Below are 56,954 nucleotides of genomic sequence, written 5' to 3'. Positions count from 1 at the left end.
CAGGTCGTTGATCAGCTTGATCTGCACGTCCTGGTCGGCCTCGCCGAACACCGGGTCGAGCAGGCGCGCCCACGCCCGCAGCTCCTCGGCCTGCCCGGCCTTGACGGCGGCACGCAGGAGCCGGTGCTCGCTCAGCATCGCCTCGACCGCGCGCGGGCTGAAGTCGGTCGCGTTGACCAGCGCCGCCGCGAGGGCCGCCCCGTTACCGCCGTAAGCGTTGAAATGCATAAGGCCATTACATCAGAGTGGGAGCCATGCACTCCAGAGTCCTGCACGACCCGCTCACCCTGACCGTCGTCTCATCACACCGCACCTCCGAGGGCCTGGTCTCCTACCTGCGCTGCACCTGCGGCGCGTGGGAGGTGCGCACGTCAGGAACGGTCGCCATGGTCCCGCCGCGCACGCGCCGGGCCGCAACCATCGACTGATCCGCTCCTGTCGTCCTAAAGTCTGGTCAACACTCTCCAGGAGGCCAGGCATGTCGAGCATTCCCGCCCTGCTCCGCGACCGGATCGCGGCCACCCCCGACGCCGAGGCGTATCGAGTGCCCTCTGGCGGCGACTGGGAATCGATCTCATGGCGGGAGGTGGGCGAACGCGTACGCGGGCTGGCGCTGGGCCTCGCGAAGCTGGGGGCAGGGCCGGGCAAGCGGGTGTCCATCCTGTGCTCGACCCGGCTCGAATGGATCCTCACCGACCTCGCCGTGCTGGCGACCGGCGCGGCCACGACCACGATCTACCCGTCCAACACGGCCGCCGAGTCGGCCTTCGTCATCACGGACTCCGGCAGCACGATCGTCATCGCCGAGAACGACGAGCAGGTCGCCAAGATCAGGTCCGTGCAGAAGGAGCTGCCCGACGTCACCCACGTCGTGGTCATCGACGGCTCGCCGAGCGATGACGGCTGGGTGGTCACGCTCGGCTCGCTGCCTGCCGAGGAGGGCGACTACGACGCGATGGTCGACGCCATCGCCGAGGACGACCTGGCCACGCTCATCTACACCTCCGGCACCACCGGCCGGCCCAAGGGCGTGGAGCTGACCCACGACAACTGGCTCTACGTCGCCGACGCGGTCCGCCGGCTCGACCTGATCTCTCCCGCCGATCTGCACTTCCTTTGGCTGCCGCTGTCACACTCCTTCGGCAAGCTGCTCGAGGTCGTGATGATCGACATCGGGGTGCCGACGGTGATCGACGGCCGCCTCGACAAGATCGCCGAGAATCTCGGCGTGGTCAAGCCGACGTTCATGGGCGCCGCGCCGCGGATCTTCGAGAAGATCCACAACACGGTCGCCGCCACGGTCCAGCGCGAGGGCGGCCTGAAGCTGAAGATCTTCAACTGGGCGCGCGCAACCGGCATCAGGGTCAGCAGGGCCCGCCAGCGGGGCGCGGCCATCCCGCTCACCTCCCGCCTCGAGTACGCCCTGGCCGACCGCCTGGTCTTCGCCAAACTCCGTGACCGGTTCGGCGGCCGGATCCGGTTCTTCGTCTCCGGCGCTGCCCCGCTGTCCATGGAGATGGCCGAATTCTTCGACGGGGCCGGCCTGCCGATCCTCGAGGGCTACGGCCTGACCGAGTCGTCGGCGGGCAACTTCTTCAACCTGCCGGATTCGATGAAGTTCGGCACGGTCGGCCCGCCGCTGCCGGGCACCGAGGTCCGCGTCGCCGGCGACGGCGAAGTCCTCATCCGCGGGCGCGGCATCATGCGCGGCTACCACAACCTGCCGCAGGAGACGGCCGCGGCGCTGCAGGACGGCTGGCTGCACACGGGCGACATCGGCGAGCTGGACGAGGCGGGGCGACTGCGCATCACCGACCGCAAGAAGGAGCTGATCAAGACCTCGGGCGGCAAGTACGTCGCGCCGACATACCTCGAGGCGCGTATCAAGGCGGCCTGCCCGTACTTGTCACACGTGTTCGTGCACGGCGACCGGCGCAACTTCGTCACGGCGCTGGTCACGCTCGACATGGACGTGGCCAGGCCGTGGGCGCAGGCCGAGGGCCTGCCGGAGGACCCGCGCGAGCTGAGCGGGCACCCGCGCGTGCGCGAGGAGGTCCAGAAGGCGATCGACCAGGTCAACGCGGGCGAGGCCAGCTATGCGACGGTCAAGAAGTTCGCGATCCTGGCCGACGACTTCGCGGTGGAGACGGGCGAGCTGACGGCCAGCCTCAAGATCAAGCGTAAGGCCGTCGAGGAGCGTTACGGCGAGACGCTGGACTCCTTCTACGAGGGCTAGCGCGCGGGCGGGCGGTGGGCCGGACGGCTCCCGCTCGCCTCACCGCCGCGCGTAGGGTTCATGGGGTGATCTCGCATCTCCCGGTACGCCCGCGGCATTGCGACACGCAGGCGATGATGCACGCCACCCGCTACTACGAGTACTTCGAAGACGCCTTCCTCGACTGGCTCGGCGCCAGGGGCGGCTACGACCGGCTCCGGCAGGAGGGCGCCGACCTGGTCGTCAAGGCCAGCGGCTGCGAGCACCACGCGCCCGCCCGGCTAGGCGACGTGCTGGCTGTGGAGAGTGTGCCCATCCGGGTCGGCACAACGTCGATCACGATGACGTTCACCATGCGGCGCGCGGACGAGCTGGTGGCCGTCGGCACGATCACATATGTGTGCATCCGCGACGGCCGGGCGGCCCCGCTGCCCGCGATGCTCACCACACCCGCTTAGCCGCTACTGAAACCTCAGCGGCTTCGCCATCGCCCTCCTGGGCGGCCTGCCGTCGGAGCTGCCCAAGCTTCTTTCGAAAACAATATGGAAAACCTCGGTAACAATAAGTAATATGTGCGGTGGGTGAGGCTTCTGTTACAGGAGGTGCGTGAGGTGACCCACCGTTCTACGACGAATGGGCATAGACGCAAGCCGGACCATCTGTGCGCCGGCCGGGACGCGGCCGTGATCGAGGGCCGGGACCGCCTGGCCCATTTCGGTGTCCAGCACCTCGAAACCTGGCTGCCCTCCATCGGTCGCCGACGCGCGGTCCTCGATCCGCAGGAGACTACAGACGATCTCGAACGAGACATCACCGAGATCCTCACCTCGATAGGCGCCCACCTGCATGGGCGCCGTGCCGCGAAGAACCGTGCCACATGGGCCGTCGCGGCAGCCACGGGCAAGGCCGCCAATTGAGCGCGACCAGCGACGAGGAGCCCACGAGGAAGAAGCGGCTCCAGAGGTTCAAAGCACGCCCCGGCTACACGATTGCTGCGTTCCAATTCGCGTTGGATCCGAACGCCCAGACGGAGCGTCGGTTGTGGTCCCACACCGGCGCGGCGCGGGCCGCGTACAACTGGGCTGTCTCCTACGTCCTGGCCGCGTGGTGGCAGCGGAAGGCAGAAGAGTCCTACGGCATGGCCGAACCTGACCTCACCCCGTGGCGATCGTGGTCCCTGCCGTCCCTGCGCAAGACGTTCAATCAGATCAAGCGCACCGACCCAAGGTTCGCCGGATGGTGGGAGGAGAACAGCAAGGAGGCGTACAACACCGGGTTCGCGAACGCCGCGGCTGCGTTCGACAACTATGCGAAGTCGAAGAACGGCACCCGCAAGGGCCCGAAGATGGGCATCCCAAAACGGAAGCGCAAAGCCACGGCGACTCCGGCCTGCCGGTTCACCACCGGCACGATCCGCCTCGAGACCGATCGTAAGCACGTGGTGCTGCCGGTGATCGGCCGTGTGAAGACGCACGAGTCCACGCGCAAGCTCGAACAGCATCTTACGAACGGCACGGCGCGCATCTTGTCGGCGACCGTCAAGCACCTGCGGGGACGCTGGTTCGTGTCCTTCCAGGTCGAGATCCGGCGGGGTGAGCGTAAAGCCTCGCAGCCCGATACAGCTGTCGGTGTCGACCTCGGGGTCAAGCACCTGGCGGTGATGGCCGACTCTACAGGTGAGATCCGGTACGAGCCGAACCCCAAGCATCTCGATGCCGCGCTCAGACTCCTGCGCAAGGCCGCTCGGCGGCTTGCCCGCAGGCAGGGCCCGACCGTCTACGACCCTGCCACCGGCCGGAAGGCCAAGCGCACTCCCTCAGCTGGGTGGCTGGAGGCCAAGCAGCAACTCGCCCGACTCCACCATCGCGTGGCGAACCTCCGGGCAGACGGCATCCACCAGCTCACTCGCCGCCTCACCCGCGAGTACGGGCACGTCGTCGTCGAAGACCTCAACGTCGCGGGGATGCTCAAGAACCCCAAGATCGCCCGGCGGATTGCCGACGCCGGGTTCGGCGAGATCCGCCGACAGCTCGTCTACAAGGCTGGATGGGCAGGAGGGACAGTGCACATCGCGGATCGCTGGTACCCATCTTCCAAGACCTGCTCGACGTGCGGCGCGGCGAAAGCCAAGCTGCCGCTGCACGTGCGAGTCCTCTGCTGCGACAACTGCGGTCTGATCATGGACCGGGACGAGAACGCCGCACGCAACCTCGCCGCCCTCGCGGCGGCTGGGATGACCGGTACCGCAGTGGGCGGAGACCGGAGCGCGCAAAGCGCTGAAGGCCCGTGGAACCGACCAGAAGACTCGCCGCCACCGCCCAGCCGGGAAACCGGCCCGGGCGGGCGAGCAGGTGGTGCAATCCCCGCCCAGTGCGGGAAGGAAGCGGGACACCGTCGTCAGGCCACCGAAGCTCTCACGCTTTGGTGACACCGTCACGGACCTTTCCGGCCGAAAGGCCGGGATTGCTGATAGCCCTTGAGGCATTCAGCAACGGATTCGAGGTGCGCGAGCCAGTCCGGGTGGTCGCGCAGGAGCGCCTTGACGTCCATCGGGGTCAGCATAGCCGGGCGCGGCGGGAGCGGATCAGGGACGTTTGAAGACGGACAGCAGGCGGTCGGCCGCGAGCGACGGGGTCAGCTCGCCCGCCAGGACTTCGCGTTCGATCTCCGCTCTGATCGCCGCCACCTCGGGGTCGTTGCGCAGCTCGGACAGCAGCCGCTCGCGGACGAGGGTCCACGTCCAGCCGACCTGCTGAGCACGGCGCTTGGCGGCCAGGTCGAGCGACTCCCGGTGGGCCAGGATCTGCCGCCACAGCCGCTCCAGGCCGTCGCCGGTGAGGCCGCTGCAGGTGAGCACGGGAGGCGGGGTGGAGTCCGAGCGGAGCATGCGCAGCGCGCCCGCCAGCTCCCGCGCGGCCTTCCTGGCCGGCAGCTGGTGCTCGCCGTCGGCCTTGTTGACCGCGATCACGTCGGCCAGCTCCAGCACGCCCTTCTTGATGCCCTGCAGCTGGTCGCCGGTGCGGGCCAGGGTGAGCAGCAGGAACGTGTCCACCATGTCGGCCACCGCGGTCTCCGACTGCCCGACGCCGACGGTCTCGACCAGGACGACGTCGAACCCGGCCGCCTCGACGACGACTATCGCCTCCCTCGTCGCCTTGGTGACGCCGCCGAGGGTTCCCGAGGTGGGCGAGGGGCGGATGAAGGCGGCCGGGTCGGCCGCCAGGCGGGACATGCGGGTCTTGTCGCCCAGGATGCTGCCGCCCGTCCTGGTGGAGGACGGGTCCACGGCCAGGACGGCGACCTTGTGCCCCTGCCCGGTCAGGAGCGTGCCGAGCGAGTCGATGAACGTGGACTTGCCCACGCCCGGCACCCCGGAGACGCCGACCCGGCAGGCATGGCCGGTGTGCGGCATGAGCTCGACGAGCAGGCGCTGGGCCAGGGCCATGTGGTCGGGCCTGGTCGACTCGACCAGGGTGATCGCGCGGGCGATCCACGTACGTGAGCCCGCCCGTACGCCCCCGGCGTAGTCCTCCAGCGCGTGCACCCGGCTTGCCCCTTTCTTCTGTTTGATCAGGCTAACTTCTGACAAGTCTTGACATTTGCCAGTATGGTGCTGGAGTTCTCTTCTCAGCCGTCACAGGAGTCACTCCCCTCATGCCCAACGTCGAACCCCTGCGCGACGGCGACCCGGCGGCTGTGGGGCCGTACCGGCTGGTCGGGCGGCTCGGCGCGGGCGGCCACGGTGTCGTCTACCTCGGCCAGGCCCGCAACGGGACCCCTGTCGCCGTCAAGGTGCTGCGTGAAGGGCTGGCCGGGGGCGACCGCCTCGCCGCGGCGATCGCGGCCGCGCGCAAGGTCGAGCCGTTCTGCCTCGCGCGGGTGCTGGACGGGTCGGCCGGCGGGAGACCGTACGTCGTCTCCGAGTATGTGGAGGGACGCTCGCTGCAACAGGCGGGGCCGCTCGGCGGAGCGGAGCTGCAGCGGCTCACCGTGGCGACCGCGACCGCGCTGGACGCCATCCACCAGGCCGGCGTGCTGCACCTGGACTTCAAGCCGGCGAACGTGCTGATCGGGTCCGACGGGGCGCGGGTCGTGGACTTCGGCATCGCGGGGGCGTTCGGGCCGAGGATGAGTGCGACCGGCAACATCGTGGGCACACCCGCGTACATGGCGCCGGAGCAGCTGGCGGGGAAGGCGGCGCAGGCGCCGGCGGACGTGTTCGCGTGGGCGTCGGTCGTCGTGTTCGCGGCCACGGGGGTGCCGCCGTTCGGGGACGACTCGCTGCCCGCCGTCATCAACCGGATCCTGCGTGACGAGCCGCGGATCGACGACCTGCCACGGCCGTTGCGTGACGTCGTGGCCGCCTGCCTGGCCAAGGAACCCGCCGGCCGGCCCGCGATGCGTGACGTGCTGCTGCGGCTGATCGGCGGCGAAGGACCGGACCGGCCGCGCCGCCACCCGGCTCGCACCCCCGACGACGACTACGCGACCCCTGCGGCGGATCGCTCTGCCCCGGGCGCGGTGCACGCGTCCGGTCAGCACCCGGCACGTCCCGCACACCATGGCGCGGCGCATGACGCCGGGCCGCGCACCGCTCCCGCGTCGCGGGGGGACTCGGCGCACCCCGGCCGGGCATCGCAGCACGACGCGGCCGCCGCGCCACACCACGGCGCGGACCGGCGCCAGCCCTCCGCCTCGCACCGGGGCCGGGTCCCGCTGTCGGCCCCCGTGGACCCGCCCCTGGCCGCCGCCGGGCTCCTCACCACCACCGGGCACCCCGGCGCCGCGCAGCACACCGCCGCGCACCACGCCGCCGGCGGATACGCCGAGAACGGCGACACGTATGCGGGCGCGGACGGGCCGCCGGCGGCCGGTGAGGCGCAGCCGGGGGCTCTCGTGGAGCATTCCACGCTCGTCGACATCCTGGTCGCGGGCCAGCCGGGCGGCGGCGGCAAGGCGCGGAAACGGTCCGGCCGGCGACGGGTGAAGACCGTGATGATCGCCTTGGTGTCCGGTGTGTCCGTCCTGGCGCTGGCCGCCGCCATCGTGTGGCTCACCCCCACGACCCCCACGTCGAAGGCCGACACCGTGACCAGCACCGCCGGCACGCCCAGCGCCGAGACGACGCCCGCCGCCGTGACGGGCCGGCTCAGGGTCGCCTCCCTGCGCGCGGGCGGCACGCGCGACGGCGACTGCTGGGCCGGCGGCCAGGTGACGCTGCAGGCGCTGGTGGCACGCACGGGCGACCCGCTGACGTTCAGGTACGCCTGGCTCATCGACGGCACCACGGTCGCCCGCTCCTCCGCGGTCATCTCCGAGAACGGCCAGCGCTACCTCGCCTCCCCGCGCAACCTCACGGGCACGGCCGGCGGCACGCACCGCGTCACGCTGCGGATCACCTCTCCCGTCCTCATTCAGCGGTCCATCTCGGTCACGCTGTGTGACGACGTCTGAGTTCCTCGAGCAGATCCAGTGCGGCGTCGGCGATCACGGTGCCCGGCGGGAAGATCGCGGCGGCGCCCGCGGCCCGCAGCTCGTCGTGATCGTCCGGCGGGATGACCCCGCCCACGACGATCATGATGTCGGCCGCGTCGAGGTCGGCCAGCGCCTGGCGCAGCGCGGGCACCAGGGTGAGGTGCCCGGCGGCCAGCGACGAGACGCCGACGATGTGCACGTCGGCCTCGACGGCCTGCCTGGCGACCTCTTCGGGCGTCTGGAACAGCGGGCCGACGTCCACGTCGAAGCCCAGGTCGGCGAAGGCGGTGGCGATCACCTTCTGGCCGCGGTCGTGGCCGTCCTGGCCCATCTTCGCCACCAGGATGCGCGGGCGGCGGCCCTCGGCCCGCTCGAAGTCGGCGCAGGCCTGGCGGGCGCGTTCGATGTTGGCGGTGGAGCCCGACTCGTCGCGATACACCCCTGTGATGGTACGGACCTGCTCGGCGTGCCGGCCGAACACCCGCTCGAGCGCGTCTGAGATCTCGCCCACCGTGGCCTTGGCGCGGGCGGCGTCCACGGCCAGCTTGAGCAGGTTGTTGCCCAGTCCCGGCGCCGGGTTGTCGGCGGCCTTGGTGAGCGCGTCGAGCGCGTGCCGCACGGCCACGTCGTCGCGTTCGGCCCGGAGCCTGGCCAGCTTCTCCAGCTGCTGGGCGCGGACCGCGCTGTTGTCGACCTTGAGCACCTCGATGGCCTCGTCGCTCTCGGCACGGTATGTGTTCACGCCGATCACCGGCTGCCGCCCGGAGTCGATGCGGGCCTGGGTGCGGGCCGCCGCCTCCTCGATGCGGAGCTTGGGCAGGCCGGCCTCGATGGCCCTGGCCATGCCGCCGGCGGCCTCCACCTCCCGAATGTGGGCCCAGGCGCGTTCGGCCAGGTCGTGGGTGAGGCGTTCGACGTAGTATGACCCGCCCCAGGGGTCGATGACGTGGGTGGTACCCGATTCCTGCTGGAGGAGGAGCTGGGTGTTGCGAGCGATGCGGGCGGAGAAGTCGGTGGGCAGCGCGAGGGCCTCGTCGAGGGCGTTGGTGTGCAGCGACTGGGTGTGGCCCTGGGTGGCGGCCATGGCCTCGACGCAGGTGCGGACGACGTTGTTGAACACGTCCTGCGCGGTCAGCGACCATCCGGAGGTCTGGGAGTGCGTACGCAGGCTCAGTGACTTCGGATTCTTCGCGTTGAAACCGGCGACGAGCTTCGCCCACAGCAGCCGGGCGGCCCGCAGCTTGGCGACCTCCATGAAGAAGTTCATGCCGATGCACCAGAAGAACGACAGCCGCGGCGCGAACCTGTCGACGTCCATCCCGGCCGCGACCCCGGCCCGCAGGTATTCGACGCCGTCGGCCAGCGTGTACGCCAGCTCCAGGTCGCACGTCGCCCCGGCCTCCTGGATGTGGTAGCCGGAGATGCTGATCGAGTTGAACTTCGGCATCTTCTCGCTGGTGTAGGCGAAGATGTCGGAGATGATCCGCATCGACGGCGCCGGCGGGTAGATGTAGGTGTTGCGGACCATGAACTCTTTGAGGATGTCGTTCTGAATGGTCCCCGCCAGCTGCTCCGGCGCGACACCCTGCTCCTCGCCGGCCACGATGTACAGCGCCAGCACCGGCAGCACGGCGCCGTTCATGGTCATCGACACCGACATCCGGTCCAGGGGGATCCCGTCGAACAACTGCCGCATGTCGTAGATCGAGTCGATCGCCACCCCGGCCATGCCCACGTCGCCGGCCACGCGCGGGTGGTCGGAGTCGTAGCCGCGGTGGGTGGCCAGGTCGAAGGCCACCGACAGGCCCTTCTGGCCGGCCGCGAGGTTGCGGCGGTAGAAGGCGTTGGAGTCCTCGGCCGTGGAGAAGCCGGCGTACTGGCGGATGGTCCACGGCTGGTTGACGTACATGGTGGGGTAGGGGCCGCGCAGGTAAGGCGGCGCGCCCGGATAGGTCCGCAGGAAGTCCAGTCCCTCGAGGTCCCGGGCTGTGTAGAGCGGCTTGACGGCGATGCCTTCGGGTGTCTCCCAGACCTCGCCCTCGGGCTTCGGCTCCCCCGCCCCCTGCTCGGGCAGGGGGTGGAGCGGGATGCCGGAGAAGTCCGGGATCATCGGGTCACCTCCAGGTCGTCGAAGGTCGTGCGGAGAACGTGCAGCGCATCGCAGCCCGCGTAGAGGTTGGCGTCCACGCCGTCGTAGTGCCCCTTCCCCGCCAGCCACACCTTTCTCGCCCCGGCCTTGCGCAGCGCCACGGCGACGGCGGCGGCGTGCTGGGCGTAGAGCTTGTCGCTGGAGCACAGGCAGGCGACGGTCGTGCCGGAGACGGCGAAGGCGGTGGCGATCTGCTCGGGGTCGGCGCCGGGCCCCGCGGTCTCGGTGTCCAGGCCGCCCGACTGGAACAGGTTCGCGGCGAACGCGGCCCGCGCGGTGTGGGCGGCGACGGGGCCGATGGTGGCCAGGAACACCTTGGGCCGCTCCGGCTGGGCGTCGGCGAGGTCCCGCAACGCCTCGAACTCCTCGGCGTAGCGCACCTTCGGCAACCCAGCCTCGCCCGCCGCCTGCCTACCCGCTGCGGGGGCCGGGGTGCGGCGAAGGGGTTTCTCGCCCGGGTTGGGGAACTCACTGACCCCGGTGATCGGGAAGCGGCGGCGGGCGATGTCGGCGGCGCGGTGGGCGCGCGTGGCGGCGATGCGCTCGGACACCAGTCCCGCGGCCGCGTCCAGGCCGCCGGCGGCCTCGATCTCCTGGAACCACGCCCACGCCCGCTCGGCCAGGTCGGCCGTGCGGCGTTCCACGTACCAGGAGCCTCCGGCCGGGTCGATCACCCGCCCGATCCCCGACTCCTCCAGCAGCAGCGACTGCGTGTTGCGGGCGATGCGGCGCGAGAACGCGTCCGGCAGCCCGAGCGCGGCGTCGAACGGCTGCACGGTCACCGCCTCCGCGCCGCCCACGCCGGCGGCGAAGCAGGCGATGGTGGTGCGCAGCATGTTCACCCACGGGTCGCGGGCGGTCATCATGGCCGAGCTGGTCACCGCGTGCTGCCGCTGCCCCCCGTGCTCGGGGGCGCCGCACGCCTCGGCGACCCTGGCCCACAACCGGCGGGCGGCCCGCAGTTTGGCGACGGTGGCGAACTGGTCGGCGGTGGCGGCGTACCGGAACTCGATCTGCCCTAGCGCTTGCTCAACAGAGAGCCCGGCCCCGCTGAGCGCCCGCAGCTCCGCGACGCCCCGCGCGATCGAGCAGCCGAGCTCCTCGGCGTCGCCGGCGCCCGCGTCGTGGTAGGGCGTGGCGTCCACGGTGACGGCCCGCAGCCCGGCGGAGCTCGCGGAGCCCGGGAGCTCGGCGGCACACCGCAGCGCCAGCTCCGCCCCCACGGCGCCCGAGGCCCCCAGGTTGCCGCTGAGCGCGGTGCCGCGCGCGGCGGCCAGCCGCAACAGCGCCTCGGCGGCCTCGCGCGCCAGCACGCCGGCCTCCAGCACGACAGGCGCCAGGTCGAGGGAGACCTCGGCGAGCAGCGTCTCCAGCGCGCCGACCGGGATCGCGCCGTCGCCGACGACCAGCCACAACGAGGTGACGCCGTTCTCCAGGTCGGCCAGCACCGCCTCGGCGTCGGGCACGGCGTGCCGCTGCCGCACGTCCCAGCCGGAGACGGCCCGCGACCCGCGCACGTAGGGTGCCGCCCCGGGCAGCCCGGGATCCTCGGGCAGGTCGTCCATGTCATAGAGGGGCGCCACCGTCAGCCCGTCATACGTGGCGTGCGACAGGGCCTCCTCCGGCGAACCCGCCTCGATCCCGGACTTGCGCAGCACCTGCATCGCGAGCGCCCGCCAGCCGTCCCGGGTCGTGGGCTCGAATCCCGCTGCCAGCTCCATGATTCGGATAGTAGGCGCAACGCCGGGTGACCAGTAACCCCGGGTCACCCCTGTCCACGGGCGGGGGCCTCCCAAGCCAGCCGCCACGTGACCGGCCCGACGATCCCGTCGTCCTCGATCCCCTGCTGGCGCTGGAACCGGCGGCACACGTCGCGCGAGCCGGGACCGTACGCGCCGTCCACGTCCAGGTCCCAGCCCCGCGTGCGCATCTGCCGCTGCCAGGTCCGCACGTCCTCCCCACGCATCACCGGGGGATACTTCAGCAGCCGGCCGGGGAAGGGCGGCGCCACCGGGCCGGGCCGTGGCGGCGCGGTCCCGCCGGGACGGGGCGCGCCCCGGCGCACCCACGCGTAGAGGGGGTCGCCGGGGCAGTCGGTGGCGTAGCCGTCACGATGCCCCTTGACCTCCCTGCCCGCGTGGCCTTGATCGCGCACGTACTGGACCGCGTCGAGGATCGCGTGCAGGACCCCGTCGGGCGGCTGCACCAGTCCCGCGTTGCCCACCAGCCCCAGCACGGCGTAGTGGCCGGCGTTGAGTCCCGGGCCGTTCGCGGCGGGCAGGTGGTGCAGCCCTCGCCCCTCGAACACCTTCTGGTGCGGACATGCCACGAACGAGTAGCCCAGATCGATCCAGCCGTTGCCGTCCATGTGATGGGCCTGGATCGACCGCACCAGCGAGACGCATCCGTCGTGGTCGGACACGATGCCCGGATTGACCCGGCCGCCCGTGTAGTGGACCTTCACGCCCTTGGTCGAGTCAAGCTGCGTGTAGGCGCCACGCGGCGCGCGAGCGTTCCAGTCGCGCCGCAACACCAGGTCAATGGCCACGGTGAACTCCGGGAGAGTCGTCGGGGACACCGAGCGTAACGCGGTCGAAGCAGACAGGTCCGGGAGATCGGAGATTTGGTTCCTAAGGCCTGATCACTCGCTTGTCCGTCACGATCGCCGTGATCAGGTCGTGCGGGGTCACGTCGAAGGCCGGGTTCAGTGCGAGTGTGCCCTCGGGCGCCACGCGCACGCCCCAGAAGGACACGACCTCGTCGGCGCCCCTGTCCTCGATCGTGATGTGGTCGCCTGAGGGCGTGCCCTGGTCGATCGTGGACTCGGGCGCGACCACGATGAACGGCACCCCGGCGCGTTCCGCGCCGAGCGCGAGCGCGTACGAGCCGATCTTGTTGGCCGTGTCGCCGTTGGCGGCGATGCGGTCGGCGCCGATGAGCACCGCGTCCACCTCGCCCTTGGCCAGCAGATATGGTCCCGCCGAGTCGGTGATGAGCCGGTGCGGCGCCCCCATCCTGGCCAGTTCCCAGGTGGTGAGCCTGGCTCCCTGCAGCAGGGGACGGGTCTCGAGCGCGAGCACCTCGGCCAGCCGTCCCCGCTCGTGCAGCGTCTGCACGACGCCGAGCGCGGTGCCGCGTTCGACGGCGGCGAGCCCGCCGGTGTTGCACACGGTCATGATCCGCAGCCGGTCGCCTTCGAGCAGGTCGGCGCCGCGCTCCCCCATGGCCTTGCAGGCGGCGATGTCGTCGTCGCGCACGCGCAGTGCGGCGGCCAGCACCGCCTCGCGGCCTTCGGGCAGGTGGGCGGCGGCCTGGTCGACGCCCCAGGCGAGATTGACGGCGGTGGGCCGGGCGGCGCGGAGCCTGGCGATCTGTGCCGGGTCGCCACCGGCCAGCACGACGCCGAGGGCGCCGGCCACGCCGAGCGCGGGCGCGCCCCGCACGGCCAGCCGATGGATGGCGTCGATGAGCTCGTCCACCGTGTGGATGCGGAGCATCACGCATTTGTCGGGCAGCAGCGTCTGGTCCACGAGCTCGACGGCGCCGTCAGCCCAGTCAATGGTCCTCACGAGGCAAACGGTAGTACGTCTAGCGCTCGGCCAGCACGATGACCGAGTCGCGCGCGCCCAGCACGATGGGCTCCGCCTTGCTCGGGTTGAGCACGATGCCATAGTGCGGAGGGACGTTGCGGGCCGCGGAGCTGCGGTAGCCGATGGCGGTCTCGCCCCTGCGCCGGGCGGACTCCACGACCGTGGAGAACGTCACCTTCGTCCCGGTCTTGACGTACGCGGCGGCCGGGCGCGGGTAGATCTCCGACCCGCGCGAGTCGAAGAGGTAGCCGAACACGTCCGCCAGGTGCCTGTTCTCGGCCAGTTGCGCGAGGAGCAGGCCGATGACGGTGTCGCTGATCACGATGTCGTCGGCCTCGGTGACCTCGGCCAGGGCGCGGTTGTTCTCGTCGTGCATCTCGCTGACGATCGAGTAGTGCTCGCCCAGCGTGCTCTGCATGTCGCGGAGCTGGAGCAGCGTCATGAGCGTGCGCGTGTCGGAGTGGTGCGGGTCGAAGCGGTCGTCGGACAGCACGATGACGTGCTGGAAGAGGCCGACGCCGAGTGACTCGAGCGCGAACCTGTCGGTGGTGTCGCAGTCCTTGACGTTCGCGGTGAGGTGACGCAGCCCGGCCAGCCCGGTGCCCGCCTTGGGGTGGTCGGCGGCGATCTCCAGGACGGAGCCGGGCGCGACGTACCCGTCGAGGTAGCGGACGATCTGCTCGGCCCGGCCGTTCCAGTTGAGCAGGAGCGTGCGCTCGGGCTCGGGGGCGGGGCTCCCGGCCTCCACGATGGCGGCCTCGTCCAGGGACGGCTTGCCGGCGGCCAGGCGGACGTGGGAGTCGTCGTGGGCGATCACGATGACTTCGTCGTCGGCGTTGACCACGGTGTCGGACGGCGGGTTCAGCACCACGCCGGACGGCCGGCGCAGGCCGATGACGGAGGCGGTCTGGTAGGCGTGCAGCGCCTCCGCGTACGTGACGCCGACGAGCTTTTTCGGGGTGCGCAGGTAGATCTCGCCGCCGTCGAAGTTCAGCAGGTCCATGCAGACCACGGACATGCCGGACTGGCGCGAGGACTGCACGATCAGCCTGGAGGCGGTGTCGTCGGAGTCCACCAGGTGCACGTCCCGGCCGCCGGCCAGGCGGGCGGCGGCGATGTTGCGGCTGGAGGCGAGCGCGGCGACCACCGGCGGATGCACGCCCTGGCGCTTGGCCAGCGCGAGCAGGATCTTGATCACGTGCGCGTCCGGGTCCTCGCCCTCGGGCGAGAGCACGACGACGGAGCGGGCCTTGGCCAGGTTCATCAGCGCGAGGTCGCGTGGCTCGGTGGGCCGTCCGGTGCGGCACACCAGGCGGGTGCCGCCCAGGTCGCCGACATGCTCGCGGATGGCCTCCTCCATCTCGAGTTTGTCACGTTCCGCCAGCACGGCGATGGCGGAGTGCTTCTGGCTGGCGTGCGCCTTGGCCAGCTCCCCCACGATCGTGAACACCTGGTCCGACCAGCCGAGCACCACCGTGTGGCCGGACTCGACGATCCGCGAGCGGCCCCTGCGCAGGCGGTCCACCTTCTGCTTGAGCCCGTTCGAGAGCAGGCCGACGAGCATGCTGACGATGAACAGGCCGCCGAGCGAGCCGGTGAACATCACCGCCATGTACGCGATCGAGCCCTTGTCGCTGGCCACCTTGCCCGGCGTGAGGGCGTGCATGAGAGCGATCCAGAGCACCTCCCCGGCGTGGCCCACGCCTTCGGGCTCACCCGGCGCGAGCCAGAGCGTCAGCACGGTCACGACCGCGATGAGGGCGACCGACACGAGGGCCAGCCAGCCGATGAGCGAGGCGGTGCCCTTGGACATCGTGTTGTCGAACCAGTACCGCGCCCGTTCACGGAACGTGATCTTCGACACTTTCCCCGTTACCTCCGTGAAAGGAGTGATTTAACCCAACGGTCCACGGTACCGGGCGATCTTCACTTCCGCAGCGCGACGGGTAACGTATCGGCCATAGTGCGCACCGCCCGCTCATCCCCGACCGGTACGCTCAGCGTGAACCACCGCCAAAACCCTTCGACATCCGACGTGGAGGCCTAGATCATTGACGGTATGTCTGTGATTAGGGAGGTGCCGTTCCCCAGCCCGGACTCCTCTGAGCTGCCGATGAACATCTGGATCGACGACGCCGACTCCGCCATCGACGTGATCGACGCGCTGGCGCTGTCGCCGTTCGCGACCGGCGCCCAGCCCTGGTCCCGCCTGGCCAATCTGGAGCGCGTGCGGCCCGACGCCCCGCTGAGCCCGTCCAGCGGCCGCGTGCTGCGCACGGCGCGGGTCGAGGACGGCTCGGAGTCCCGGCTGATCTCAGGCGACGGCTGGACTCTGCGGGTCATCCGCCACCGCAACCGCACCGCGATGGTCAGCGTGACGGCGGTGAGCGAGGAGCTGGCCAAGTCCGTGCTCGAGGAGAGCATCGACGGCGCGGAGGAGGCGGTCCCCGAGGCCGACCACGTCGAGATGGGCTTCTGGTGGCGCGGCACGCACGGTGGCACCCGCTCGGAGAAGCCGATCTCCGCGCAGCCCTGGTCCGAGATCAGCGCCAACTACCCGGGCAAGGTGCGCCCGGCCATCGACAAGCTGATGGCGGTCACTCCCGGGGACGTCAACGGCCGCCTCATCCTCCTGCACGGCCAGCCGGGCACCGGCAAGACCACGCTGCTGCGGACGCTGGCCAAGCAGTGGGGCGAATGGTGTCAGGTGGACTGCGTGCTCGACCCGGAGCGCCTGTTCGACGAGCCCGGCTACCTCATGGAGGTGGCGGTCGGCTACGACAGCGACGACGATGAGACGCAGCGGTGGCGGCTGCTCGTCCTGGAGGACTGCGACGAGCTGATCAGCGCGGGTGCGAAGGCGCAGGCGGGCCAGGGCCTGTCGCGCCTGCTCAACCTGACCGACGGCCTGCTCGGCCAGGGCCGCGACGTCCTGGTGGCGATCACCACCAACGAGGACCTGGCCCGGCTCCACCCCGCGGTCATCCGCCCGGGCCGCTGCCTGGCGCAGCTCGAGGTCGGCCCGCTCAGCAGGGACGAGGCCGTCGCCTGGCTCGGCACGTCCGAGGGCGTGGGCCCGTCGGGGGCGACGCTCGCGGAGCTCTACGCCCTCCGCTCCGGCCGCGCGATCACTCCCGTCGCGGGCGACGAGTCCACGGGCCTCTACCTCTAAGTCACGACCGGCAGCCCGGCCCGCAGGTGGAGCGGGTCCCGGCCGGTACGTAAACCATCCGATGTGCGACACGAAGTGCGAAACCACAATAGGTCTGGTGCTCACCGTCGATCTGGCCCGTGTCTCCTTCGCCCGCTTCGCCGTGCCCGTCGCGGCTGAGGACGTGTGGACGAGCGAGGAACGCGAGATCGGCTTTCCCGCCACTCAGCTCGTGCCCTCGTGGACGGCGCGCACCCCGCCGGGTGCGTGGATCGAGGTCGCGCTTCGGGCCAGGGCCGCATCAGGGGCCCGTACCAAGTGGTACGTGATGGGGCGCTGGTCCGAACTCGGCGATCCGCGCACGTCGGTGCCCGGGCAGGGCGACGAGGACGGGGACGTGGCGGTGGACACGTTCGTGGCCAGGCGGCCGGTGGTGGCCTACCAGGTACGCATCACCCGGCACGGCGCGGGCGCCCTGGTCACCGGGCTGGGCGTGATGGCCTCGGCCGTGCCTCAGCGGCCCGTGACGCCCAGTGATCCCGTCGCGGCGGACCCCGTGGAGCTGGCCGTGCCGCGGCATGCGCAGCACGCGCACGCGGGGCACCATCCGCGCTTCGACGGCGGTGGCGCGAACTGGTGCGGCCCGGCGTCGGTGGCCATGGTGCTCGGTTTCTGGGGGCGCGGCCCGCAACCGAGCGAGCTGGACTGGGTAGGGGCGGGCGACCCGGCTCCGGTCGTGGACCACGCGGCCATGGGCACGTACGACGAGAGTTACCAGGGCACCGGGAACTGGCCGTTCAACGTGGCGTACGCCGGCCGGTACGGGCTGGCGGGGTTCGTGACGCGGCTGCGGTCCGCGGCGGAGCTGGAGCTGTTCGTGCGTGCCGGGATCCCGGTGATCACGTCGCAGTCCTTCAAGGCGCACGAGTTACCCGGTTCCTGCTACTCCACCAACGGGCACATCCTCGTCGTGGCCGGCTTCACGGCCGGGGGCGACGTCGTCGTGAACGATCCCGCCGCGCCCCGCGACGACGAGGTCCGGCGGATCTATCCGCGGGCGGCGTTCGAGAACGTGTGGCTCAGGAGCTCGGGCAGCGGCGGCATCGCGTACGTGCTGCACCCGCCCGGGCATCCCCTTCCTCCCTGTACCGACGGCAATTGGTGAGTTGTTGTGAGCATTCGACCGATCGACGTGGCCCGGACCGACGGCAGGCCTCTGTGGGTGGAGGCGGTGGCCACGCCTTCCGGGGTCGAGGCCTGGTGGGACGAGCCGCGTCCGCACGAGGGCGGCAGGCGGTGCGTGGTGCGCCGGCTGCCGGACGGCTCCCGTACCGACGTGCTGCCCCAGGGGTGGAACGCGCGTAACCGGGTCATCGAGTACGGGGGCCGCTCCTGGCGGCCGCTGCCGGGCGGCGGGCTGGTCTTCACGAACTGGGCCGACCAGCGCCTGTACCGGCTCGACGGCGGCTCCTCGCCCGTGCCGATCACTCCAGAGGGTCCTTCGCGTTACGCGGACCTCTATCTCCCTCCCGGCAGGGACGAGGTGTGGGCCGTACGGGAGACCGACGACGTGCGGGACCTGGTGGCGGTGCCGCTGGACGGCGGGCCGGTCCGGGTGATCGTCAAAGCCCACCATTTCCTGATTAATCCGCGCATTTCGCCCGGCGGGCACTATGTCGCCTGGATCGGCTGGGATCACCCGAACATGCCCTGGGACGGCTCCGAGCTGTGCGTGGCCCCGCTGCGCGCGGACGGCACGGCAGGTGAGCACCGCGTGGTGGCCGGCGGTCCGCGGGAGTCGGTGACGCAGGCCGAGTGGCGCGACGACGGTGCCCTGTACGCGGCGACCGACCCCACCGGCTGGTGGAACATCCATCTCGTCCCCGTGGACGGCTCGCCGGGCCGCAACCTCACGCCGATGGAGCAGGAGTTCGGCGACGCGGCGTGGAAGCCGGGCCTGACGTACTTCGCCGTCGCGGAGGACGGCAGGCTGGTCGTGATCTACGGCACGGGCGACGGCCGCCGCCTCGGCGTGCTCGACCCGGACACCGGCGACCTGCGGGAGATCGGCGGGGCGGCCACCCACTGGTCGGCCACCGTGTCGGTGGCGGGCGGCAGGGCGGCGGCGGTGCGGGCGACGCCGTACACGCCCATGGAGGTCACGCTCGTCGATCTCGACGGGGGCGCGCCCGAGGTCGTGTCGGCCAGGAAACCGCTGCCGGAACGTGACCTGCTGCCCACTCCGGAGGCCGTGACGATCGAGGGTGTGCACGCGCACCTCTACCCGCCGTCCGGGGTCCTGGGCCCGGGCCCATACGTGATCTTCGTGCACGGCGGCCCGACCATGCACCTGCCGATGGTGCTCGACCTGGAGATCGCCTACTTCACCAGCCGCGGCATCGGCGTGGCGGTGGTGAACTACGGCGGCTCGACCGGCTACGGCCGCGCCTACCGGGAGCGGCTGCGCCACCAGTGGGGCGTGGTGGACGTGGGAGACTGCGCCAAGGTGGCCCGCGGCCTGGTCGAGCTGGGCCGCGCCGACGCCGCGAAGCTCGCCATCCGGGGCGGCAGCGCCGGCGGCTGGACCACGGTGGCGGCGCTCGTGCACAGTGACGTGTTCGCGGGCGGGGTGGCCCACTACGCGATCACCGACCCGGAGAGCTGGGCGGCCGAGACACACGACTTCGAATCCCGCTACCTCGACGGCCTCGTGGGCCCGCTGCCCGGGACGCGCCAGCGCTACACCGAGCGCTCGCCGCTGCTGAACGCCGCCCGCGCGTCGGGCCCGTGCCTCATGCTGCACGGCCTGGAGGACGCGATCGTGGACGTCGGGCAGGCCGAGCGGTTCACCGCCGAATTGGACAAACACGGCAAAGAGTGGGCACTGTTGACCTTCCCCGGCGAGCAGCACGGCTGGCGCAGGGAGGAGACCATCGTCGCGGCGCTCGAGGCCGAGCTGGCCTTCTACGGGCTGATCTTCGGAATGGAGACGCCCGAGGTGCCGCCGTTGAAGCTGAAAGGGAGAGCGTGAAGAGCGTCGCCGAGATCTGCTCGGATCTGATCAGGTTCGACACCACCAATCCGGGGGCGGGCGAGCGCCCGGCGGCTGAATACGTGGCCACGCTGCTGGCCGACGCGGGCCTGGATCCGGTCGTGTTCGAGTCGGCGCCGAAGCGGACCACCGTGGTGGCCAGGATCGACGGCGACTCCCCCGACGCGCTGCTCATCCACGGCCACCTGGACGTGGTGCCCGCCGACCCGGCCGAGTGGCGGATGCACCCGTTCTCCGGGGAGATCGTGGACGAGTGCGTGTACGGCCGGGGCGCGGTCGACATGAAGGGCTCGTGCGCGATGACGCTCGCGACCGTGGTCGACCTGGCGACCCGGGGGGTGCGGCCCACGCGGGACCTGGTGGTGGCGTTCCTGGCCGACGAGGAGGCCACCGGCGACTACGGCTCGCGGCACGCGGTGAGCGAGCACCGGGAGCTGTTCGACGGCGTGAGCGAGGCGATCAGCGAGTCCGGCGGATTCAGCGTGGCCTCCGGCGCCCACCGGGTCTACCCGATCGCCGTGGGCGAGCGCGGGACCGCGTGGATGAAGCTCACCGCGCACGGCGTGGCCGGGCACGGCTCACGCCCCCCGGTGGACAATCCGGTCGCCACGCTGGTGCACGCGTTGTCGCGCGTGGCCTCCTACCAGTGGCCGGTCCGCCTCACGCCGTCGGTGGCGGCGTTGCTCCAGAGCCTGTCGGAGATCACCGGCCAGCCGATCGACCTGGACCGGCTGGATGCGGAGGCCGCCCGGCTCGGCCCGCTCGGCGGCCTGTTCAAGAGCCAGATCCGCAACTCGGCGAACCCGACGATGCTGGCGGCCGGCTACAAGGTCAACGTGGTGCCCTCAACGGCGGAGGCGCACGTGGACGGGCGTTTCATGCCCGGGCTGCAGGAGGAGTTCCTGTCGACGATCGACGAGCTGCTCGGGCCCAAGATCACCCGCGAGTTCGTCAATCTGGAGGACGCGCCCGACGCGCCGTACCCGTCGGCGTTCTTCGACGAGCTGGCCGGGGCGCTGACGGCCGAAGACCCGATGGCCAGGCCGGTGCCGTACGTGATGAGCGGCGGCACGGACGCCAAGTCCTTCGCCAGGATCGGCATCAAGGGCTACGGTTTCGCGCCGCTCATGCTCCGGCCGGATCTCGACTACTTCGGGATGTTCCACGGTAAGGACGAGCGGGTGCCGGTGGAGGGCCTGGAGTTCGGCACCCGCGTCCTCACCCGCCTGCTCAGCGGTGTGGAACAAAGCATTCCGTTCTGATATAGTGGGGGTCAACGACGAAGAAGGGGGCTCTCCGATGAGCGACACCACGATCTCCAGCGGTTGGGACGTCCTGGACGCCGCGCATGAAGCGCTGCGCACAGCGGTCCGCGCTGTCCCGGCCGACGGCTGGGACCTGCCCACGCCCTGCGCGGGCTGGACCGTGGCCCAGGTCTTCCAGCACGCCGTCGGCGACCAGATCGGCTTCGCCGCCGCCCTGACCGGCGAGCCCGGCCCCGACTTCAACCCGTTCGACCCGTCGGGCGTGCTGGAGGGCGTGGACCCGCAGGCGTTCATGGAGGCCGCCCTGGCGCGCACCGCCAAGGCGTGGGCCGGCGTCGACCGGGACGCCGCCGAAGTGCCCACGCCGGTGCCGCCGCACAAGATGTCTCCGTGGTCCGGCTCGGCGGCGTGCGCTCTGGACGCCGCCGTCCACGCCTGGGACATCGCCCTGGCGACGGGCCGGCCCTCACCGCTCACGCCGGAGCTGGCCCGCCCCCTCCTCAAGGTCGCCAGGGAGATCGTGGAGCCGCTGCGCGCCTGGGGCGCGTACGCCGCCGCCCTGGCCCCCGAGCAGGGCGACGACGACGTGGCGGCCCTCCTGCGCTACCTCGGCCGCGACCCCTACTGGAGCGCTGCTTAGGAGAACTTGGTCTTCGGCCGCTCCTGCAGCTCGCCGTCCACGTAGATGTCGAGCTTCTCGTTGTAGAACGCGATCAGCCCGGCGACCCGCTCGCTCTCCGGCAGCGGCGTCCGGTACGACCAGGCCAGGTCCTTCGCGCCGTTGACCGACCAGTACTCGGCCGTCCCCTTGTACGGGCAGTGGGTGACGGTGTCGGTGTGCTCGAGCAGGTCGAGCCGTACGTCGGTCTTCGGCAGGTAGTAGCGGGCGGGCAGCCCCGTCTCGAAGAGGATGCGCGCGCCGCGGGAGTCGGCCACGGTGACACCGTCGACCTCCACCCGCACGTGCCGCGAACTGGGCAGGATGTCCACCCGCGTGTACGGGTCGCGCGGGTGGAAGTAGACCTGCTCGTCCTCCTCGAACCAGGCGTCCATGGCGTCCCACTCGAACCGCACATGGCCCCGGATCTCCTCCAGCGGCGAGTCCGGGTACGCCAGCGCCGCCTCGGTGGCCTCCGCCGTACCGGAGGTGACGGTGTAGACGACGGCCTCACCCCTGCTCGGGGAGTGTTTGGTGGTCCCGGTCGACTTGAGTGCGGCCTCGTCCACGTCCGCGAGCGGGAAGTAGTAGGTGGGGTAGTACGGGACTTCCCACACCAGCAGGGCGGAGGTGGTGTCGGCCACCACCCGGCCGCCCAGATAGGTCCTCACGCGCTTGGCCGTCCGCTCGACGCGTACCCGGCCACGGTTCCCAGCTTCCATGAACGCGGCAACCCCGCCGGCCACGCGCCTATTCCAGCCCCGGGAAACGCTCCTAGACCAGGCCGCGCCCTATCCCAGCCCGAACGCCGCCAGCGTCGCCCACGTCGTCGCCGTGCCGACCACCGCGCCCGCCGTGACCTGCGTCCAGCTGTGGTGCGCGAGCCGCACTCTGGCCCAGCACACCAGCCCCACGACGGCGCCCCCGGCGATCGCGGTCGGCGGGGCGGGCAGCACGTGGGCGAGCACCACCACCGTTCCCGCGGACACGGCGGCGTGAAAGGAGATCTTCCACCGCAACGTGATCGGCACCGTCACTCCGAGCGCCGCCAGCATCGCGGTGACGGTCGCCACCAGCAACGTCGGCGCCCCCATGACGACGAGCAACGCCAAGGCCACCAGCACGGCCGCCACGGCGGCCAGCAACGGACCGGTCCGCCGCGCCCGATCCACGATGTGATGCGAATCCAGCCGCCCCGACCGCACCCCGAGCGCGATCACCGTCGCCGGCACACCACCGCAGAACGCCGATGCCACCAGCCCCCACGCCGCGCCACGCCACCCTTGCGCGAGCAGCCCGACGACGGGCGGCATGAGGATCACCAGCACCTGCGGCGCCAGCAGGTTGGTCACCCGTTTCGCCACGATGTCGGCAGTCATGCCACGAAAGATTAGCGTGATCAGAAAAGAGTCAGCGGCTCGTCATCGTCCATCGGCTCGGGCAGGGGTTCGAGCTGCGGCAGGCGGGCGCGTACGTCGTCGTGGAAACGGCGGGCGAGCGTCAGCGCGTCGGCGTTGTCGGGGGTGTGGATGAAGACCGTCGGGGAGCGGCCTTCCCGCAGCCATGCGCAGACCGTCTCCAGCCAGGGCCGCCAGCCCTCCACCGTACGGTCGGTGGCGTCCCGGCCGAGGTAGCGGACAATCGGCCGGTCCGTCAGCGCCTTGGACCGGCGGGGCACCCGTGGCTTCTTGGTCCACGCGTCCCGCTCGGCGTCGCTGGTCGGCGGGGCGGCGAAGAGCGTGGTGGTGTCGAACGGGACCCATTCGGCGCCGACGGCGGCCAGGACGCGCTCCAGCAGCCGCTCCGAGCGCTCGTCCTCGAAGAACGCCCGGTGGCGAACCTCCACCCCATACCGGTAGGACCGCGGGAGGCGGCGGAGGAAGGCCGCCAGCGTGCCGAGGTCCGCGGGGCCGAACGAGCCCGGCAGTTGCACCCACAGGGCATGCGTACGCGGGCCGAGCGGCTCCATGGCCTCCAGGAACGCGCGCAGCTGGTCATCGGCGCCGGTCAGGCGGTGCTCGTGGGTGATGGGCTTGGGGAGTTTGCTGACGAAACGGAAGTCCGGGCCGGTCTGGGCGGCCCATGACTCCACGGTCGCCCTGGTCGGCGTCGCGTAGAACGTCGTGTTGCCCTCCACCGCGTTGCACCAGGTCGCGTACGCGCGCAGGCGCTCACCGGGCGGGAGCGGGCCGGGCAGGAACCGGCCCTGCCACGCCGCATGCGTCCACATCGCGCATCCCACATGAAGCCGCATGAACGTGACGTTATCGGAGGTCCGTCGCGCGGGTAGGCGGTGTGGTGGCCGTAAGGTGGGCCTCATGGGCATGGTCGGGACGGTCGGGCTGGTGCTGCACCCGCAGCGCGACTCCAAAAAGGCGATAGACACCATCCTGCGCTGGGCGGCGGGCAAGGGTGCCACGGTGCTGGGGCTGCCCGAGGAGGTGGGGCGGATCGACTGCACCGCCGTGGCCGTGGACTCCGACACTCTCGTCGAGCGGGCCGACCTGCTGGTCGGGCTCGGCGGGGACGGGACGATGCTGCGCACCATGCGGCTGCTCGCCGGGCGGCCGACGCCCATCCTGGGGGTCAACCTGGGGCGCCTCGGGTTCCTCGCGGAAATCGACGTGGATGACCTGGCGGACACGCTGTCGGCCATCGACGGGCACCGCTACACGATCGAGTCGCGGATGGCGATCAGGAGCAGGGTCCTGGACGTGGACGTGACCGCGTTCAACGACATCGCGCTGGTGCGGATCCCGGGGGAAGGGCTGGCGGCGGTGTCCGTCACCCCGGCGGGCAGCGATTTCGTGCGGTACGCCGCGGACGCGGTGATCGTGGCGACCTCCACCGGCTCGACCGCCTACAGCTTCTCCGCCGGAGGACCCATCGTGTCGCCCCGGGTGGAGGCCGTCCTGGTCGTGCCGGCCGCGGCGCACTCGGCGTTCAACCGGGCCCTGGTGCTGCCCGCGGACGAGGACGTCACGCTGGAAGTGCTGCCCAGCAGCGGGCGGCTGGCGGTCGAGGTGGACGGGGCCGTGGTCAGGCACCTGTGCCCCGGCGACCAGATCACGGTGAGCGCGTGGCCGGGGGCGGCCAAGGTGGTCCGGGTCGGCACCACGTTCTACGAACGGGCGCGGCGGAAGCTGCGCGTGGACGGCAGCACCGAAGCTTACGCCTAGGCAGGCCCGCCCCGCAGCGATGTCCTCGGCCGGTGCCGATTTCGCTAGCTGCGGCGATGACGTGCGGGCGGCGGCCGGTCGGCCACATCGCCGCCTTGCCGGGCGCTCTCGGCGGGACGCGCGGCAGGACCGGCGGGATGCCCGGGCGGGCCCTCCGGAGAGCCGGGGCGGAGCCCGGCCGGGGTGAAGAAGCCTCCTTCCGGGATCGGGGTGTCGCGGGGGCGATCCGGGGCGGTCTCGCGGCGATCGCCTGGGGCTGAGAAGAAGTCGTCCCGATCGTCGTCGTCCCGGCGGCTGAAGAAGTCGTCGTCCGCGTCGCCGTCCCTGCGGGAGAAGAAGTCCTCGGGCTCGTCTGTGCGGCCGGAAGGTCTGTCCCGTCGGCTGGGGAGGCGTTCCCGGCGGCTGGAAGGCTCCTCGCGCCCGTCACCGCGGGAATCGGGCGTGGCGTGGCGGGAGGCGATCAGGGCCGCGAGGGCGGTGGTGATGGGGACGGCCGAGATGAGGCCGAGCGTGCCGACCACACTGCGGACGATCTCCTGCGTGATCACCGGCGTCGTCAGCACGTCCCCCAAGGGCTGCGAGCCGATGCTGAACAGCAGCAGCAACGGCAGCGACGCCCCCGCGTACGCCAGGATGATCGTGTTGATCACCGACGCGATGTGCGCCCGCCCGATCCGGCCGGCCGCCCGGTAGAGGCGCGTGAACCCGTAGGAGGGGTTGGCCTGCGCCAGCTCGGCCACCGTCACCGCCTGCGTGACCGTGACGTCGTCGAGCACCCCCAGCGCGCCGATGATGATCCCGGCCAGCAGCAGCCCCTGTGTGTCGATCGACACGCTCATGCCCAGCATCAGCGAGCTGTCGTCGGTGATGCCGTTGAGCTTGGCGAACCCCAGCGCCCCGTACGACAACGCGCCGGTCAGCGCCAGGCTGGCGAGCGTGCCCAGCACGGCCACCGAGGTGGAGGGCGAGAACCCATGCGTCAGGTAGAGCACGATCAGCATGATCGCCGCCGACCCGACGATGGCCACCAGCATGGGCGGCCTGCCCTCGAGGATGCCGGGGATGACGAACGTCAGCAGGAATACGAACGTGACCGCCAGTCCCACCAGCGCGGTGACGCCGCGCCAGCGGCCGAAGGCGATCACCGCCAGCGCGAACGCCGCCCCGAACAGCCACAGCGGCAACGCCCGGTCGTGATCGGAGATCTGGTAGGCGCCGTCCGCGTCGCGCAGCAGGATCACGTCGTCGTCCGGGGCGAAATGCTGCGCCCCGGGACCGGTGGGCAGGCGGAGCGCGACGTCCTTGCCGACGTCGGGGCCTTCCGCGACCTTGACGGTGGCGTTCCCGCAGGTGGCGGGGTCAGGTTTGGGCGCGCCTTCCACGACGGCCGGGCACGGTTTGAGCGTGACGCCGGTGACCGTGCCGGTCAGCCGCTCGACACTGGACTGCGGGGGCGGGCCCGCGTCGTGCCGCCCATCGGGCCAGAGCCACAGCAGGCCCGCCAGCGTGATGATCGCCAGCGGCGCCAGCGCGGCCAGGGTGGCCACGAGCGTGCGCCGCGAGCTGGGGACGGCGGTGCCGTGCGCGTGATTGGCGCCCATCGACGTGTGGATCCTCCTCGACTGACGAATAGTGACAGTACTGCACCGCGGAGGTCAGGGTAGGCGTAAAGCATGGCATGGCTGGTCGGCACCTCGGGGTGGCAGTACAAGGACTGGCGGGGGGTGCTGTATCCGGCGGGAGTGCCGCAGCGGCTCTGGCTGGAGGCGTACGCGCGGGAGTTCCCGACGGTGGAGAGCAACAACGCCTTCTACCGGCTGCCGAGGCCGGAGACGTTCGCCGCCTGGCGGGAGCGCACGCCGGACGGGTTCCTGATCGCGGTCAAGGCCAGCAGGTTCCTCACCCACATCAAGCGGCTGGCCGATCCGGAGGAGCCGGTCCAGCGGCTGATGGGCGCCGCCGCGGCGCTGAAGGAGAAACTCGGCCCGATCCTGCTGCAACTGCCGCCGACCCTCAGGGCCGAGCCCGGCAGGCTCGACAGGTGCCTGGCGTGCTTCCCGCGCGACGTGCGGGTGGCCGTGGAGCCGCGGCACGACTCCTGGTGGACCGACGAGGTACGCGACGTCCTGTCCGCCCACGGCGCCGCCCTGTGCTGGGCGGACCGGCTCGGCAGGCCGCAGAACCCGTTCTGGCGCACCGCCGGCTGGGGCTACGTGCGCATGCACCAGGGCCGGGCCGGCGTCGAGTACGGCGAAACCTCGCTGCGGACCTGGGCCGGACGGGTGCGGGAGGCCGGCTGGGAGGACGTCTACGTGTACTTCAACAACGACCTGGGAGGGGCCGCGGTGCGGAACGCGCGACGATTTGCCAGACTCGGCTAGTGCACACGCGTCTGTATAGGAACGGCGTCCTCGAGAAGGAAGGGTTCCCGGTCGAGGAGGTCTCCGACTATGTAGAGGATCCTGACAACCTCGTCTGGTTCGACCTGTGCTCGCCGTCCCCCGAGGACCTCGGCATGATCGGGGAGGAGCTAGGGCTGCACGAGCTGGCGGTCGAGGACGTGCTGTCCGACCATCAGCGGCCGAAGGTCGACGTTTACGATAACCACCTGTTCATCACCGCTTACCACGTGCACTTCGACGACGACCGGCTGGACCCCGTCGAGGTGAACGTCTTCGTCACGGCCAACGCCCTGGTGACCGTCCGCGAGAGCGACCACTTCGACATCCGTGAAGTCGTCAAGCGCTGGGACGCCAATGCCCGCCTGGCCGGCCACGGGGTGGGCTTCCTGCTGCACGGCCTGCTGGACTACATCGTCGACGCCCAGTTCGACCTCGTCCAGGACCTCGACGGGCAGGCCGAGGCACTGGAGGAGTCGCTGTTCGATGACGAGGTGCGCGACGCCAGGCAGCTGCAGCAGGAGATGTACGTGCTGCGCAAGAACACCGCCAGGCTCCGCAAGATCACTTTACCGATGCGCGAGGTGCTCGGCACCCTGCTCCGCCGCGACCAGGCGCTCGTCGCCGACCCGGTGATGGTCCCGTACTACCAGGACGTCTACGACCACGTGCTGCGCGTGACCGAGTGGCTGGAGTCGATCCGCGACATGCTCGCGAACGTCCGCGAGACCCGCCTCGCCCAGCAGGGCTTCCGGCTCAACGAGATCATGAAGCGGGTCACCAGCTGGGCCGCGATCATCGCGGTGCCCACCATGATCACCGGTTTCTACGGCCAGAACGTGCCCTATCCGGGCTCTGGTGAGCCTTGGGGGTTCTGGATGTCCACGGTCCTGGTGGCGGTGGCGTCGGTGGCGCTCTATTCGGCGTTCAAGAAGAGGGACTGGTTGTAAGGTGCGATGGGCCGCCGAACATGGCCCCATCGTAGGGCGGGCGGCAGGGCTCGCTCCTGACCTCGAGCGTCTGCTCCACCGCCAGCCGCACCTCGGCCGCCCCCGCATCCGGGAAGAGCGGCAGGCAACGGCCGCCGGCCAGCAGGGTGCGCCGGCCGATCGACGTGGTCAGCAGCGACAGCTCCTCATACGTGGCCGGCTTGGCCAGGCGCACCATCCAGGCGCCCGTCCGCGTCCGGCTGCGGGCGCCCTCCAGCGCGTAGTAGTCGAGGACGCTCTCGCTCTCCGAGACGACCGCCCGCATGGTGAAACGACGGCCCTCGACCGTGAACACCTCCGCCGCCGGCGCCTTGTAGATCGAATGCACGTACCCGATCTGGAAGCCGCCGGAGACGGGCAGGCCGTTCACGGTGAGGCGCGCGGCGCCGCCGCCGGAGCCGAGCGCCATCACCGCCGTGACTGCCAGGAGCAGCCTGATCAGGCCTTTTCCTTGAAGTAGCGGGCCGCGCCCGGGTGCAGCTCGACCGGGGCCACCTCCTGGCCCAGCTTCAGATCGAGCTTCTTGGCCTCCGGGTGCACGGCCGACAGCTCCGTCTTCTTCTCGAAGAGGGTCTTGGTGATGTCGTACGCGAGCTGCTCGCTCATCTTGTCGGGCACCAGCAGCACGTTGCCGATGCCGACGGTCTTCAGCGTGCCGTCCAGCTTGTAGACGGACATGTCGACGTCGAGGGAGACGTACTGCTGCCCGTACGTCGACTGCATCTTCGTCAGCACGTCGGACGTGTCGAGCATCTTCATGTCCGGCTTGCTCGTGGCCAGGTCGGTGATGCCCGCGGTGGGCAGGCCGCCGACCCAGAAGAACGCGTCGATCGTGCCGTCCTTGGCGGCCTGCACCGACTCGTTGATCGACAGCTGCTGCTTGGTGACGTCGGTGTCGGGGTTCAGGCCGGCCGCCTCCAGCATGCGCCGGGCCACCACCTGGGTGCCGGAGTTGGCCGGGCCGAGCGAGACGCGCTTGCCCTTGAGGTCGGCCACGGTGGTGGCCTCGACGCCGGGGGCGACCACGACGTGCGCGTAGTTGTCGTAGATGCGGGCGATGGCCTTGATCGGCTGCTTGGCGGTGAAGGTGTCCTTGCCGTTGACCGCGTCGGCCGCCGTGTCGATCTGGGAGAAGCCGATGTCGGCCTTGCCGCCGGCCAGCAGCTTGATGTTCTCGACCGAGGCCGAGGTGACCGACGCGGTGGCCTGGGTGTTGGCGATGCTCGCCGACAGCTGCTTGGCCAGGCCGCCGCCGTAGACGTAGTAGACGCCCGTCGTGCCGCCGGTGGCGATCGACAGCCGGTTGCCCGATCCGCCGGCGCCTCCGCCGCCGCAGCCTGCCACGGTCAGGACGGCGGCGGCGACTATCGCAATGGTCCGCTTCACGATGGGTCCCTTCTCCTTCTTCTGACGAGATGCACGCCGGCGGCCACGGCCAGCACGGCCAGGCCCGCGGCGATGGGGACGGGCTCGAGGAACAGCAGCAGCACCGCGGCCACCGCCGCCAGCAGCCGCTCGGGCACGCCGGTCAGGCCGCCCGTGGCCATGGCGAGCGCGGCCACCGCGACCGCCGACACCGCGGCCATCAGCAGCACGGTCCCGATCGGCCCCTGCCCGAGCAGGGCCTGGCCGTTCGGCGTCAGCACGAACGCGAACGGCACCAGGAACGCGGGCAGTGTGTACCGCCAGGTCATCATCATCGTCTTGTACGTGTTGCCGCCGGTGATCGCGGCCGCCGCGACCGCCGACAGCGCGGTGGGCGGGCTCACCTCCGACAGCACCGCGTAGTAGAAGACGAACATGTACGCCTCGGCCTGGGAGACGCCGAGCGTGGTGAGCGCCGGGCCGATGATCACGGCCGCGATGATGAAGCTCGCCGTCACCGGCACGGCCAGGCCCAGCAGCATGACGGCGAGACCGGACATGACCGTGGTGAGGATGAGGTTGCCGGCGGCGAAGTCCACGATGATCGCGCTGAGGTTGAGCCCGAGGCCGGTCTGGGTGATGACGCCGACGATGATGCCCGCCGCCGCGCACACGGCCGTCACGGGCAGCACCTCCAGCGTGCCCTTCGCCAGCGCCTGTCCGACACGCTTGGGCGTCATCCGGTGCCGGGGGTCGAGGAACGACAGCGCGAACGCCACGGCCGTGGCGATCACCACGGACTGGAACGCCGACCGGTCCAGCGCCATCAGCACGATGATGAGGATGAGCGAGCTGAAGTGGTAGCCGAAGCGCAGCAGCAGCTTGCCCGCCTTGGGCGCGTCCACCGGCACGGCGTGGGTGCCGAAGCGGCGCGAGTCGACCTCGATGGCCAGGAAGATGCCCAGGTAGTACAGGATCGTGGGGATCGTCGCGTACAGGAGCACCTCGAGGTAGCTGACCCTGAGGTATTCGGCGATGATGAACGCCGCGGCGCCCAGCGTGGGCGGCGACAGGATGGCGCCGATGCCGCCGGCCGCCAGGATGCCGCCGGCCGGCTCCTTCGGGTAGCCGGCCCGGCGCAGCACCGGCCAGGCCACGCTGCCCAAGCTGACCGTGGTCGCCACGCCTGAGCCCGAGACCGTGCCGAGCAGGAAGCCGGCCGTGGTGACGGTGCGGCCCGGGGCGGAGCGGGAGTTGCGGAAGGCGGCGAAGCTCAGGTCGATGAAGAAGCGGCTCGCCCCCGAGAAGTCGAGCACGGCGCCGTAGATCGTGAAAAGGACGATGTAACTGGCGGCCACCTGCATCGGCACGCCGAAGAAGCCTTCGGTGCCGGTGTAGAGCTGCGAGACGATCTGGGCGAGGTCGAAACCGCGATGCCCGATCGTCCAGTCAATCGGCAGATACGCCCCGTAGTAGGCATAAATCAGGAAAATGACGCAGATGATGGTCAGGGCCCAGCCGACGGTCCGCCGTACCGCCTCCAGCAGCAGCACGGTCAGCGCCAGCCCCGCCACGATGTCGAGGCCCGTCAGCGCCGCGCCCGATCCCCGGTCGCGGAACGCGTCGATGTCGGCCAGCGGATAGACCAGGACCGCCAGCGCGGCGGCCGCCAGCAGCCAGTCGGCCACGGTGGGCCGCTCGGTCCCGGCCCCGGCCGGTGGGCCGGCCTCGTCGGCGGCGGCGACCATGGCGGGTTCGCGGCGCAGCCTGCCCACCCACGACGACAGCCCCGAGCGGTAACACAGGAACACCAGCGGCAACGCCACCGCCAGGAACGTCATCCGATGTTCGAGCGCCTCGACCGGCCGGAACACAACCACCAGCGAGTAGACCGACAACAACCCGCCCACGATCCACACGCCGAGGCGGAGCGCCCCGCCCAGGTGCCGCGCCGGGCGCTCCTGCTCGTGGGCGGAGACCAGCTCGGCCTCACGATCGCTCAGCTCGGTCACGACGTCCTCCCCGACACGCGTTGCAGGGACTTTACGAGCCCTTTACGCGATCAGGGAAGACTCCGTTACCTTATTGATTTCCGCCCGTCAGACGAACGGTCGCGAATCCGCGGCCAAACGCTCAAGGGGCACCTCGCCCGCCTGGCTCCCGTCGCGCCGCCGTACCGCCGCCTGCCCGCTCGCCACCTCGCGCGGCCCCACGACGAGCTGGTACGGCACCAGCCGGTGCGCCCGGATCCTGGCCCCGAGGCTGCCCCGGTCGGCGGGCGCGAGCTCGGCCCGCAGGCCCGCGGCCAGGCAGCGCCGCAGCAGGTCCTCGGCCGCCGGCAGCTCGGCGTCCGACAGCGGCAGCACCACCGCCTGCACGGGCGCCAGCCACGCGGGGAACGCGCCGCCGTGCACCTCGATGAGGTGCGCGACCAGGCGTTCGAGGCCGCCGACGACGCTGCGGTGCACCATGGCGGGCCGATGTCCGCCGACGTAGCGCAGGTCGAAACGCCCGGGCATGTACTGGTCCACCTGAACGGTCGACAGGGTGTTCTCGCGTCCGGCCGGGTCGGCGATCTGGATGTCGATCTTCGGCCCGTAGAAGGCGCCCTCGCCGCGCTCCTCGTCGTAGGCCTGGCCGCGTTCCTTGAGCACCTCGCGCAGGATCGCCTCGGAGACCGCCCACATCTCCGGGTCGTCGACGTACTTGTCGCCGTCGCCGCGCAGCGACAGCCGGTAGCGTGCGGCCCGGATGCCGAGCTGGGCGTGCGCGGCCTCGATCAGGTCGAGCGCGGCCGACACCTCGGCGGCGGCCTGCTCGGGCGGGCAGAACACATGGCCGTCGTTGAGCTGGATGGACCGGACCCTGGTCAGGCCGCCGAGGACGCCGGACAGCTCCGAGCGGTACTGGCCGCCCAGCTCGGCCAGGCGCAGCGGCAGCTCGCGATGACTTCGCTGCCGCGAGCGGTAGATGAGCGCGTGGTGCGGGCACAGGCTGGGGCGCAGCACGAACTCCTCGCCGCCCACGTTCATCGGCGGGAACATGTCGTCGGCGTAGTGCGCCCAGTGGCCGGAGCGCTCATACAGCTCGCGTTTGCCCAGCACGGGCGAGTTGACGTGCAGGTAGCCGTGGCGGCGCTCCAGCTCGTGGACGTAGTCCTCGATGGCCTTGCGCATCGCCGCGCCGGCGGGCAGCCAGTAGGGCAGGCCGGCGCCGATCATCGGGTCGGTGTCGAAGATGCCCAGCTCACGGCCGAGCTTGCGGTGGTCGTTCATGATGATCCTTTCCAAGGAAAGGGCGAACGACCAGCTCCCGGGCGTTCGCCCGGGAAGCATGGAGTCAGCGCGCCGGGACGGGGTCCGGCGTCGTCGTGGCGAAGACAAAGGCGCGCTGCATGTCCATCACGGTAACATCCCGACGCTTGTGAAAAAAAGTTTCAAGAAGACCTCAAGGATTGGCAAATGATATAAAGGACGCCGTGGCCGAGATCACCCTGGACGTCCGCCAGTTACAGGCGTTCGCCGAGGTCGGCTACCAGGTGGCGGGCGGCGGCGACGCGCACGCGGCGATGGCCGCGCTGCGCCGGGTCGTCCCGCTCGACGCATACGAGTTCGTCGCGTTCGACCCCGCCACCGGGCGGCACCACAGCGTCGTCTCCGACGGTCACCGGCGCATCGACCGGGACGCCGCCGAGGAATACGCCGGGCTGGCGGCGTACCGCAGGGCCCTGGCCACCCGCGCGCCCGTGTGCATGCCGGAGCCGGACACCGAGCGTTACTTCCGCCGCCATCTGGCCCCTTACGGCTGGCGGGCCGGCCTGACCGCGCCGCTGTTCCTGCGCGAGGGCCGCTACACGGGGCTGCTCCACCTCGCCTCCCGGCAGGTCTTCCCCTACCTCACCGGGGCCCTCGTGGCGGCGGTGAGCCCGATGCTGGCGCACGTCACCGACCTGACCAGGTGCGTGATCGACCCCGTGGGGCTGCCGCCCGACTTCCGCGCGGTCGCCTTCGACCGGCTCGGCGCCCGCCGTGAGGTCCCCGGGCGGGAGATGTCGGCCGCGTTATGGGACGAACCGGCGATGGCCGCGTACGCCAGGGCGTTCATCGACTCGCGCGAGCTGAGCAGGCACGGCCTCTGGCTGGACGGCGACGGGCGCTGGCACGAGCTGCGGCTGCTCAGGGCGGGGGTCGGGTTCCAAGGGTCGCTGCAGGGCGCGGTCGCCGCCGAGCGGAGGTGCGCGTTGCCGTACGAGCTGACGGGCCGGGAGGTGGACGTCCTCACGCGGGTCGCGGCCGGCGACTCCAACCCCCAGATCGCCGCCGCGCTCGTGCTCAGCGTCCGCACGGTCACCACCCACCTGGAGCACATCTTCGCCAAGCTGGGCTGCGACAGCCGCACCCGCCTCACCACCAAGGCCCTCGCCGAGGGCCTGTGCCGCCTGGACGTCTAAGCGGGCACCCCGGCGGTCATCCTGGCCTGCAGCAGTTCGAACCACACCGTCGTCGACCCGGCCTCCCGCGTGAACCCCCAGCGGTGGCTGAGCGCCTCGATCAGCGGCAGGCCGCGCCCGCTGGTGGCCTGCGTGCTGGTACGGCACACGCACGGCGGCCCGTCCGAGCCCGCGTCCGACACGCAGACCCGCACCGCCGAGTCCGAGTGGGTCACGGCCACCGTGAACGAGCCGCCCGCGCCGGACCTGGTGTGCAGGATCGCATTCGTGGCCAGCTCACTGGTGAGCAGCACCACATCGTCATAGAGCGGATGATCGCGCCCGAGCGCGGCCATCACGATCCCCCTGGCCCGGGACACCTGGGACGGAATCCCCGGCAACCGGACCGTGAGATCGCGCGAGCCGAGCGGATCACCCCCGTTGGCACGGTGCAAGTCCGGTGCCACGGCGACCTCCCCCATAGTCGGGCCCCTAACCTCAGGCTGCGTCATGGGACGCGCTGGTGGCGGCCGGGAGGCCATTGCGAAAAGGTAGGAATGCCCTTTCCCAAGGTCGCCTGCACGACCGCCTGCGCCGACCGAGTACGCTGCGATCGACGAGTCGTCTAGGCCCGTGGGGAGCCGTCGTCGAGGCCCGTGGGGAAGCGGAGGAGGTCGCGTGAGCAGCCTGGAGGCCGTCTGGGTGCAGCCGTATGACCGGCCGGGGGCGGCGGTCGTGACCGGAGTCTTCGACATCCTGCACGTGGGACACGTGCGTTACCTGGGCGCGGTGGCGGCCCGCGGCCTGCCGCTGGTCGTCGGCGTCGAGGACGACCCGCGGGTGCGCGCCTGGAAGGGTCCGAGCCGCCCGTTCAACCCGTCGGCGGAGCGCGCCGAGGTCCTGGCCGCCCTCCGCTTCGTCACCGGCGTCTTCATCGTGACCGGTCCGTCCGACGCCCACGGCCCCGAGGACTACATCGACCTCCTCGCCCCGATGCGACCCGCCGCCCTGGCACACACCGCCGGCGACCCGCACGCGGGCGCCCGCGCGGCCGCGGCGGCGATCCTGGGGGCCGAGTGCTGGGAGATGGAGGCCATCCCGGGCCGCTCCACGACCCGCATCGTGAACGCCGCCGGCAAAGGCTGAGCGTTACCCGTATTCGTCCACAGAACAGAACAAGCTTCCAGGGCACCATTGGGGACGCCGCTCAGCCGGTGAGACCTTTCCTCATGCGTGAAGGAGCACACATGGTGACCCATCCCTTGGCAGCGACGGCACATGACGCGACCCTCGGCGACATCCACGCCGCGGCCCTGGAGTCGTTGCCGCTTGACGTGCACGACTATCTCGAGGGCGGCGCCGGCGAGGAGTGGACGTTACGCAGGAACCGGGAGGCGTTCGCCGAATGGGGCTTCGTACCCCGGCTCATGAGCGGCCGGCAGGCCCCCGATCTCCGGACGGTCTTCATGGGCGTGCCACTCCGCATGCCGGTCCTGACCGGTCCGTTCGGCGTCGACACCCTGTTCCATCCGGAAGGCCAGAAGGCCGTCGCCCGCGCCGCCGCCCGATCGGGCATCTCGGGGATGGCCCCCGAAGCGGGCTCGTACTCCTACGCCGAGGTACGCCGTGCGGCCCCCGACGGCATGGCCTTCGGGCAACTCCACCCCGTCGGGTCGGAGGACGCCTTCATCCGCCGCCTGGCGCACTTCGAGGACTGCGGCTTCCGCGCGCTCGTGGTCACGTGCGACACACCGACGGCCGGCTGGCGGGAACGCAACCGCCGCAACGGTTACACCCCTCCGCACGCCGTCACCGGCGGCAACTTCACCGGCGACGAAGGCACGGGCGACGCCTTCGCCGACCTCTTCGGCGGCTCCGGCCCCGCCTGGACCTGGGAGAAGCTGGCCCGCCTCATGAACGGGACGAGCCTGCCCTGGATGGCCAAGGGGATCACCACCGTCCCAGACGCCGAGGCCGCCATCGCCGCGGGAGCGAGCGCCATCGGCGTGTCCAACCATGGAGGCCGCCAGCTCGACGGCCTCCCGGCAGCGCTTGACGTACTCCCCGAGATCGCCGGCGCGGTGGGCGACCGCGCGCAGATCGCCTTCGACAGCGGGGTCCGCCGGGGGTCCGACGTGGTCAAGGCGCTCGCGCTCGGCGCGGACGTGGTCGTGCTCGGCCGCCTGGCCATCTACGGCCTGATCGCCGACGGCGAAGCCGGTGTGACGAGAGTCCTCGACCTCCTGAGCGGGAGATGGCGAACATCCTGACACTTCTCGGCTGCGCCGCCCTCACAGACCTCGATCGGGGCTTCCTGCGCCGCCTCTGACCGGGCCGGGTGCCGCGGGCTGGAAACGCAAGAAGCGAGCCCTCATGCGGCGAGGACCTTCGCCAGGGCCTCGGCGATGTGGGCGGCGCCGGCGGGGCTGTCCATGAGCATCGGCTGGCGGACCCAGAGCACCTCGCGGGAGGCGGCCTCGGCGGCCGGGCAGGGCTCTGCGCGGGCGTCGGCCTCGGTCAGCGCCGGCATGGTGCCGAGCGGCGGGTAGCCGCCGTCGAGCGGGACGCCCTCCGCCTCCATCGCCGTCAGCAGGAACGACCGGTCGAACGGTACGTGGAGGCGCAGCATGAGCAGGTGCCGGGAGTCGCGGGTGGTGCCAGGCGGCTGCGGGACCAGCGTCACCGGCGCCATCGTGGTGCCCACCGTCGCCGGCGCCACCGTGCCCGGCGATCGCGGCAGCGCCGTGCCGTCGTGGCTCGCGGGCATCGGGATCGACGCCAGCTCTCGTTCGACGGCCGCGGCGAAGGCGTTCCTGTGGTCGATCTCCTCGTCGAGGCGGTCCAGCCAGGGCAGCAGGAGCGCGGCCTGGATCTCGGTCAGGCGCAGGTTCCAGCCGACGCTGGGGTGGCCGTACCAGGCGCCGTCCAGCGTGCGGCCCAGGTTGCAGACCGACCAGATGGCCGCGTGGACGGCCTGGTCGCGGCAGACGATCAGGCCGCCCTCCCCCGCCGTCATCGCCTTGCTGGATTGGAAGCTGTAGACGCCGGCGTCACCGAGCCCGCCGATGGGGCGGCCTCGGTACGTGGCGCCGTGCGCTTGGGCCGCGTCCTCCACCACGGCCAGGCCGTGCCGTGCGGCGACCGCGTTCAGCGCGTCCATGTCCGCGGGGCTGCCGGCCAGGTGCACCGGGATGATCGCGGCCGTGCGCGGGGTAACGGCCGCCTCCGTCGCGGACGCGGACAGATGCAGATCCACCGGGTCGACGTCGGCGATCACCGGTGTGGCGCCGGCGAGCAGGACGGCCGTGGCGGTGGCGACGAACGTGTACGCCGGGACGATCACCTCGTCGCCCGGCCCGACGCCCAGGCCGCGCAGCGCGGCGAACAGGCCGAGGGTGGCGTTGCCGACGGCGATGCCGTACGGGACGCCGGAGCGGCGCGCGAACGCGGCGGTCAGGTCCGCGCAGGCCGAGCCGCCCTGTGTGGCGCCCCAGCGGCCGCTCTCCAGCACGGCGGTGACGAGTTCGCGCTGGGCCTCGTTCAGCGGCGGCGGCCACGACGGCCAGGGGGCGGTGCGCACGGGCGTGCCGCCGTTGACGGCGAGGGTCATGTGAGGCGTCCTTCCAGCACGCGGGCGAGGTTGCCGCCCTGGATGAGGGCCCGGTCGGCGTCGTCGAGCGGGGCGAGGGCGAGCCGGCCGAAGCCGATCCGCAGGTCGAGGAAGCAGGCGTCGGAGCCGTAGACGACGCGGTCGGCACCGACCTGGGCGGCCAGGCGGGCGATCCATCGCCCGGTCATCTTGGAGCCGCAGATCTCGAGGGAGACGTTCGGGTGCTCGCGGATCAGCTCGGCGGCGCGGGCGAAGCCGTACGGCCAGAGCCCGGCGTGTCCGAGCAGCAGCGGTACGCCGGGGTGCCGCCGCGCCACCGTGACGAACCGCTCGGGGTCGCTCCACGGCGAGTCGGTCTGGCCGTGGGCGAGCACGGGCAGGCCCAGCTCCCAGACGGGGTCGTAGCGGCGGTCGTCGAGGGAGCACTGGTGCACGTCCGGGTGGATCTTGACGCCCCAGACGCCCTGGTCGGTGAGCCTGTTGCGCTGGTGGGGGTTGTAGACCTGCCACACGCCGAACCGGCCGGGGTGCCGCTCGGCCGCGGCGAAAGCCAGCCGGTTGCCCGCCTCGGCGTCGGGGCCGACGGCGAGCAGATGGCTGATGCCGATCGCGTCGATGCCGAGGCGGTCCATCAGGGCGACCATGCCGTCGGCCGACTGGTCGGGGATGAGGAAGTCGGGCCAGGGACCGAGGTGGCCGTGCGCGTCGAGGATCACAGCAGGCTCCCTCCCGACGCGATCACGGCGACGTCGGCCTCCGGCAGGTCCAGGTGGTCGAGGAGGAAGCGGGGGCCGCAGTCGTCCATGACGGGGGCGCCGGTGCCGAATACCAGCCGTCCGGCGCCGAAGTGGCCGGCCAGCCACTCGACGCCGCGCTGGGTGTTGACCGTGCCGATCTCCAGCCACAGGTTCGGGATCGCGGTCATGAGCTCGGCGATCGCCCGCAGCCGCCGGTAGCCGGGGTTGAGCAGCAGGATGCGCTGCTCGGGCAGCGCCCTGGCCAGGGCGAGCAGGTGCCCTGGCGAGGTCTCCTCGAAGTCGATGGCCGCCGTCACGCCGAGCGCCGCCAGCCAGCGCAGGGCCGTCGGCCCGGTCAGCTCGAAACGGTGCCGGGCCGGACAGAGCCTGACCATGGGCACGCCCCAGTCCGGTACCGGCTCGAAGGATTCGGGCAGCAGCACGGGGACCGGGACGAGCCGGGGGTCGTCGAGGTCGAGCAGCGCCTCGTTACCGGCCCGGACGTCGGAGTAGAGGGCGAGGGTGTGGGTGACATAGGCCTGGTGGATGCCGAGCCGGTCCATCTCCGGCCGCGGGTCCTCCGGCAGGTCGTCGAAGGGTACGGGGCCGATGAGCCGGTGGGCGTCCACGATGTGTTCCGGCATCAGGCCGGGGTGACGGTGAGGAGCGGGCAGGCCGGGTCGAGGTCGATCCTGGCCAGGTGCCGGCCGCTGAGGGCCCAGGCCTTCCAAGAGCCGGGCTCGAAGTGGAGCTGTGGGTTGGTGTACCACTCGTCGCCCAGGCCCGTGGCGAGGTGCGTGGCCGTGTCGCTCAGCTCGTAGGCGTTGCCGCCGCCGAAGAATGTGCTGACGAACACCTTGCCGCGGTGCGTGGTCAGCTCGCCGTACCCGGACAGTTTGCCCTGGTGTTTGACCGTTCTGGTGGCCAGGTCGAGGGCGATCCAGGCGCCGGAGTCGCGCTTGTACACGCCGTAGAGAAGGCCGCCGTGCACCTTGACGTCCTGGAAGGTACGGAAGCCGGGGACCGGGTCCACCTGCCACAGCACGGTGCGGGAGCGCAGGTCGAAGGCCGCGACGGACGCCGAGGTGTGCACCGGCGGGACCCCGCCGCCGCCGAGCACGTCGCCGCCCAGGTAGACGACGCCGTTGCGGGCGTCCAGCGACAGGCTCATCAAGCTCTGACCGGGGATGACGCCCTTGTAGACGTCGATCTCGCCGGTGTCGGGGTCCACGATCGACAGGGCGCCTTCGAGCTTGGCGCCCAGCGGGGCGGAGGCGACCAGCAGCTTGTCGGTCACCGGGTCGTACTCGATGTCCCAGGGGCGCTGCTGGTCGTGTCCGAGGCGGCCGAGTCCGCGGATCTCGTCGGTGCGCAGGTCGATGGAGATGATCTGACCGCTGGGGTAGATGGCGGCGTAGATCTTGTTTCCGCGCCGCACGAGGTCCTTGGGCTCGCCCGGGACGCGGAACCTGCGCTTGTGGCCGGTACGCAGGTCGCGTACGTCCATGAAGAAGTGACCGCCGACGTAGACGGCTCGGCCGGGCACCAGCAGCATGCTCTGGGGCCGCTCAGGGCCGCTCGGCAGGCCGGCCTCGATCAGGTCGGTGAACTGCGACTCCCCGGTCCGCAGGTCCAGCGACCACATGCCGCCGCTGCCGGAGAAGCCGATCAGGGTGTCGTCGCCGGTGAGCGCGAGGCGCCTGGTCTCGTCGTCCTGCGACGGCGGGTCGGCGATCTTGGTGGGTGCCGGGTCGCCGGTGCGGTAGCGGTGGACGGCGCCGTCCGGGCGGGAGGTGCCGTAGACCGTGCCGTCGGCGGCCACGGTGAGCGCGTCCAGGCTCCCCGAGGCGAGGGGGACGTGCCGGGCGTCGGTGCCGTCCTTGCGCACGTCGATGAGCGTCTGGCCGCTGACCGCGAGGATCCGGTCGCCGTGCTCGGCGACCACCCCGATGCCCCCCGGGCCCTGGGCCAGCACCTTGACGGCGCCCGTCGTCCGGTCGATCGCGACGAGCTTGCCCTTGTCGAGCAGGCCCGCGTAGACGTTCTGGGCGTCGGCCGCCACCGTCCTGACGTACCGCTCGCCGGTGGCCAGCACCCCGAAGTCGCGTACTGCGCCGGAGGCCGGGACGTACTCCTTGACCCGGCCGTCCGGATAGGTGCCCGCGTAGAGGGTGCCGTCGGGGGCGGCGGCGAGCGCCCAGATGAAGCCGCCGTTCCTGCCTAAGGAGACCAGGTGTTCCGCCACCTCACCGCTGTTATCGGGGTCGAAGCGGTAGAGGTCCGGGACGGGGTACGTGCCGACGTAGACCTTGCCGCCCGACACGACCGTGGCCCAGCCACCCTCCGGTTCCCCGGTCGCGGGGCCGTCGGGCAGGTGCACGCTCCTGACGACCTTCCGGGTGGCCAGGTCGATCTCGGCCAGCACGGGCGGCTTCTGGCCGCGTGTGACGACGTAGGCCTTGTCCTCGTGTACCACGGCGCCCACGATGGCGCCGGTCACCGACGCCGGGCCGAACGTCTCCACCCGCGGCCCGGCACACGTGGCCGCCTCTCGCGGCGTGGCCGCCTGGGCCGGAAGCGCTGATAAGAGCAGCGTGGCGGCCAGGGCCGCGGCCACCGCGAGGGGTTTACGCGGCATGGCCGCACCTCCACAAGGCGTGTTGCTCAATTTTGGTCCAGACCGTAATGTGCTGAGCTTGATAAGTCAATGGAGGCGGTTGTGACGGCGTTCGACGCAAGCAAGCTGGTCGGCGAGCTCGAGGTGACCCTCGACGTGGATGTCCTGGTCGGCGCCTACCCCGACCGCGACGGCCCGCCCGGCACGCCCCGGTCGGTGCTGGACACCCTGGCCGCACACCGCATCCGGGCGGGCGCAGTCGCGTCCTTGCGTGCCGCCCTGTTCGACATGCGCTCCGGGAACGACGAGGTCCTGGATCTGGACACGGCGGCCGTCCCGGTCGGGACCGTGGATCTGCGCGACCCCATCGGCGCCGCACGGGAGATCGACCGGCTCGCCGAGCTGGGCGTGAAGGCCATCAGGCTCTTCCCCGACGAGCAGGGCGTCGAGGCGAGTTTCCCCTCGGTCCGCCACGTCGCCAGGAAGGCGGCCCGGCTCGGTCTCGTCGTGCTGACCGGCGGGGACGTGCGGCGCTTCTGGCAGCCGTTGTCCGGGCTGGACGCCAAGGTCGTCTTCCTCGACACGCATTTCTACCACCTGGGCGACTTCCTCGTCGTCGCCGCCGACGAGCCCGGCTTCCACACCTCGACCCGCCTGCTCAACTCCCCCGACGCGCTGGAGACCGTGCCGCCGGACCGGCTCCTGTACGGCTCCCGCACCCCTCACTACGAGCCCGTCGTCCCCCTGCTGCGCCTGGCGACGAGCGGGCTGAAGCCGGATGAGATCGCCGCCGTGGCGGGCGGCAACGCGAGGAGGCTGCTCGGATGATCATCGACGTGCACGCCCACTGGGGCCCGTGGTTCTTCACCATGGACGTCGCCGGAGCCAACCTGACCGCCATGGACCGCTTCGGCATCGACCTGTCCATCGTCTCGGCCACCGAAGCGGTGATCTACGACGCCCCGGCGGGCAACCGAGCCCTGGCCGCGTGGCTGGACACCCAGGACCGCCACCTCGGATATGTCACCATCAATCCCCGCAGACCGGTCGACGCCGAGCGAGACCTGCGCGCATACCTGCCCACCGGCAAGTTCGTCGGCGTCAAGATCCACACCGACTACACGCGATCGCCCGCCTCCTCGCCCCAGACGCGGGAGGCGCTGGCCATGGTCGCGGAGGCCGGCGTGCCCGCGCTGGTCCACACCTGGGGCGCCACGGTGCTGGACCTGGCCCAGACCTGCCTGGACACGCCAGGCCTGCGGGTCATCGCGGGACACATGGGCGCCGACGGCTACGCCCATGCCATCGAGGCCGCGAACGCCTGCGACCGCCTCTACCTGGAGCCCTGCTACTCCCACGCCCCCACCGGCCGCATCGCGCGGGTGGCGGCCGCCGTGGACCGCACACGGCTGCTCTTCGGCACCGACTCGACCCTCATCGACCCGGCCTCGGCGTTCGGGGCGGTGGCGGCGGCGGACCTCGACCCGGAGACGACCGAGCTGGTCGCGTGGCGGAACGCCGCCCGGCTCTTCGATCTAGACATTACGGCCTAGGCCGTTATACCGTGCGGCCAATCTCAACGAGGAGTGACCGCGAATGATCCCCCGCCGCCGTTTCCTCCAAGCCGCAGCCGCCTCCGCCGCCGCGGCCACCCTCCCGGCCAGCCCCGCGTCGGCCCTCACGGCCACGCCGGCGCCGGCCGCCGCCCGCGAGCCGGAAGGCACGATCACCGACCTCGGCCCGGCCAGCGTCGCCGGTCCCCTGGGCAACGCCGAGTTCGTCGGCGACGTGCTCTACATGGGCTCGCGCGGCCTGGCGCCCAACGTCGTGGGCGCCTGGGACCTGCCCCAGGACAAGGTCACGGCCCACTTCGAGATCCCCACCGGTGTCGGCATCTGGGCGATGTGCAAGACGGGCACCGACGTGTACGTCGGCACCCACGCCCGGTCGGACCTCTACAAGATCGACACGATCACGGGCACCACCATCCGGCTCGCCCAATATCCGGACCCGTACATCTGGACCATGGCGGCCTCCCCCGACGGCAAGGTCTACCTGGGCATGTCACAGCCCGGACGCGTGGTGGAGTACGACCCGGCCACCGGAGTCAGCCGCGACCTCGGCCAGCCCGCGCCGGGCGAGGCGTATGTCCGCAGCATCCAGGCCGACGCCACCCACGTCTACGCCGGCGTCGGCACCAACGCCCATCTCGTCGCGATCGACCGGCAGACCGGGGAAAAGCGCGAGTTACTGCCCGCCGAGGTGGCCGACCGCGACTGGGTGTCCAGCATGTCGATCAGCGACACGCACGTGGCGGGTGGCATGAACTCGCTGGCGGAGCTGATCGTGCTGGAGAAGGCGAACCCGGCGGCGTACAAGGTGGTCAAGGCCACGGCCCCGGGCGAGAAGTACATCGTGTCGGTGCTGATCCACGACGGCTGGGTCTACTTCGCGGGCCGCCCCTCCGGAACCCTCTACCGGTACCAGATCGCGACCGGCGCGTACGAGGTGCTCGGCGTGCCGTTCCCGGAGGCGGCCACCGTCCGGATCCTGGAACACAAGGGAAAGATCTACGGCATCCAGGACCCCGGCGTCTTCGTCTACGACCCGGCCACCGGCACGATCGACTACGTCAGCCACGTGCAGAAGGGCTTCCGTGCCGCACCGGAGGAGCCGATGTCGGTCCACTGCGACGGCGAACGCGTCTACGTCGGCGGCAAGGGCGGCTGCGACATCCACGACCTGGCCACCCGCCAGGTCACCCGGCTGGCCATCGCCGGCGAGCCCAAGACCATCATGACCGTCGACGACACCACGTATCTGGGCATCTACACCCAGGCCGCCCTCTACTCCCACCGCGCCGGCGACCCGGAGGCCAAGCTGCTCTTCCGCACCGGCCACAACCAGGACCGGCCGAAGGACCTGGTGCACGACAAGCTGACCGGGCTGATCGTGATGTCCACCCAGCCGGAGCCGGGACACCCGAACGGCGCCCTCGACGTGTACGACCCGCGGACCGGCAAGCTCGACACCTACCGGCCGATCGTCGAGCGTCAGACCGTGTTCTCGCTGACCGCCCTGCTGGGCACCGTCTACCTGGGCACCAGCACGCAGGAGGGTCTCGGCGCCCCGCCGGTCACGACCACGGCCAGGCTGGCGGCCTTCGACCTGCGCACGCGGAAGGTCCAGTGGGAGATCGAGCCGGTGGCCGGCGCGAAAGCCGTCACGGGCCTGAAGCACACGCCGCTCGCCCTGTACGGGATCACCGACGGCGGCGTCCTGTTCGAGTACAACCTGCGCCGGCGCGCGGTCACCCGCACGCTGCGGGTGTGCGAGCGGGGCGGGGACCTGGTGCTGGCCGGGCTCCACGCGTACACCAGCGACGAGGACGCCGTCTACAAGATCGACCTGGTCGGCTTCACGTCCCGCAAGCTCGTGGAAGGGCTGGCGAGCGACTGGTTCGGCGGCGGCTCCCGGATCAACATCGATCCGTCCCGCAAGGCCCTGTACGGCCTCAAGGGCCGCAACCTCATCCGTATCGCCATCTGACGCCTAGGAGGCGGCCCCAAGGACCTCGGCGCGCTCCCCGGCCGGGAGGGCCGGTCCGTACGGGTCGTGTGCGTGGGACTCGGGGATCAGGCCCTCCGCGGCGGCCAGCCAGAACATGCGCTGGACGTACCCCTCCATGGGGCCGGTGAACGTGACCGCGGCCAGGCGGTCCAGCCGGGCGGACGCCTTCTCGAAACCGCGCAGGTCGTCGCCCTCGAACGCGCGCATCACGGCCGCCGTCGTCTCCACCGACGCGGCGGCGATGCCCACCAGCGCCGCCTCCGCGCCCCACAGGAGCGACGGGCCGAACATGCGGTCCTCGCCGGTGATCGCCAGCCTGCCGGCCTCCCGGGTGAGGGCGATCGTCTCCTGGCAACCCATCGCGTCCGACAACAGCGCCGTCTTGAGCCCGGCGACGCCGGGCAGGTGCAGGATGCGGCGGATTGTGGCGGGCGGGCACGGCTGCGTGTACAGGTCGAACGCGATCATCGGCAGCCCGGCGGCCGCCCACACCGCCTCGTGCAGCGCCACCCGATCCCCCGGCGACGGGAACACCAGCACCCCGTCGGCCCCGAGTTCGGCCGCCATCCGCGCGTCGGCCACCGCCCCCGGCTCGACCGCTGCCGCTCCGGCCCCGTCGCCGGCTCGAACGCCGATTCCGGCAGACGTGCGCGTGACAGGGCTGGACCCGGCGAGCGGCCGCGCGGCGCTGCCAGCCGTGGCAGCCGACGGAGGGGCGGCGGGCGGTAGGGTACCGCCGATGCCGACGATGATCGGGACGCCCACGCGGCGGGCGCGGTCGATGATGCCGGCGCGGACGTCAGGAGGCAGGAAGGGACCGCGGCCGGTGTGGGCGAGGACAGCCAGGGCGTCGGCGCCCGAGGCGACCAGCCGCTGGAAGTACGCCTCCGCGAGGTCGAGGTCCACCTCCCCCGCCTGCGTCATCGGCGTCAGCGCGGCGGCCACCAGGGCCCCGCGCAGGCGGTCACGGAGCCGCGCGGCCTGCGGGTCGATCGGCGTACTCATCACAAGCTCCCCCTTGCCGGACGTTCCGGGCGACCAGCGTAGGCCGTTCGGCTCCGGGGCGGGGAGCCGGTCACTTCAGGCCGGTCATCGCGATGCTGTTGACCAGATAGCGCTGCAGCAGGAAGAACACCAGCAGGCATGGCACCGCCGAGATGGCCGCGGAGGACATCAGCATGGACCACTGCAGTTCCTCCGTCTTGAGCACCGTCAGCCCGACGGTCAGCGTCCGGGTGGCATCGCTCTGCGAGATCACCAGGGGCCACAGGAAGTCGTTCCAGTGCCACAGGAAGACGAACACCCCCAACGTGGCCAGGATCGGCTTGGTCAGGGGCACCACGATCGTCCAGTAGATGCGCAGCTCCGAGGCCCCGTCCACCTTGGCCGCGTCGAACAGCTCGTCGGGCAGCCCCAGGATGAACTGCCGCATCAGGAAGACCGCCTGGGAGTTCGCCAGCGTCGGGACGATCAGCCCCCAGAAGGTGTCCGCGCCGCCGAAGTCGGACACGAGCACGTACAGCGGGATGAGCGTGGCCTGGAACGGCACCATCATCGTGGCGAGGAACGTCCACAACATGGTGTCGCGGCCGGGGAAGCGTTTCTTCGCGAACGCGTAGCCCGCCATCGACGCGGTGAGCAGGATGATCACCACGGAGACGGCCGAGTAGATCAGCGAGTTGAGCGTCCACTCGGCGAACCCGGAGGCGCTCAGGACCTGCGTGATGTTGTCGAAGGTGAGCGAGTCCGGCCACTGCGCGGGCACGGTCGGCTCGCCTCTGGGCGAGAGCGCCACGATCACCATGGCGATGAACGGGCCCAGGGTCAGCAGCGACATGACCGAGAGCAGCGCGTAGAGGGCCCACCTCCTGCCGGGCCGGCGCGGCGTGGCGCCCGGCCGGACCCGGGTGGCGGCGGGGCGCGTGGCCGTCAGCGTCATCAGGTGTTCTCCTTGCCGACGAAGCGCCGCTGGATCAGCGAGACGACCAGCACAATGGCGAAGAGCACCATCCCCCAGGTGGCCGCGTAGCCGAACTCCCAGAACCTGAAGCCGCGTTCGAAAATGCCGTAGATCAGGGTGTAGCTGGCTTTGGCGGGCCCGCCGCCGGTCATCACGTAGATCGTGTCGAAGACCTGGAACGAGGCGATCGTCTCGATCACCAGCACGAAGAAGAGCGCGGGCTTGAGCAGGGGCAGCGTGATGCCGCGGAAGCGCTGCCAGGGCCCGGCGCCGTCGACCTTGGCCGCCTCCAGGTACGAGCCCGGAATGGCCTTCAACCCGGCGAGCAGGATCAGCATCGAGTAGCCGAAGCCCTTCCAGCAGGAGACGAGGGCCAGGGCGGGCAGCACCAGCTCCGAGCGTTCCATGAAGCCGACGGGTCCGAGGTCCAGCTTGGCCAGCACGCCGTTGATCAGGCCGTCGAACTCGTAGATCCAGCGCCAGATGATCCCGGCGAAGACGAAGCTGGTCACGTACGGCAGGAAGAGCATGCCGCGAAACAGCCCGCGCATGAAGACGATCGAGTTGAGCAGCAGCGCCGTGCAGAGCGAGACGGCCATGACCAGCGGCACGTAGATGACGGTGTACACCAGCGTGGCCCGCAGGCTGGACCAGAAGTTCGGGTCGTTCACGAGCCGCGTGTAGTTGTCGGCGCCGATGAAGCTCCACTCGCCGCCGATGTTCCAGTTCGTCAGGCTCATGCCCGCCGCCCCGAGTGTGGGGAAGATCCTGAAGATCAGGAACAGCACGAGCATGGGGAGGACGAACAGCAGTCCCGTGACCGGATCACGCAGGCGATGGCGCACCGGGTTTCCCACCTTTCCGAAGAAGACGGGCCTCCCCTGAGGGAGGCCCGGGTCGTGTCAGCCGCCGGTGGCCAGCAGCTCGTTGCCCTCCTTGGCGGCGGCGTCCAGAGCTGTCTTGGCGTCCTCCTTGCCGATCAGCGCCGCCTGGATGTGGGCCGAGATCATCGCCATGACCTGGCGGGCCTTGGGGTGGGTGTCGCCGGGGTAGGCGTACTGCAGCGACTTGGCGAACTCTTTGGAGGTCGCCAACTGGTCGGGGATCGTCACGTCGGTACGCGCGGAGAAGAAGCCGGACTCCTTGGCCAGCGACGCGGCCACCTCGGGAGAGGCGATGTAGCCGGCGAACTTCTTGGCCGCGTCCTTGTTCGCGGAGTGCTTGGCCACGACCAGGCCGCCCGGGATGCCGAACGCGACCCGCTTGCTGCCTTCCAGCGGCAGGCCGACGCCTACGTTCTCCGCGCCGATGGCGGCGCCGAGCTGCTCGGCGTTGAGTGCCGTGGCCGCGTGGTACATCGCGGTCTTGCCGGCGGCGAGCGCGCCGCCCTCGACGTCGTTGCTCTTGCTGGCGGTGTTTTCCGGCAGGCCGCCGACCGCCTTCAGGTCGAGCAGGAACTGCAGGCTGTCGATGCCCTGCTGGTTGTTGACGGTCACGCTCTTGCCGTCGGGCGAGAACACCGAGCCGCCGTTGGCCCACAGGATGGGATAGAAGCTCTGGTTGAGCGAGACCTCGGGTTTGCCGGGGTAGTCGAGGATGGCCACCTTCTTGGCGGCCAGCTTGGGTGCGGCCTCCTTCAGCTCGGCCAGCGTTTCCGGCACCTTGGTGACGCCCGCGTCGGCGAAGAGCTTCTTGTTGTAGATGGGGGCGGTGATCGTCTGATAGATGGGCACGCCGTAGAGCTTGCCGCTCACCGTCAGCGCGGTGAGCGCGTTGGGCAGGTAGGCGCTCTTGTCGGCGGCGATCACGTCGTCCACGGGCTCCAGTGTGCCCTGCTGGGCGTACTGCGGGATCTGGTCCGGGCCTAGGACGACCAGGTCGAAGCCCTTCTTGGAGGCCAGCGCCGTGGTGATCTTCTCCTGACGGCCGTCCCAGGGCTGCTGGTCGATCGTGACGTCGATCGCGGGGTTCTTGGCCTCGAAGTCCTTCTCGACCTTGTCCCAGAACGCCTTGTTCCCGGCCTGGTCCGCGATCACGGGATACATCCAGAGCGTCACCGTGCTCTTGTCCGAACCCGAGCCACCGGATCCGCACCCGGCGATCACGACGCTGAGGGCGGCCGCGAAGCCGGCTGCCGCTACCTTCTTCATCGGCGGCTTCCTTTCCTGAATACCGGTCCTGACCGAAACCTATTGATCGAGCGGAGCCCGGTCAATGCCTGATACATGAACGTAACTACGCCTTGCCGGGATAGCTCGCGATGGCGTCGGCGATGACCTTGACGTGCTCCGACGTGTAGTGCTCGTTCCAGTCGATGATCAGGAGCGTGCTGCCGACCAGCCGTTCGGCCTCGGGACAGGGGGCGGGACGGTAGCCCTCGAGGGGGTAGCGGGAGGCGCCGTAAACCGGCCTGTCCCACAGCGGGGCCCGGTTGAGGGGCTCCTTCAGATAACCGGGCCGTGCCGGAATCCCGGCCGCGTTCAGGTGCGCCGCCAGCTCGGGCGCGTCCCCGCCGGGCAGTACGAGCGGGAACAACCACCAGGCGTGCCCGTCCGGCCGGGGCAGCCCGATCTCGACCTGGGATCCGTCCGGCCGGGCCGGCCGTATCGTGGCCCCGCTCCCCGGGTCCATCCTGCGCAACGCCTCGATGAGCTCCACGGCGGTGCGGCGTCTGGACTCCACGACTCCCGGCAGTTTCGCGAGCTGGGCCCTGGCCACCGCGGCCTGCAGCTCGGTCATCCGGTAGTTCAGGCCCAGGCTCTCGTGCGAACGGCCCGCGGCCCGGTCCCATCCCTTGTCCGCGAACAGCCGCATGCGCCTGGCGAGCTCGTCGTCGCCGGTGATGGCCAGGCCACCGTCGCCGCAGGTGATGTGCTTCCACTGCTGCAGGCTCAAGGTTCCCACGTGGCCGCCCGTGCCCGCGTACCGGCCGCCGCCGGGCAGCTCGGTCAGCCAGGCCTGGGCGCAGTCCTCGATGAGCGTGAGGCCGTGCTCGTCCGCCAGGGCGCGCAGCTCGCCGATCCGGGCGGGCGCGCCGAACAGGTGCACCGCCATGATCGCGCGGGTGCGCGGCCCGATGAGCGCGGCCACGGCGTCCGGATCGAGGTTGCCGTCGGACGGATCGACGTCGGCGAAGACAGGAACGGCGTTCTGCGCCAAGATGGGGGCCACGGTCCCGAAGTCCGTGATCGGCGTCGTGATGATCTCGTCACCGGGATCCGGCGCCGCCGCCACGACCGACAGGTGGAGGGCCGCGGTGCCGGACGCGCACGCGATCGCATGGCGGGAGCCGTAAAGCTCGGCGACCTCGCGTTCGAGCGCCCGCGCCTCGGTCCCCCACACGGAGTTGAGCATGCCGGAGCGGATGACCCGATCCAGCGCCGCCACCTCCTCGTCGCCGAGCGTGCGGCCTGCGGGTTCGGCCATGTTGGGAAAGTGCAGGGTCACCGGATAACCTTTCGGTCTAGACCGTAAAGAAGGGGAAGGGAGACGCGGGTGGGAATCGTCATCGGAGTCGTCGGCCCGCATGATCTGGTCGACGACGTCGCGGCCACCTGCGAGGAGCAGCCCGGCGTGAGCACGCTCCGGCTCGACTACGACCACGAGTCGCAGGCTCCGGCCATCGTGGAGGCCCACGCAGGCTCGGTCGAGGGCTGGCTGTTCACCGGCATCGTGCCCTACATGCTGGCCCGCGGCGCCGACGCGCTCACCCGCCCCGGCGTGTTCGTCGACTACTCGGGCGCGACACTGCTCAGCGCCCTGGTGCGGCTGCAGCACGAGGGCCACGACATCACGCGGCTGTCCATCGACACCATCGCCCCCGCCGACGTCATCGCCACGTTCGTCGAGGCCGGGCTGCCCACCGACCGGCTGCGCACGCTCGGCTACCGGCCGGAGACGACCTCCAAGAAGATCGTCTCCTTCCACCGCCGTGACCCGGACCACCCGGTGATCACCTGCCTGAGCTCGGTGCACGAGGCGCTGCGCGGCGAGATGCACGTGCTGCGCCTGGCGCCGTCGGAGCACTCGGTCCGCGTGGCGCTGCGCCAGCTCCTGCTGACCGCCGAAGGCCAGGCCCAGGAGGACGCGCAGATCGCGCTCGGCCTGGTGGAGGTGGACGGCGACGAAGGTCTGCTGCGCGAGGCCGCCGCGCTGGGCGGCACGCTGGCCGCCTTCCGTGGCGGCACCCACCTGCTGGTGACCACCCGCGGCCCGCTCTTCGACGCCACCGGCGGCTTCACCGGGCTGCCCATGCTGGCGCGGCTGGCCGGTCACAGCACCGTGGCGCGGGTGGGTTTCGGCCTCGGGCGCAGCGCGGCGGAGGCCGAGAGCCTGGCCCGCCGGGCGCTGGCCAGGGCCAGGCGCATCGGGGACGTGGCCGCCGTTCTGTCCTTGCGGGCCGACACCGACATCGTGCTGGAGTCGGTGATCAACCTGCCCTCCGGCGAGCAGAACCTGTCGGTGCTCGCCCGCCGTGTGGGCCTGTCGGTGCCGACCCTGGAGAAGCTGCTGGAGGCCCGCGACGCGGCCGGGGGCGAGGCGCTGACCACGCGGGAGATCGCCGAGCGGCTCGCCGTCCAGCAGCGCACCGCCCGGCGGATGCTGCACCGGCTGGAGCTGGCCGGGCTGGCCGAACGCACCGGCAACCTGACCAGCGGCTCCAGCGGCCGTCCCCTCACCCTCTACCGCCTCACCCTCTAGCTCGGTCCCTCGCGTGATCCTCCTCGAGGCCTCACGGCCTCGAGGGCGGCCCGGCCCGTCAGGCGAGCCACCGGTCCAGCCCTTGGGCCACGAAGTCGTCGTCACGCAGCCATGGGTAGGCGGCCCAGATGCGGTCGATCTCCGCCAGCTGCCCCGGCGACAGTTCCTCCGCGGGGTCCAGGCACCAGCGGCCCGCCAGCAGCCCCTGGCGGCGCAGCACCTCGTGGATGCCAGGGATGCAGCCGCGGAAGCCGTTCGCGGAGTCGAAGATGGCCGCGTTGGCGTCGGTGAGGTGGCCGTCGAGGCCCAGCAGCCGGCGTACCGCCGCGTCGTCTCCCGACCGGGCCAGCGTGGCCTCCTCCAGCAGCTCCACCGCCCGCCGCACCCAGACGGCCCACTGGCCGAGCAGGCCGCCGACGAACTCCACCTGTACCTCGCGCCCGTCCACGACCACCCGGTGTGAGGTGATGAGATCGGCCAGGATGTGGTCGTCGTTGCCCGTGTAGAGCGCCACCTCCCCGGCCCGGCCCGCCCGCACGACGCCGTGCAGCACGTCGAGGGTGCGGTAGCGGTCGAAGGGCGCGACCTTGACGCCCACCACGGACTCGATCGCCGCCAGCCTCGTCCAGAAATCGCGTGACAGAGGGCGTCCGCCCACCGCGGGTTGCAGGTAGAAGCCGATCACCGGCAGCACGTCGCCCACGGCCCGCGCCCGCTCGATCAGCCCGTCCTCGTCGAGCTCCCGGTACGGGCTGAGCAGCACCATGTGATAGCCGAGCGACCTGGCCAGCTCCGCCTCCGCCACCGCCTGCGCCGTGGACCCGGTCGCGCCGGCCACCAGCACCACCTCGCGCCCGGACTCTCTGGCCGTGCCGGCGGCCAGTTCGAGCACGGGCGCCAGCAGGCCGGTGCCGTGGATGGCGAACTGCGTGGTGTGCACGCCCACCGCCAGCCCGCCCGCACCGGCCTCGACGTAGTAGCGCGTCAGCGCGCGCTGGCGCCGCTCGTCCAGCTTCCTGTCCTCGGTCAGGGCCAGGGGATGCGCCGGGATCACCAGACCGCGCCTGAACAGGTCGCGCACAGACGTCTGCGCCTGCGGAGCCGTGCCGAGCACGTGAGATCCCCCTTGGTCGTGAGAAGTGAGCACGCGGATCAGAAGCGTCCGTCGCGGCGTTCGAACTTAGTGGGCTTGCCCAGCAGCGGACCGCCGCCGGCGACCCAGCGTGCCGTGTGCTCGATGAGCTCGGCGGGGGTCAGCTCGGGGTAGCCGAACAGGCGATGGCAGCGGGAGGCGTTCGACAGCAGCGCCGTCGGCGCCTCCTCGCCGGTGAACACCGGCTCCTTGCCGAGCGCCGCGCCGAGCGCCCGCGCCGCCTGCCGGACCGAGATCAGCTCGGGACCCGTGACGTTGAGCACGTACGGCGGCACGTCGGCGAGCAGCAGCGACCGGAGCGCGACCTCGTTGGCGTAGCCCTGCCAGACCACGTTCACCTGGCCCGTCGCGAGGTCTATGGGCGTGCCCGCGAGCACCTTCTGGGCAAGGTCGACGAGCACGCCGTAGCGGAGCTCGACCGCGTAGTTGAGGCGGATCAGCGACATGGGAGTGCGGTTCGTCTCGGCGAAGTGCGTCAGCACGCGCTCCCTGCCCAGGCAGCTCATCGCGTAGTCACCCACGGGCCCGGTGGGCGAATCCTCGGTGCTGCCGCCGCCGGCGACGGGAACGAGGGGGTAGACGTTCCCGGTGGACAGCGCGGCGATCCTGCTGCCGGCGAACCGGTCGGCGACGCGGCCCGGCAGGTAGGCGTTGGTGAACCAGGTGGCGTGCTCGCGGCCCTGCGTGCCGAACTTGGCGCCGACCAGGAACACCACGTTGGGCGCGTCCGGCAGCTCGCGCAGCGCCCGCTCGTCGGCGACGTCGGCGGCGACCACGGTGGCGCCCTCCTCCTGGAGCGCCTGGGCGAGGCCCGGCTCGGAGAAGCGGGACACCGCGATGATCCGCCGCTCGCCCTGGACCCCGTTCAGGGCCAGGCGTACCAGGCTGGGGCCGAGCTTGCCGCCGGCGCCGAGGATCATGATGTCGCCTTCGAGCTTGCCCAGATCGTCGACGAGCCCGGCCGTCGGCCGTGCCAGCCGCTCCTCGAGTTCCGCTGTCGTCCGCACACGGTCTCCTCTCATTTACGGTCCAGACCGTAACTGGGACAGAGTCCGCCTGTCAACGGGCTGGGGGTTGCTCAGGCGGTCATCTCGCGTGCGGAGACCAGCACCTCGAGCACGGCCCTCGTGTGCCGCCACGGCACCGGGCTGGGCGCCCCGCCCACCATCGCGAGGAAGGCCTCGATCGTCCCTTCGTACCCGAGCCCCTGAACCGGATCGTCCCCGCCCTCGATCACGATCGTCTCGGTGGTGTCGCGCTTGTGCAGCGTGACGCTGTAGGACTCGGACTCCGAGACGCCGAGGATCTCCACCGTGCCGGTGATGCCGTCATCCCAGCGCAGCGCCATCACCGCGGTGTCCTCCGACCGAAGCGTCGCGTAGTGCCGCCTCGCCCCCGCCGCGCCTGCCAGCCGCACGTCGGGACCGAGCAGCGCCACCAGCAGCTCCACCCCGTGGATCCCCATGGTGACCATCGTCCCGCCGCCCTCGCCAGGCGTGTCCTGCCAGGCGTTGTAGCCGGTCGCCCAGATCCCCACGTCATGCCGTACGGTCGCCCGCACGGCCAGCACCTCGCCCCGATCGACCCGAGTTCCCGCGAAGGCCGGCGCGAACCGCAGCACCGAGCTGGACAGCACGCGGTCGTGGACCGGCAGCCGATCGAGCTGCTCCAGCTGGGCCCGGCTGGCGGCGGCAGGCTTGTTCACGAAGCAGGCCACGCCCGTCTCCAGCACCTTGGCCAGCGCCTGCGGCACCTGAGGGTTGGGCACGGTCAGCACCACCCCGTCGAGCGGGCCGGCCAGCATCTCGGCCAGGCTCCCTGCCACCTTCGCCCGCGGATGCTCATCGGTGAACCGCCGCAGCCGCTCCGGATCCTGCTCCCACACGACGAGCTCGGCATGGCGGGCCAGGGTGCGGGCGTCGGTGTAGGGATGGCTGGTGGCGAGCCCGGCGAGAGCGATGCGCACGGTCTGTTCTCCGTTTCCGGCGACGGCTTCGAGAAACTCAGACATCATGGCAGCTCGGGTCGCCGACACCGGGCCTGCGGGGACACGGCACCGTTTACGGCCAGGGCCATAATCAGCGGCTCTCCCGGCCTGGTCCAGCACAAGGCGACGTCAACTACGGTGGCAATCGTTGTTCGACGAGCGGTCTCCACACCCAGGGGTGGAAGCCCCGTGGTGGATGCGATGTATGGAGGATGCCGTGCGCCCGCTCATCTACGCCGATCGCGCTCCCGCAGCCACGCGATCACCGCGGCGGGCACGGCTCTGGAACGGCGTGATCACGGTGGCGGCCGCGGCCGTGATGGCCTTCGCCGGGTGGCAGAACCGCTGGATCAGCGACGATGGCCTGATCGCTGTGCGGACCGTCCAGCAGCTGCTGTCGGGTCATGGGCCGGTCTTCAACATCGGTGAGCGTGTCGAGGCCAACACCAGCACCGCCTGGACCTATCTGATCGCGCTGATCTCCTGGCTGACCCAGGGGGACGTGGCCTACGTCTCCGTGCTGCTCGGCCTGGTGTGCACGGTCGGCGCCGTGACGTTCGCCGTCGTCGGCGCCATGCTGCTGCACGGCGGCTCGCGCTGGTTCCTGCCGGCCGGAGTGCTGGTCGTCCTCGCTTTGCCGCCGTTCTGGGAGTACGCGACCTCCGGTCTGGAGACCGGGTTGGCTTTTCTGTGGATCAGTGTGTCGTGGTGGCTGCTGGTCCGGGCGGCTTCCGGCGGACCGGTGCGGCCACTGGTGTTCGTCCTCGGTCTGGCGCCTCTGGTCCGGCCGGAGCTGGCCCTCGTCTACCCGATCTTCTTCGGCGCGTTGCTCGTCCTGCGGTGGCCGGGATGGTGGTCCGCCGCCCGCTGGTTCGCGATGTCCCTGGCCCTGCCGGCCGCCTATCAAATCTTCCGGATGGGCTACTACGGGCTTCTCGTGCCCAACACCGCCCTCGCCAAAGAGGCCGGCGAGGCCCGGTGGGCACGTGGTCTCCTCTATGCCGGAGACACCGTGCTGACCTATCAGCTGGTCGGCCCCCTGCTGGCGGTCATCCCGCTGTCCCTGTGGGCGTTCCGCACGCGCCGCGATCTCATCGTGTCGATGGCCCCGCTCCTGGCGGGGATCTTGATGCTGCTTTATGTCCTGCGCGTCGGCGGCGACTTCATGCATGGCCGGATGATGCTGCCGGTGCTGCTGCTTGTCCTGCTCCCCGCCATGGTCCTCCCCCTGCGTGCCCTGACCGCGCTCACGTGCACGGTCGTGACGCTGTGGGCCGTGGTCTGCGCCGTGGCATTCGACGTGCCGTACGAACAAGCCGTCGGGCCGGACGGAATCGCGGACGAGCGCGGCTTTTACGTAGTCCAGACCAAGGACCCGCATCCGGTCACCGCCACGCCCTATGTTCGCGCCAGTCCGAACCCGCTGAACGCCGTGCACGCCACCGGTCTGCATGTGCCGGACACGGTGCCGGTGCCGCTCCGGCCCGACCAGCCCGCACGCCTGGCCGTGGCAGGCAAGGTCCTCGGCACGCTGGGGGCGTCGTTCCCGCTGGACGTCCTCGTCGTGGACCAGCTCGGCTTGGCCAACGCCCTCGGCAGTCACATGGCGCTGGCGTGCGGGCAGCGGGTCGGGCATGAGAAGCCGCTTCCCGCCGCGTACGTCCTCGCCGACTACATGGCCCCAGGCACTCGGCTGCCGGACGAGCGGCTCCAGGCCGAGGTGCAGCGGATCAGGAGTGAGCTGGCCACCGGCCGGTTCCCGGATCTGCTCGACGCCACAAGGGCCCCGCTGACCCCGCGCCGATTCTGGGACAACCTGGTGGGCGCCCCTGCACGCACGGCCTTCCGCTTCTCCACCACGACCGCTCCGTGCCCATCATGAGGGGATGATCCGGCCACGGTCGCGGCCCCGGCACCGGGGTCCGCGACCGACGGGCAGGCCTCCGGCTACTTCCGGCCGAGGGCGCGGAGCTGTTCCTGGCGCAGGGAGGAGACGTTCTGGTCCCACGGGTCGTCGGTGTACTGGTGGATGGCCCACGTCTTCCAGTGCGTCGGCGTGGCGACCGTGCCCTTGGCCTTGCTGTAGTGCGCCACCCACAGCGGGTACTCGCCCAGCCCCTGGCCGTACTGCTCGGCGAAGTTGTAGTTGGCGTAGAACAGCGGCGTGACGCCGGTCTTGGACTTCACCCGTTCCAGCCACGTCTTGGCCCAGGTGTTCACGCGCTCCGCCGACTGACCGTCCGCGGTCTCGAGGTCGAGGACGAGCAGGTCTCCGGCCTTGGCGGGCTGCTTGTCCAGCACGGAGAGGAAGAAGTCGGCCTCGGCGACGGGGTCGTTGGCCGGGTGCCCGAAGTGGTACGCACCGCGGACCATGGGAAGTTTGCCGATCTCCGCCCAGTGACGCGCGAACGAACTGTCGATGAAGTCGGTGCCTTCGGTCGCCTTGACGATGCCGAACTGGACGCCGCTGCCGGCCCAGTCGTAAGTGGATTCGTAGTGGGACATGTCGCGCCCCTCGATGAAGCCGTCCGCCTGTGCGGGACCCGCGAGACCGGCACCCGCCAGGGCGGTGACCAGAGCCAGTGACACGGTTGCCGTGATCTTGCGCAGAGCGCGGGAGGTGCCGGCGGCGGGGTTGTTGATCTTGGGGGCATGGATCGTACGATGCTTGGCCATCGTGAAGGGGGTTCTCCTTGCTTCCAT

General features: G+C 71.0%; 51 protein-coding genes and 1 riboswitch (2 of these 52 cut by a window edge). Of the genes, 22 read left to right on the top strand and 29 right to left on the bottom strand.

Annotated elements, in window-relative coordinates; all coding sequences use genetic code 11:
• Positions 1-228, bottom strand: partial view of a CGNR zinc finger domain-containing protein gene (locus ACTWQA_RS02910; RefSeq protein WP_327582790.1) — the 5' portion only. It extends 294 nt beyond the left edge of the window; only the first 228 of its 522 coding nucleotides appear in the window; its start codon is at positions 226-228; its stop codon lies off the left edge, out of view.
• Between the two features lie 26 nt (positions 229-254).
• Here ACTWQA_RS02910 and ACTWQA_RS02905 point away from each other — a divergent pair, with 26 nt between their 5' ends.
• From ACTWQA_RS02905 to tnpB, 5 genes are all read left to right on the top strand, one after another.
• On the top strand, positions 255-428 hold the full coding sequence (locus ACTWQA_RS02905) for a hypothetical protein (RefSeq protein WP_327582791.1): 174 nt from the start codon (positions 255-257) through the stop codon (positions 426-428).
• A 50-nt stretch (positions 429-478) separates the two neighbouring features.
• Complete coding sequence (locus ACTWQA_RS02900) at positions 479-2,236, top strand: AMP-dependent synthetase/ligase (RefSeq protein WP_443157744.1); 1,758 nt, start codon at positions 479-481, stop codon at positions 2,234-2,236.
• 65 nt (positions 2,237-2,301) lie between these two features.
• Complete coding sequence (locus ACTWQA_RS02895) at positions 2,302-2,673, top strand: acyl-CoA thioesterase (protein WP_443157743.1); 372 nt, start codon at positions 2,302-2,304, stop codon at positions 2,671-2,673.
• A gap of 144 nt (positions 2,674-2,817) precedes the next feature.
• On the top strand, positions 2,818-3,132 hold the full coding sequence (locus ACTWQA_RS02890) for a hypothetical protein (protein WP_443157742.1): 315 nt from the start codon (positions 2,818-2,820) through the stop codon (positions 3,130-3,132).
• Positions 3,129-4,643 (top strand): IS607 family element RNA-guided endonuclease TnpB, encoded by a 1,515-nt coding sequence (tnpB, locus tag ACTWQA_RS02885; protein ID WP_443157741.1) that lies wholly within the window; start codon positions 3,129-3,131, stop codon positions 4,641-4,643. Before ACTWQA_RS02890 ends, tnpB begins: the two co-directional genes overlap by 4 nt.
• Before the next feature lie 156 nt (positions 4,644-4,799).
• On the opposite strand, the gene meaB is transcribed toward tnpB, so the two are convergent.
• A complete protein-coding gene (meaB, locus tag ACTWQA_RS02880) occupies positions 4,800-5,759 on the bottom strand; it encodes a methylmalonyl Co-A mutase-associated GTPase MeaB (protein ID WP_443157740.1) in 960 nt (319 codons plus the stop codon).
• 110 nt (positions 5,760-5,869) lie between these two features.
• Here meaB and ACTWQA_RS02875 point away from each other — a divergent pair, with 110 nt between their 5' ends.
• Entirely contained in the window at positions 5,870-7,669 is a 1,800-nt protein-coding gene (locus tag ACTWQA_RS02875; RefSeq protein ID WP_443157739.1) for a protein kinase domain-containing protein, read from the top strand.
• Here the strand turns inward: ACTWQA_RS02875 and scpA are convergent.
• Genes scpA through ACTWQA_RS02850 form a run of 5 tightly spaced genes read right to left on the bottom strand, consistent with a single transcriptional unit; the run spans position 7,647 to position 15,293 of the window.
• Positions 7,647-9,800: a methylmalonyl-CoA mutase gene (scpA, locus tag ACTWQA_RS02870; protein WP_443157738.1), complete on the bottom strand. Its 2,154-nt coding sequence runs from the start codon at positions 9,798-9,800 to the stop codon at positions 7,647-7,649. The genes ACTWQA_RS02875 and scpA overlap by 23 nt on opposite strands.
• Entirely contained in the window at positions 9,797-11,560 is a 1,764-nt protein-coding gene (locus tag ACTWQA_RS02865) for a methylmalonyl-CoA mutase subunit beta (protein ID WP_443157737.1), read from the bottom strand. Before ACTWQA_RS02865 ends, scpA begins: the two co-directional genes overlap by 4 nt.
• A 44-nt stretch (positions 11,561-11,604) precedes the next feature.
• Positions 11,605-12,417, bottom strand: coding sequence for a peptidoglycan recognition protein family protein (locus ACTWQA_RS02860; RefSeq protein ID WP_443157736.1), 813 nt, complete (start codon positions 12,415-12,417; stop codon positions 11,605-11,607).
• Positions 12,418-12,469: 52 nt separating this feature from the next.
• Positions 12,470-13,408 (bottom strand): S-methyl-5-thioribose-1-phosphate isomerase, encoded by a 939-nt coding sequence (gene mtnA / locus ACTWQA_RS02855; RefSeq protein ID WP_443157735.1) that lies wholly within the window; start codon positions 13,406-13,408, stop codon positions 12,470-12,472.
• A gap of 19 nt (positions 13,409-13,427) precedes the next feature.
• The gene (locus ACTWQA_RS02850) at positions 13,428-15,293 is read right to left on the bottom strand and encodes a CASTOR/POLLUX-related putative ion channel (protein ID WP_443157734.1); all 1,866 of its coding nucleotides are present in this window, start codon (positions 15,291-15,293) and stop codon (positions 13,428-13,430) included.
• A 195-nt stretch (positions 15,294-15,488) separates the two neighbouring features.
• On the opposite strand from ACTWQA_RS02850, the gene ACTWQA_RS02845 reads away from it, so the two are divergent.
• From ACTWQA_RS02845 to ACTWQA_RS02825, 5 genes are all read left to right on the top strand, one after another.
• Complete coding sequence (locus ACTWQA_RS02845) at positions 15,489-16,601, top strand: DUF5925 domain-containing protein (protein WP_305918055.1); 1,113 nt, start codon at positions 15,489-15,491, stop codon at positions 16,599-16,601.
• A 97-nt stretch (positions 16,602-16,698) separates the two neighbouring features.
• Positions 16,699-17,745 (top strand): C39 family peptidase, encoded by a 1,047-nt coding sequence (locus tag ACTWQA_RS02840; protein WP_443157733.1) that lies wholly within the window; start codon positions 16,699-16,701, stop codon positions 17,743-17,745.
• A gap of 6 nt (positions 17,746-17,751) precedes the next feature.
• The gene (locus ACTWQA_RS02835) at positions 17,752-19,611 is read left to right on the top strand and encodes a prolyl oligopeptidase family serine peptidase (RefSeq protein WP_443157732.1); all 1,860 of its coding nucleotides are present in this window, start codon (positions 17,752-17,754) and stop codon (positions 19,609-19,611) included.
• Positions 19,608-20,894, top strand: a complete 1,287-nt coding sequence (locus ACTWQA_RS02830; RefSeq protein ID WP_443157731.1) for a M20/M25/M40 family metallo-hydrolase — start codon at positions 19,608-19,610, stop codon at positions 20,892-20,894. Before ACTWQA_RS02835 ends, ACTWQA_RS02830 begins: the two co-directional genes overlap by 4 nt.
• Positions 20,895-20,931: 37 nt before the next feature.
• Complete coding sequence (locus ACTWQA_RS02825) at positions 20,932-21,537, top strand: TIGR03086 family metal-binding protein (RefSeq protein ID WP_327582804.1); 606 nt, start codon at positions 20,932-20,934, stop codon at positions 21,535-21,537.
• Here the strand turns inward: ACTWQA_RS02825 and ACTWQA_RS02820 are convergent.
• The 3 genes from ACTWQA_RS02820 to ACTWQA_RS02810 form a co-directional block, all read right to left on the bottom strand.
• The gene (locus ACTWQA_RS02820) at positions 21,534-22,277 is read right to left on the bottom strand and encodes a DUF427 domain-containing protein (protein WP_327582805.1); all 744 of its coding nucleotides are present in this window, start codon (positions 22,275-22,277) and stop codon (positions 21,534-21,536) included. The genes ACTWQA_RS02825 and ACTWQA_RS02820 overlap by 4 nt on opposite strands.
• A 69-nt stretch (positions 22,278-22,346) precedes the next feature.
• A complete protein-coding gene (locus ACTWQA_RS02815; protein WP_443157730.1) occupies positions 22,347-22,934 on the bottom strand; it encodes a hypothetical protein in 588 nt (195 codons plus the stop codon).
• A gap of 20 nt (positions 22,935-22,954) precedes the next feature.
• Entirely contained in the window at positions 22,955-23,809 is an 855-nt protein-coding gene (locus ACTWQA_RS02810; protein WP_443157729.1) for a DUF72 domain-containing protein, read from the bottom strand.
• A gap of 64 nt (positions 23,810-23,873) precedes the next feature.
• Between ACTWQA_RS02810 and ACTWQA_RS02805 the strand changes: the two genes are divergently transcribed.
• The gene (locus tag ACTWQA_RS02805; protein WP_443157728.1) at positions 23,874-24,734 is read left to right on the top strand and encodes an NAD(+)/NADH kinase; all 861 of its coding nucleotides are present in this window, start codon (positions 23,874-23,876) and stop codon (positions 24,732-24,734) included.
• A gap of 44 nt (positions 24,735-24,778) precedes the next feature.
• On the opposite strand, the gene ACTWQA_RS02800 is transcribed toward ACTWQA_RS02805, so the two are convergent.
• Positions 24,779-26,335: a YibE/F family protein gene (locus ACTWQA_RS02800; RefSeq protein ID WP_443157727.1), complete on the bottom strand. Its 1,557-nt coding sequence runs from the start codon at positions 26,333-26,335 to the stop codon at positions 24,779-24,781.
• Positions 26,336-26,407: 72 nt separating this feature from the next.
• On the opposite strand from ACTWQA_RS02800, the gene ACTWQA_RS02795 reads away from it, so the two are divergent.
• The gene (locus ACTWQA_RS02795; protein ID WP_443157726.1) at positions 26,408-27,115 is read left to right on the top strand and encodes a DUF72 domain-containing protein; all 708 of its coding nucleotides are present in this window, start codon (positions 26,408-26,410) and stop codon (positions 27,113-27,115) included.
• On the top strand, positions 27,115-28,083 hold the full coding sequence (locus ACTWQA_RS02790; RefSeq protein WP_443157725.1) for a magnesium transporter CorA family protein: 969 nt from the start codon (positions 27,115-27,117) through the stop codon (positions 28,081-28,083). The genes ACTWQA_RS02795 and ACTWQA_RS02790 overlap by 1 nt, the downstream gene beginning before the upstream one ends.
• Here ACTWQA_RS02790 and ACTWQA_RS02785 read toward each other — a convergent pair.
• From ACTWQA_RS02785 to thrS, 4 genes are all read right to left on the bottom strand, one after another.
• A complete protein-coding gene (locus ACTWQA_RS02785) occupies positions 28,061-28,534 on the bottom strand; it encodes a DUF1850 domain-containing protein (RefSeq protein ID WP_443157724.1) in 474 nt (157 codons plus the stop codon). The two genes, ACTWQA_RS02790 and ACTWQA_RS02785, sit on opposite strands and share 23 nt — an antisense overlap.
• Before the next feature lie 26 nt (positions 28,535-28,560).
• A complete protein-coding gene (locus tag ACTWQA_RS02780; RefSeq protein WP_305918068.1) occupies positions 28,561-29,508 on the bottom strand; it encodes a TAXI family TRAP transporter solute-binding subunit in 948 nt (315 codons plus the stop codon).
• Positions 29,505-31,499 (bottom strand): TRAP transporter permease, encoded by a 1,995-nt coding sequence (locus ACTWQA_RS02775; protein WP_443157723.1) that lies wholly within the window; start codon positions 31,497-31,499, stop codon positions 29,505-29,507. Before ACTWQA_RS02775 ends, ACTWQA_RS02780 begins: the two co-directional genes overlap by 4 nt.
• 87 nt (positions 31,500-31,586) lie before the next feature.
• On the bottom strand, positions 31,587-32,822 hold the full coding sequence (gene thrS / locus ACTWQA_RS02770) for a threonine--tRNA ligase (protein WP_443157722.1): 1,236 nt from the start codon (positions 32,820-32,822) through the stop codon (positions 31,587-31,589).
• A gap of 143 nt (positions 32,823-32,965) precedes the next feature.
• Here thrS and ACTWQA_RS02765 point away from each other — a divergent pair, with 143 nt between their 5' ends.
• Entirely contained in the window at positions 32,966-33,937 is a 972-nt protein-coding gene (locus ACTWQA_RS02765; RefSeq protein ID WP_443157721.1) for a response regulator transcription factor, read from the top strand.
• Here the strand turns inward: ACTWQA_RS02765 and ACTWQA_RS02760 are convergent.
• Positions 33,934-34,383, bottom strand: coding sequence for an ATP-binding protein (locus ACTWQA_RS02760; protein WP_443157720.1), 450 nt, complete (start codon positions 34,381-34,383; stop codon positions 33,934-33,936). The two genes, ACTWQA_RS02765 and ACTWQA_RS02760, sit on opposite strands and share 4 nt — an antisense overlap.
• 211 nt (positions 34,384-34,594) lie before the next feature.
• On the opposite strand from ACTWQA_RS02760, the gene ACTWQA_RS02755 reads away from it, so the two are divergent.
• Together ACTWQA_RS02755 and ACTWQA_RS02750 are read left to right on the top strand one after the other, a co-directional pair.
• Positions 34,595-35,062, top strand: a complete 468-nt coding sequence (locus ACTWQA_RS02755; protein ID WP_305918073.1) for an adenylyltransferase/cytidyltransferase family protein — start codon at positions 34,595-34,597, stop codon at positions 35,060-35,062.
• A 101-nt stretch (positions 35,063-35,163) separates the two neighbouring features.
• Positions 35,164-36,186 carry an alpha-hydroxy acid oxidase gene (locus ACTWQA_RS02750; RefSeq protein ID WP_443157719.1) on the top strand — a complete coding sequence of 341 codons (1,023 nt, stop codon included), beginning with the start codon at positions 35,164-35,166 and terminating at the stop codon, positions 36,184-36,186.
• A gap of 101 nt (positions 36,187-36,287) precedes the next feature.
• Here the strand turns inward: ACTWQA_RS02750 and ACTWQA_RS02745 are convergent, their stop codons facing one another.
• Genes ACTWQA_RS02745 through ACTWQA_RS02730 form a run of 4 tightly spaced genes read right to left on the bottom strand, consistent with a single transcriptional unit; the run spans position 36,288 to position 40,901 of the window.
• Positions 36,288-37,526, bottom strand: a complete 1,239-nt coding sequence (locus ACTWQA_RS02745) for a DegT/DnrJ/EryC1/StrS family aminotransferase (RefSeq protein ID WP_443157718.1) — start codon at positions 37,524-37,526, stop codon at positions 36,288-36,290.
• On the bottom strand, positions 37,523-38,242 hold the full coding sequence (locus ACTWQA_RS02740; RefSeq protein ID WP_443157717.1) for an amidohydrolase family protein: 720 nt from the start codon (positions 38,240-38,242) through the stop codon (positions 37,523-37,525). The genes ACTWQA_RS02745 and ACTWQA_RS02740 overlap by 4 nt, the downstream gene beginning before the upstream one ends.
• Positions 38,239-38,907, bottom strand: coding sequence for an amidohydrolase family protein (locus ACTWQA_RS02735; RefSeq protein WP_443157716.1), 669 nt, complete (start codon positions 38,905-38,907; stop codon positions 38,239-38,241). The genes ACTWQA_RS02740 and ACTWQA_RS02735 overlap by 4 nt, the downstream gene beginning before the upstream one ends.
• Entirely contained in the window at positions 38,907-40,901 is a 1,995-nt protein-coding gene (locus tag ACTWQA_RS02730; protein WP_443157715.1) for a PQQ-binding-like beta-propeller repeat protein, read from the bottom strand. The genes ACTWQA_RS02735 and ACTWQA_RS02730 overlap by 1 nt, the downstream gene beginning before the upstream one ends.
• 81 nt (positions 40,902-40,982) lie before the next feature.
• On the opposite strand from ACTWQA_RS02730, the gene ACTWQA_RS02725 reads away from it, so the two are divergent.
• From ACTWQA_RS02725 to ACTWQA_RS02715, 3 genes are read left to right on the top strand one after another with little or no spacing between them, the layout of a single operon-like run.
• Positions 40,983-41,708, top strand: a complete 726-nt coding sequence (locus tag ACTWQA_RS02725) for an amidohydrolase family protein (RefSeq protein WP_443157714.1) — start codon at positions 40,983-40,985, stop codon at positions 41,706-41,708.
• A complete protein-coding gene (locus ACTWQA_RS02720; RefSeq protein ID WP_443157713.1) occupies positions 41,705-42,433 on the top strand; it encodes an amidohydrolase family protein in 729 nt (242 codons plus the stop codon). Before ACTWQA_RS02725 ends, ACTWQA_RS02720 begins: the two co-directional genes overlap by 4 nt.
• Before the next feature lie 43 nt (positions 42,434-42,476).
• Entirely contained in the window at positions 42,477-44,429 is a 1,953-nt protein-coding gene (locus ACTWQA_RS02715) for a PQQ-binding-like beta-propeller repeat protein (RefSeq protein ID WP_443157712.1), read from the top strand.
• Positions 44,430-44,432: 3 nt separating this feature from the next.
• On the opposite strand, the gene ACTWQA_RS02710 is transcribed toward ACTWQA_RS02715, so the two are convergent.
• The 5 genes from ACTWQA_RS02710 to ACTWQA_RS02690 form a co-directional block, all read right to left on the bottom strand.
• Entirely contained in the window at positions 44,433-45,455 is a 1,023-nt protein-coding gene (locus tag ACTWQA_RS02710; RefSeq protein WP_443157711.1) for a dihydrodipicolinate synthase family protein, read from the bottom strand.
• Positions 45,456-45,525: 70 nt separating this feature from the next.
• Positions 45,526-46,389, bottom strand: coding sequence for a carbohydrate ABC transporter permease (locus ACTWQA_RS02705; RefSeq protein WP_443157710.1), 864 nt, complete (start codon positions 46,387-46,389; stop codon positions 45,526-45,528).
• Positions 46,389-47,255, bottom strand: coding sequence for a carbohydrate ABC transporter permease (locus ACTWQA_RS02700; RefSeq protein WP_443157709.1), 867 nt, complete (start codon positions 47,253-47,255; stop codon positions 46,389-46,391). The genes ACTWQA_RS02705 and ACTWQA_RS02700 overlap by 1 nt, the downstream gene beginning before the upstream one ends.
• Before the next feature lie 57 nt (positions 47,256-47,312).
• Positions 47,313-48,560: an ABC transporter substrate-binding protein gene (locus tag ACTWQA_RS02695; RefSeq protein ID WP_443157708.1), complete on the bottom strand. Its 1,248-nt coding sequence runs from the start codon at positions 48,558-48,560 to the stop codon at positions 47,313-47,315.
• Positions 48,561-48,645: 85 nt separating this feature from the next.
• Positions 48,646-49,857 carry a DegT/DnrJ/EryC1/StrS family aminotransferase gene (locus ACTWQA_RS02690; protein ID WP_443157707.1) on the bottom strand — a complete coding sequence of 404 codons (1,212 nt, stop codon included), beginning with the start codon at positions 49,855-49,857 and terminating at the stop codon, positions 48,646-48,648.
• Between the two features lie 48 nt (positions 49,858-49,905).
• On the opposite strand from ACTWQA_RS02690, the gene ACTWQA_RS02685 reads away from it, so the two are divergent.
• Positions 49,906-51,111 (top strand): hypothetical protein, encoded by a 1,206-nt coding sequence (locus ACTWQA_RS02685; protein ID WP_443157706.1) that lies wholly within the window; start codon positions 49,906-49,908, stop codon positions 51,109-51,111.
• A gap of 58 nt (positions 51,112-51,169) precedes the next feature.
• Here ACTWQA_RS02685 and ACTWQA_RS02680 read toward each other — a convergent pair whose 3' ends face one another.
• The 3 genes from ACTWQA_RS02680 to ACTWQA_RS02670 form a co-directional block, all read right to left on the bottom strand.
• Entirely contained in the window at positions 51,170-52,225 is a 1,056-nt protein-coding gene (locus ACTWQA_RS02680; protein WP_305918092.1) for a dihydrodipicolinate synthase family protein, read from the bottom strand.
• Between the two features lie 38 nt (positions 52,226-52,263).
• Positions 52,264-53,271, bottom strand: a complete 1,008-nt coding sequence (locus ACTWQA_RS02675; RefSeq protein WP_443157705.1) for an NAD-dependent epimerase/dehydratase family protein — start codon at positions 53,269-53,271, stop codon at positions 52,264-52,266.
• Positions 53,272-53,342: 71 nt separating this feature from the next.
• Positions 53,343-54,230, bottom strand: coding sequence for a Gfo/Idh/MocA family protein (locus ACTWQA_RS02670; protein WP_443157704.1), 888 nt, complete (start codon positions 54,228-54,230; stop codon positions 53,343-53,345).
• 238 nt (positions 54,231-54,468) lie between these two features.
• On the opposite strand from ACTWQA_RS02670, the gene ACTWQA_RS02665 reads away from it, so the two are divergent.
• Complete coding sequence (locus ACTWQA_RS02665; protein ID WP_443157703.1) at positions 54,469-56,133, top strand: hypothetical protein; 1,665 nt, start codon at positions 54,469-54,471, stop codon at positions 56,131-56,133.
• Between the two features lie 65 nt (positions 56,134-56,198).
• Here the strand turns inward: ACTWQA_RS02665 and ACTWQA_RS02660 are convergent, their stop codons facing one another.
• Positions 56,199-56,927, bottom strand: a complete 729-nt coding sequence (locus tag ACTWQA_RS02660) for a glycoside hydrolase family 25 protein (protein WP_443157702.1) — start codon at positions 56,925-56,927, stop codon at positions 56,199-56,201.
• 14 nt (positions 56,928-56,941) lie between these two features.
• A riboswitch (cyclic di-AMP (ydaO/yuaA leader) is annotated at positions 56,942-56,954 on the bottom strand; it runs 123 nt beyond the window's last position.

It is taken from the genome of Nonomuraea sp. 10N515B (genome assembly GCF_052245915.1).
In the GTDB taxonomy this organism is placed as follows: domain Bacteria; phylum Actinomycetota; class Actinomycetes; order Streptosporangiales; family Streptosporangiaceae; genus Nonomuraea.
The sequence above is the reverse complement of the archived record's forward strand: the minus strand, read 5'-3'. Positions and strand labels throughout refer to the sequence as shown.

Excerpts from the sequence above, each read along its gene's own strand:
- ACTWQA_RS02660 (WP_443157702.1), bottom strand. The coding sequence starts at position 56,927 with ATGGCCAAGCATCGTACGATCCATGCCCCCAAGATCAACAACCCCGCC.
- ACTWQA_RS02875 (WP_443157739.1), top strand. The coding sequence starts at position 5,870 with ATGCCCAACGTCGAACCCCTGCGCGACGGCGACCCGGCGGCTGTGGGG.
- ACTWQA_RS02795 (WP_443157726.1), top strand. The coding sequence starts at position 26,408 with ATGGCATGGCTGGTCGGCACCTCGGGGTGGCAGTACAAGGACTGGCGG.
- ACTWQA_RS02705 (WP_443157710.1), bottom strand. The coding sequence starts at position 46,389 with ATGACGCTGACGGCCACGCGCCCCGCCGCCACCCGGGTCCGGCCGGGC.
- ACTWQA_RS02800 (WP_443157727.1), bottom strand. The coding sequence starts at position 26,335 with ATGGGCGCCAATCACGCGCACGGCACCGCCGTCCCCAGCTCGCGGCGC.
- ACTWQA_RS02825 (WP_327582804.1), top strand. The coding sequence starts at position 20,932 with ATGAGCGACACCACGATCTCCAGCGGTTGGGACGTCCTGGACGCCGCG.
- ACTWQA_RS02865 (WP_443157737.1), bottom strand. The coding sequence starts at position 11,560 with ATGGAGCTGGCAGCGGGATTCGAGCCCACGACCCGGGACGGCTGGCGG.
- ACTWQA_RS02735 (WP_443157716.1), bottom strand. The coding sequence starts at position 38,907 with ATGCCGGAACACATCGTGGACGCCCACCGGCTCATCGGCCCCGTACCC.
- ACTWQA_RS02820 (WP_327582805.1), bottom strand. The coding sequence starts at position 22,277 with ATGGAAGCTGGGAACCGTGGCCGGGTACGCGTCGAGCGGACGGCCAAG.
- thrS (WP_443157722.1), bottom strand. The coding sequence starts at position 32,822 with ATGCTTCCCGGGCGAACGCCCGGGAGCTGGTCGTTCGCCCTTTCCTTG.
- ACTWQA_RS02905 (WP_327582791.1), top strand. The coding sequence starts at position 255 with ATGCACTCCAGAGTCCTGCACGACCCGCTCACCCTGACCGTCGTCTCA.
- scpA (WP_443157738.1), bottom strand. The coding sequence starts at position 9,800 with ATGATCCCGGACTTCTCCGGCATCCCGCTCCACCCCCTGCCCGAGCAG.
- ACTWQA_RS02750 (WP_443157719.1), top strand. The coding sequence starts at position 35,164 with ATGGTGACCCATCCCTTGGCAGCGACGGCACATGACGCGACCCTCGGC.
- ACTWQA_RS02710 (WP_443157711.1), bottom strand. The coding sequence starts at position 45,455 with ATGAGTACGCCGATCGACCCGCAGGCCGCGCGGCTCCGTGACCGCCTG.
- ACTWQA_RS02720 (WP_443157713.1), top strand. The coding sequence starts at position 41,705 with ATGATCATCGACGTGCACGCCCACTGGGGCCCGTGGTTCTTCACCATG.
- ACTWQA_RS02845 (WP_305918055.1), top strand. The coding sequence starts at position 15,489 with ATGTCTGTGATTAGGGAGGTGCCGTTCCCCAGCCCGGACTCCTCTGAG.
- ACTWQA_RS02730 (WP_443157715.1), bottom strand. The coding sequence starts at position 40,901 with ATGCCGCGTAAACCCCTCGCGGTGGCCGCGGCCCTGGCCGCCACGCTG.
- ACTWQA_RS02745 (WP_443157718.1), bottom strand. The coding sequence starts at position 37,526 with ATGACCCTCGCCGTCAACGGCGGCACGCCCGTGCGCACCGCCCCCTGG.
- ACTWQA_RS02715 (WP_443157712.1), top strand. The coding sequence starts at position 42,477 with ATGATCCCCCGCCGCCGTTTCCTCCAAGCCGCAGCCGCCTCCGCCGCC.
- ACTWQA_RS02695 (WP_443157708.1), bottom strand. The coding sequence starts at position 48,560 with ATGAAGAAGGTAGCGGCAGCCGGCTTCGCGGCCGCCCTCAGCGTCGTG.
- ACTWQA_RS02900 (WP_443157744.1), top strand. The coding sequence starts at position 479 with ATGTCGAGCATTCCCGCCCTGCTCCGCGACCGGATCGCGGCCACCCCC.
- ACTWQA_RS02805 (WP_443157728.1), top strand. The coding sequence starts at position 23,874 with ATGGGCATGGTCGGGACGGTCGGGCTGGTGCTGCACCCGCAGCGCGAC.
- ACTWQA_RS02815 (WP_443157730.1), bottom strand. The coding sequence starts at position 22,934 with ATGACTGCCGACATCGTGGCGAAACGGGTGACCAACCTGCTGGCGCCG.
- ACTWQA_RS02810 (WP_443157729.1), bottom strand. The coding sequence starts at position 23,809 with ATGCGGCTTCATGTGGGATGCGCGATGTGGACGCATGCGGCGTGGCAG.